The 57,671-nt window shown below is 37.4% G+C and carries 48 protein-coding genes, 4 tRNA genes and 2 pseudogenes (1 of these 54 running past the window's edge); 30 read left to right on the forward strand and 24 right to left on the reverse strand.

Annotated features, from left to right (window positions below; translation table 11 throughout):
* Positions 1–198: transposase family protein (locus NEOC95_RS03915; protein WP_283248244.1), on the forward strand; the 198-nt coding region annotated here is incomplete at its 5' end.
* Between the two features lie 220 nt (positions 199–418).
* Here NEOC95_RS03915 and NEOC95_RS03920 read toward each other — a convergent pair.
* From NEOC95_RS03920 to queD, 7 genes are all read right to left on the reverse strand, one after another.
* Positions 419–1,336: a bifunctional riboflavin kinase/FAD synthetase gene (locus NEOC95_RS03920; protein ID WP_213151715.1), complete on the reverse strand. Its 918-nt coding sequence runs from the start codon at positions 1,334–1,336 to the stop codon at positions 419–421.
* Between the two features lie 270 nt (positions 1,337–1,606).
* Positions 1,607–2,329, reverse strand: coding sequence for a tRNA pseudouridine(55) synthase TruB (gene truB, locus NEOC95_RS03925; RefSeq protein ID WP_166154817.1), 723 nt, complete (start codon positions 2,327–2,329; stop codon positions 1,607–1,609).
* Positions 2,322–2,690, reverse strand: a complete 369-nt coding sequence (gene rbfA, locus NEOC95_RS03930) for a 30S ribosome-binding factor RbfA (protein WP_166154650.1) — start codon at positions 2,688–2,690, stop codon at positions 2,322–2,324. The genes truB and rbfA overlap by 8 nt, the downstream gene beginning before the upstream one ends.
* Positions 2,691–2,715: 25 nt before the next feature.
* The gene (gene infB / locus NEOC95_RS03935) at positions 2,716–5,484 is read right to left on the reverse strand and encodes a translation initiation factor IF-2 (protein ID WP_166154652.1); all 2,769 of its coding nucleotides are present in this window, start codon (positions 5,482–5,484) and stop codon (positions 2,716–2,718) included.
* The gene (gene nusA, locus NEOC95_RS03940) at positions 5,456–6,763 is read right to left on the reverse strand and encodes a transcription termination factor NusA (protein WP_166154654.1); all 1,308 of its coding nucleotides are present in this window, start codon (positions 6,761–6,763) and stop codon (positions 5,456–5,458) included. The genes infB and nusA overlap by 29 nt, the downstream gene beginning before the upstream one ends.
* Before the next feature lie 151 nt (positions 6,764–6,914).
* Entirely contained in the window at positions 6,915–8,657 is a 1,743-nt protein-coding gene (rpsA, locus tag NEOC95_RS03945; protein WP_166154656.1) for a 30S ribosomal protein S1, read from the reverse strand.
* A 250-nt stretch (positions 8,658–8,907) separates the two neighbouring features.
* Positions 8,908–9,273, reverse strand: coding sequence for a 6-carboxytetrahydropterin synthase QueD (queD, locus tag NEOC95_RS03950; protein ID WP_213151719.1), 366 nt, complete (start codon positions 9,271–9,273; stop codon positions 8,908–8,910).
* 117 nt (positions 9,274–9,390) lie between these two features.
* Here queD and NEOC95_RS03955 point away from each other — a divergent pair, with 117 nt between their 5' ends.
* From NEOC95_RS03955 to accC, 6 genes are all read left to right on the forward strand, one after another.
* A complete protein-coding gene (locus tag NEOC95_RS03955; RefSeq protein ID WP_242678159.1) occupies positions 9,391–10,176 on the forward strand; it encodes an amino acid kinase family protein in 786 nt (261 codons plus the stop codon).
* Positions 10,177–10,204: 28 nt separating this feature from the next.
* The gene (locus NEOC95_RS03960) at positions 10,205–12,130 is read left to right on the forward strand and encodes a hypothetical protein (RefSeq protein ID WP_166154660.1); all 1,926 of its coding nucleotides are present in this window, start codon (positions 10,205–10,207) and stop codon (positions 12,128–12,130) included.
* A 338-nt stretch (positions 12,131–12,468) separates the two neighbouring features.
* Entirely contained in the window at positions 12,469–13,179 is a 711-nt protein-coding gene (gene rpe / locus NEOC95_RS03965; RefSeq protein WP_166154662.1) for a ribulose-phosphate 3-epimerase, read from the forward strand.
* A 274-nt stretch (positions 13,180–13,453) separates the two neighbouring features.
* Positions 13,454–14,005: an elongation factor P gene (locus NEOC95_RS03970; RefSeq protein ID WP_283248245.1), complete on the forward strand. Its 552-nt coding sequence runs from the start codon at positions 13,454–13,456 to the stop codon at positions 14,003–14,005.
* A 13-nt stretch (positions 14,006–14,018) separates the two neighbouring features.
* Positions 14,019–14,510: an acetyl-CoA carboxylase biotin carboxyl carrier protein gene (accB, locus tag NEOC95_RS03975; RefSeq protein ID WP_166154666.1), complete on the forward strand. Its 492-nt coding sequence runs from the start codon at positions 14,019–14,021 to the stop codon at positions 14,508–14,510.
* Positions 14,511–14,519: 9 nt separating this feature from the next.
* Complete coding sequence (gene accC / locus NEOC95_RS03980) at positions 14,520–15,884, forward strand: acetyl-CoA carboxylase biotin carboxylase subunit (protein ID WP_213151721.1); 1,365 nt, start codon at positions 14,520–14,522, stop codon at positions 15,882–15,884.
* Between the two features lie 1,022 nt (positions 15,885–16,906).
* Here the strand turns inward: accC and NEOC95_RS03985 are convergent.
* The 3 genes from NEOC95_RS03985 to NEOC95_RS03995 all read right to left on the reverse strand — a co-directional run bounded on the left by NEOC95_RS03985 (position 16,907) and on the right by NEOC95_RS03995 (position 19,785).
* Positions 16,907–17,590, reverse strand: a complete 684-nt coding sequence (locus NEOC95_RS03985) for an LOG family protein (RefSeq protein ID WP_213151724.1) — start codon at positions 17,588–17,590, stop codon at positions 16,907–16,909.
* Between the two features lie 345 nt (positions 17,591–17,935).
* A complete protein-coding gene (gene queG, locus NEOC95_RS03990; RefSeq protein ID WP_213151726.1) occupies positions 17,936–18,856 on the reverse strand; it encodes a tRNA epoxyqueuosine(34) reductase QueG in 921 nt (306 codons plus the stop codon).
* Positions 18,853–19,785, reverse strand: coding sequence for a YitT family protein (locus NEOC95_RS03995; RefSeq protein ID WP_166154674.1), 933 nt, complete (start codon positions 19,783–19,785; stop codon positions 18,853–18,855). Before NEOC95_RS03995 ends, queG begins: the two co-directional genes overlap by 4 nt.
* 258 nt (positions 19,786–20,043) lie before the next feature.
* Here NEOC95_RS03995 and NEOC95_RS04000 point away from each other — a divergent pair.
* Positions 20,044–20,116 (forward strand) — tRNA-Val (locus NEOC95_RS04000).
* Positions 20,117–20,127: 11 nt separating this feature from the next.
* A tRNA-Asp gene (locus tag NEOC95_RS04005) sits at positions 20,128–20,201 on the forward strand.
* Positions 20,202–20,667: 466 nt separating this feature from the next.
* Here the strand turns inward: NEOC95_RS04005 and surE are convergent.
* Positions 20,668–21,462, reverse strand: coding sequence for a 5'/3'-nucleotidase SurE (gene surE, locus NEOC95_RS04010; protein WP_166154676.1), 795 nt, complete (start codon positions 21,460–21,462; stop codon positions 20,668–20,670).
* Positions 21,463–21,612: 150 nt separating this feature from the next.
* Between surE and NEOC95_RS04015 the strand changes: the two genes are divergently transcribed.
* Positions 21,613–22,635 (forward strand): hypothetical protein, encoded by a 1,023-nt coding sequence (locus NEOC95_RS04015; RefSeq protein ID WP_213151728.1) that lies wholly within the window; start codon positions 21,613–21,615, stop codon positions 22,633–22,635.
* Positions 22,636–22,705: 70 nt separating this feature from the next.
* Here the strand turns inward: NEOC95_RS04015 and NEOC95_RS04020 are convergent, their stop codons facing one another.
* The 3 genes from NEOC95_RS04020 to NEOC95_RS04030 form a co-directional block, all read right to left on the reverse strand.
* Positions 22,706–24,559 (reverse strand): hypothetical protein, encoded by a 1,854-nt coding sequence (locus NEOC95_RS04020; protein ID WP_213151730.1) that lies wholly within the window; start codon positions 24,557–24,559, stop codon positions 22,706–22,708.
* A gap of 5 nt (positions 24,560–24,564) precedes the next feature.
* Positions 24,565–25,419 (reverse strand): AAA family ATPase, encoded by an 855-nt coding sequence (locus NEOC95_RS04025; protein ID WP_213151732.1) that lies wholly within the window; start codon positions 25,417–25,419, stop codon positions 24,565–24,567.
* Positions 25,420–25,659: 240 nt separating this feature from the next.
* Positions 25,660–26,406, reverse strand: a complete 747-nt coding sequence (locus tag NEOC95_RS04030; protein WP_249270161.1) for a tRNA lysidine(34) synthetase — start codon at positions 26,404–26,406, stop codon at positions 25,660–25,662.
* 104 nt (positions 26,407–26,510) lie between these two features.
* Between NEOC95_RS04030 and NEOC95_RS09825 the strand changes: the two are divergent.
* The 4 genes and pseudogenes from NEOC95_RS09825 to NEOC95_RS09385 all read left to right on the forward strand — a co-directional run.
* Positions 26,511–26,630 (forward strand): annotated as a pseudogene (locus NEOC95_RS09825) (SEC-C metal-binding domain-containing protein); the annotation flags it as partial.
* A 379-nt stretch (positions 26,631–27,009) separates the two neighbouring features.
* Positions 27,010–27,082, forward strand: a tRNA-Thr gene (locus tag NEOC95_RS04040).
* A 7-nt stretch (positions 27,083–27,089) separates the two neighbouring features.
* Positions 27,090–27,171 (forward strand) — tRNA-Tyr (locus tag NEOC95_RS04045).
* A gap of 636 nt (positions 27,172–27,807) precedes the next feature.
* Positions 27,808–28,116, forward strand: coding sequence for a hypothetical protein (locus NEOC95_RS09385; protein WP_249270162.1), 309 nt, complete (start codon positions 27,808–27,810; stop codon positions 28,114–28,116).
* 245 nt (positions 28,117–28,361) lie between these two features.
* Here the strand turns inward: NEOC95_RS09385 and NEOC95_RS09390 are convergent, their stop codons facing one another.
* Positions 28,362–28,709 carry a hypothetical protein gene (locus tag NEOC95_RS09390; protein WP_249270163.1) on the reverse strand — a complete coding sequence of 116 codons (348 nt, stop codon included), beginning with the start codon at positions 28,707–28,709 and terminating at the stop codon, positions 28,362–28,364.
* Between the two features lie 515 nt (positions 28,710–29,224).
* Positions 29,225–30,445 (reverse strand): cation:proton antiporter, encoded by a 1,221-nt coding sequence (locus tag NEOC95_RS04060; RefSeq protein WP_166154691.1) that lies wholly within the window; start codon positions 30,443–30,445, stop codon positions 29,225–29,227.
* A gap of 1,067 nt (positions 30,446–31,512) precedes the next feature.
* On the opposite strand from NEOC95_RS04060, the gene NEOC95_RS04065 reads away from it, so the two are divergent.
* Entirely contained in the window at positions 31,513–31,941 is a 429-nt protein-coding gene (locus NEOC95_RS04065; RefSeq protein WP_166154695.1) for an Hsp20/alpha crystallin family protein, read from the forward strand.
* A gap of 339 nt (positions 31,942–32,280) precedes the next feature.
* Here NEOC95_RS04065 and NEOC95_RS04070 read toward each other — a convergent pair whose 3' ends face one another.
* The gene (locus NEOC95_RS04070; protein ID WP_213151736.1) at positions 32,281–32,619 is read right to left on the reverse strand and encodes a hypothetical protein; all 339 of its coding nucleotides are present in this window, start codon (positions 32,617–32,619) and stop codon (positions 32,281–32,283) included.
* A gap of 558 nt (positions 32,620–33,177) precedes the next feature.
* On the opposite strand from NEOC95_RS04070, the gene mgtE reads away from it, so the two are divergent.
* The 4 genes from mgtE (at position 33,178) to NEOC95_RS04090 (ending at position 37,552) form a co-directional block, all read left to right on the forward strand.
* Positions 33,178–34,554 carry a magnesium transporter gene (mgtE, locus tag NEOC95_RS04075; protein WP_213151738.1) on the forward strand — a complete coding sequence of 459 codons (1,377 nt, stop codon included), beginning with the start codon at positions 33,178–33,180 and terminating at the stop codon, positions 34,552–34,554.
* Between the two features lie 589 nt (positions 34,555–35,143).
* Positions 35,144–35,536 (forward strand): BON domain-containing protein, encoded by a 393-nt coding sequence (locus NEOC95_RS04080; protein WP_213151740.1) that lies wholly within the window; start codon positions 35,144–35,146, stop codon positions 35,534–35,536.
* A gap of 15 nt (positions 35,537–35,551) precedes the next feature.
* A complete protein-coding gene (locus tag NEOC95_RS04085) occupies positions 35,552–36,139 on the forward strand; it encodes a hypothetical protein (protein ID WP_213151742.1) in 588 nt (195 codons plus the stop codon).
* A 417-nt stretch (positions 36,140–36,556) separates the two neighbouring features.
* The gene (locus NEOC95_RS04090; protein ID WP_249270164.1) at positions 36,557–37,552 is read left to right on the forward strand and encodes a class I SAM-dependent methyltransferase; all 996 of its coding nucleotides are present in this window, start codon (positions 36,557–36,559) and stop codon (positions 37,550–37,552) included.
* Positions 37,553–37,690: 138 nt separating this feature from the next.
* Here the strand turns inward: NEOC95_RS04090 and NEOC95_RS04095 are convergent, their stop codons facing one another.
* From NEOC95_RS04095 to NEOC95_RS04105, 3 genes are all read right to left on the reverse strand, one after another.
* A complete protein-coding gene (locus tag NEOC95_RS04095) occupies positions 37,691–38,107 on the reverse strand; it encodes a hypothetical protein (protein ID WP_213151745.1) in 417 nt (138 codons plus the stop codon).
* Positions 38,104–38,523 (reverse strand): DUF302 domain-containing protein, encoded by a 420-nt coding sequence (locus NEOC95_RS04100; protein ID WP_213151747.1) that lies wholly within the window; start codon positions 38,521–38,523, stop codon positions 38,104–38,106. Before NEOC95_RS04100 ends, NEOC95_RS04095 begins: the two co-directional genes overlap by 4 nt.
* 513 nt (positions 38,524–39,036) lie before the next feature.
* Positions 39,037–39,717, reverse strand: a complete 681-nt coding sequence (locus NEOC95_RS04105; RefSeq protein WP_213151749.1) for a hypothetical protein — start codon at positions 39,715–39,717, stop codon at positions 39,037–39,039.
* 104 nt (positions 39,718–39,821) lie between these two features.
* Here NEOC95_RS04105 and NEOC95_RS04110 point away from each other — a divergent pair, with 104 nt between their 5' ends.
* Together NEOC95_RS04110 and NEOC95_RS04115 are read left to right on the forward strand one after the other, a co-directional pair.
* Complete coding sequence (locus NEOC95_RS04110; RefSeq protein WP_166154711.1) at positions 39,822–40,181, forward strand: Spx/MgsR family RNA polymerase-binding regulatory protein; 360 nt, start codon at positions 39,822–39,824, stop codon at positions 40,179–40,181.
* Between the two features lie 327 nt (positions 40,182–40,508).
* Complete coding sequence (locus tag NEOC95_RS04115) at positions 40,509–41,291, forward strand: glycosyltransferase family protein (RefSeq protein WP_213151751.1); 783 nt, start codon at positions 40,509–40,511, stop codon at positions 41,289–41,291.
* Between the two features lie 458 nt (positions 41,292–41,749).
* Here NEOC95_RS04115 and NEOC95_RS04120 read toward each other — a convergent pair whose 3' ends face one another.
* Positions 41,750–42,229: a DUF6790 family protein gene (locus tag NEOC95_RS04120; RefSeq protein WP_213151753.1), complete on the reverse strand. Its 480-nt coding sequence runs from the start codon at positions 42,227–42,229 to the stop codon at positions 41,750–41,752.
* Positions 42,230–42,797: 568 nt separating this feature from the next.
* On the opposite strand from NEOC95_RS04120, the gene NEOC95_RS04125 reads away from it, so the two are divergent.
* On the forward strand, positions 42,798–43,307 hold the full coding sequence (locus NEOC95_RS04125) for a DUF2147 domain-containing protein (RefSeq protein WP_213151755.1): 510 nt from the start codon (positions 42,798–42,800) through the stop codon (positions 43,305–43,307).
* A gap of 92 nt (positions 43,308–43,399) precedes the next feature.
* Here the strand turns inward: NEOC95_RS04125 and NEOC95_RS04130 are convergent, their stop codons facing one another.
* Positions 43,400–44,398 (reverse strand): phosphatidylglycerol lysyltransferase domain-containing protein, encoded by a 999-nt coding sequence (locus NEOC95_RS04130; RefSeq protein WP_213151757.1) that lies wholly within the window; start codon positions 44,396–44,398, stop codon positions 43,400–43,402.
* 502 nt (positions 44,399–44,900) lie between these two features.
* Here NEOC95_RS04130 and NEOC95_RS09395 point away from each other — a divergent pair.
* The 7 genes and pseudogenes from NEOC95_RS09395 to NEOC95_RS04160 form a co-directional block, all read left to right on the forward strand.
* A pseudogene (locus tag NEOC95_RS09395) lies at positions 44,901–45,038 on the forward strand (DUF6444 domain-containing protein); the annotation flags it as partial.
* 496 nt (positions 45,039–45,534) lie between these two features.
* Positions 45,535–45,684, forward strand: a complete 150-nt coding sequence (locus NEOC95_RS04135; protein WP_213151759.1) for a hypothetical protein — start codon at positions 45,535–45,537, stop codon at positions 45,682–45,684.
* Positions 45,685–45,826: 142 nt separating this feature from the next.
* Positions 45,827–46,003, forward strand: coding sequence for a hypothetical protein (locus tag NEOC95_RS04140; RefSeq protein ID WP_213151761.1), 177 nt, complete (start codon positions 45,827–45,829; stop codon positions 46,001–46,003).
* 426 nt (positions 46,004–46,429) lie between these two features.
* Positions 46,430–46,936: a helix-turn-helix domain-containing protein gene (locus tag NEOC95_RS04145; protein WP_213151764.1), complete on the forward strand. Its 507-nt coding sequence runs from the start codon at positions 46,430–46,432 to the stop codon at positions 46,934–46,936.
* Between the two features lie 964 nt (positions 46,937–47,900).
* Complete coding sequence (locus NEOC95_RS04150) at positions 47,901–51,461, forward strand: hypothetical protein (RefSeq protein WP_213151771.1); 3,561 nt, start codon at positions 47,901–47,903, stop codon at positions 51,459–51,461.
* Positions 51,462–51,492: 31 nt separating this feature from the next.
* On the forward strand, positions 51,493–53,442 hold the full coding sequence (locus NEOC95_RS04155) for a hypothetical protein (protein ID WP_213151773.1): 1,950 nt from the start codon (positions 51,493–51,495) through the stop codon (positions 53,440–53,442).
* 73 nt (positions 53,443–53,515) lie between these two features.
* Positions 53,516–54,532, forward strand: coding sequence for a hypothetical protein (locus NEOC95_RS04160; protein WP_213151774.1), 1,017 nt, complete (start codon positions 53,516–53,518; stop codon positions 54,530–54,532).
* A gap of 1,171 nt (positions 54,533–55,703) precedes the next feature.
* Here NEOC95_RS04160 and NEOC95_RS04165 read toward each other — a convergent pair.
* Positions 55,704–56,036, reverse strand: coding sequence for a DMT family transporter (locus NEOC95_RS04165; RefSeq protein ID WP_213151776.1), 333 nt, complete (start codon positions 56,034–56,036; stop codon positions 55,704–55,706).
* A gap of 88 nt (positions 56,037–56,124) precedes the next feature.
* Between NEOC95_RS04165 and NEOC95_RS04170 the strand changes: the two genes are divergently transcribed.
* Positions 56,125–56,916 (forward strand): SDR family NAD(P)-dependent oxidoreductase, encoded by a 792-nt coding sequence (locus NEOC95_RS04170; protein WP_213151778.1) that lies wholly within the window; start codon positions 56,125–56,127, stop codon positions 56,914–56,916.
* Between the two features lie 166 nt (positions 56,917–57,082).
* Here the strand turns inward: NEOC95_RS04170 and NEOC95_RS04175 are convergent, their stop codons facing one another.
* Positions 57,083–57,671, reverse strand: partial view of an MBL fold metallo-hydrolase gene (locus NEOC95_RS04175; RefSeq protein WP_042243442.1) — the 3' portion only. Its footprint extends 185 nt past the window's final position; only the last 589 of its 774 coding nucleotides appear in the window; the start codon falls outside the window, past its right edge; the stop codon is at positions 57,083–57,085.

Here is a 57,671-nt window from a genome sequence, read left to right on the forward strand (position 1 = left end):
AGTAAGAAGAAGCCTTTAACTAAAGAGGATAAAAGAACAAATCAAAGTTTATCCAGAGAAAGAGTTGCCAATGAAAACGTCATTGGCCTCCTTAAGCGATTTAAAATTATAGCAGATCGCTATAGAAATAGACGTAAAAGATTTGCCCTTCGCTTCAACTTAATTGCAGCAATCTATAACTGGGAATTAAATACATGAGTTTCGAAAGAGGTCTAATATGCTTTTGAGCTACTTCTTATGCAGCCCCATACTTTATAAAGCCCCTCTTGTTAAGTTGAAAGGCAGATTTCAGAGAGTTGGATATGTAGACTGAGTTTTTTAAAGCGTATAAGATGTTTTACTAAGTTTTAATATTTTTTTCTCTTTACGTCTATAGTAAGTTAAAAGGAAAAAAATAAAGTAATCTTTCTATTTAGATTTAACCAAGAGATCTAGCTTTTAAGATGTCTTGTTGGATATGTAACTTTAATTCTTCAAGGTTAGCAAACTTTTTTTCAGGCCTTAAATAAGAAGTAAGAATAACTTCGATAGTTTTACCATACAGGTCAGCTTCATAATCAAAAATATGAGCTTCTAAAAGAGGGACTTTATCTTCACGGACGGTAGGCGCTATTCCTAGATTCGCCACACCTTTAAACAGCTGCTGATCGACAAAGATGTTAACAGCATAGACTCCTAAAGGAGGAATACACAAATTTTTGACATCTAAATTAGCTGTAGGGCACTCTAGCTGTTTTCCTTTTCCTAGGCCTCTATAAACGGTAGATAAGACACTATAAGGACGTCCTAGGAGCTTTTGGGCGGTCTCTAATTGTCCTTCTTGAATGAATTTACGAATTAGGGAGCTAGAAACAGCAACCTTGTTGACAGTTTGCTGTTCGATGTATTCCACACTAAAATGTTCTCTTTCTGCAATACCTTTAATGGTTTCCTTATTGCCTTTTCTATCTTTACCCAAAGTAGCGTCCCATCCAAGGATAAGATGAGAAAAGGGGAGGAGAGTCTGCAAATGATGGATAAATTGTTCAGCACTCTGCTCAGAAAATTCTTTAGTAAATGTAAGCAAGATTAATAAATCTACACCCATATTCTTGATTAGCTGGATTTTATGTTCATTTGTACAGATTTTATTTACCGGCCTATCAGGATAAAGGACCTCGGAAGGGTGATTTTCAAAGGATAAAACTACACTGGCTTTTTGTTGGCTTTTGGCGATTTCTACTACTTTTTTGATGATCGCTTGGTGCCCAATGTGCATGCCATCAAAATTGCCTAAGGTAAGCACAGAAGAGGTAGAAAAAAGCGGCGTAGCTGGAAGTTCGCAAAGGAGTTTCATGATTCAAAAAATAGTAAAATTTATTAATCGTTAGGTTGGCAACTAGGTTTAAAAACAGCCCATTTTTTCCTTTAGGAAAGCTTTGCTTACAACATACATATAAAACATTTTCCCGCAAATAAATATAAATTTTGGTAGTGCTATTAAAGAGAATGATAAGCCAATAAAAATTGGAGGGCTTTTAATATAAACCACTCGCAAGCTATGCATTAAAAACTTTTTTGGACATCTTTAACAGGTTAGCATCAAAAAATTGAGTAGGAAATATACTTATAGAGCAGGATAAAAAAGAGCTTTGCTGATTTGCTGAACATCAGGGGAGGCAATAAATAATTGGCTGCCATCTAAACAATCTTCAAGGTTAAAGGGCCCGCTACGCGTCCTTTTAAGATTGGAAAGATGAGCTCCACATCCTAGCTTTTTACCTATATCATCAGCTAAGCTACGTATGTAAGTACCCTTAGAACATTTTACCCGAAGATTTAGATAGGGATAGTGATAATCTAATATCTCTATTTGCAGAGTGACCTTGACAGGTTGACGTTCTATCACTTTTCCTTTTCTAGCCAGTTCGTAAAGTTTTTTTCCATTAACTTTTTTAGCAGAATGCATAGGGGGAATTTGTTGGACTTCCCCTTGAAATTCTTGGATGATAGCCTTAATTTCAGAGGGAGTAGGAATAAGAGGGGATTGGAAAGTGATAGTTCCTTCACAATCGTAGGTGTCGGTAGCTTCTCCCAAATGCACTTGAGCAATGTATTCCTTATCCTCGCATAGAAATCGATCGGAGAGCTTGGTCATGTTGCGCCCGATGAGTAGAACCATGACGCCTGTGGCAAAAGGATCGAGTGTGCCGGCATGACCGATTTTATCTACTCCTAAAATACGCCTTAATGCAGCTACAAGGCTAAAAGATGTTTTGCCTATAGGTTTATCTATAAGCAAAATACCTTGAGGGCTAGGAGCTATGGAGCCTGCTGAACGATTAATCATTGCCTCGCGACTCACGCTCACTGCTAATTTCTTCGAGGAGCTGCTCGATACGCATATGCTTATCTACGCTATCATCAAGCTTAAAGTGAAGCTCGGGAAAATAACGCATGACCACTTTTTTTGAGGCTGTAACCGCGACAAACCCCGCTGCCGTTTCAAGAGCTTGGATAGTCTGATCTTTTTGCTCTTGATTGCCAATCACGCTGATAAATACTTTGGCATGGTGCAAGTCTTTAGTAATCTCTACCCTTGTGACCGTCATAAGCTCATTGACGTGCGGGTTGCGCACATCTTTACGAATAACATCTGAGATAACTTCTTTAAGGAGGGAATTAAGTCTATCCGTGCGTTGTTTTGCCATGATTCATCTGCCTCTATAAAGAATCTTATAATTCTTGGGTAATGTAAGTAACTTCGTACGCTTCAAATACATCGCCTTCTTGTGCAGTATCAAAATTGGAAAGAACTATACCACATTCAAGGCCTTTTTGAACCTCTCTTACATCGTCTTTTACGCGTTTTATTGAGGAAATCGATGATTTTCCAATCAGCTGGCCATTGCGTATAATGCGCATCTGGTTATTACGATTAATCGCGCCTTCAGTAACAATTCCTCCTGCTATTTGTCCATAGTGGGAGGACTTAAAGAGCGCTTTCACTTGGAATTTTCCTTTTTCTGTTTCAATAGCAATCTTATCCAAAAGATCTACGAGCATGGCTTTAACATCATCAATAGCATGATAAATGATGTCATGCATTTTAACCTGTACTCCATGTTGTCTAATAAGGGCATCAGCATGGCTTTCAATCTGGGTGTGGAAGCCTATAATGACCGCTTTGGAGGTCGAAGCCATTTGCACGTCTGATTCCGAAACTTCTCCTACTCCTGCAGAAATAATATTAACTTCGGCTTTTTTCGAATAAATTTTCAGTAACCCTACTTTAAGGGCTTCAAGAGAGCCTTGTACGTCAGCACGCAAGATAATATTAAGAATTTTCTTAGAAGGCTCCGAAGCTTGCATCATCAAGTTTTCCATGGAGAGCTTCTTTTTAAGCAAGTTGTTTTGGCGCATACCTACCATACGAGCTTCAGCAATCTCACGAGCCTCTTTTTCATTTTTAACTACAATAAACTCTTGCCCTGCTTCTGGGAGGCCCGAAAGGCCTGTAATGGATACGGGTGTGGAAGGTCCTGCTTGCTGAATATTATGCCCATATTCATCTTGCATAGTTTTAACACGTCCCCAATATTGATCAAATACAAGAGAGTCGCCTATTTTTAAAGTTCCATTCTGAATAAGCATAGTAGCCACAGCGCCCATGCCTTTATGCATTTCAGATTCTAAAACACGCCCTCGAGCCCGGTTAGTAGGATCTGCGCGCAATTCCAACACTTCTGCTTGCAAAGCTAGCATTTCTAGCAGTGTGCTAATGCCTTCTTTAGTGACTGCAGAACAATTAACAGTAATAGTTTGCCCACCCCATGCTTCTGGAAGAAGTTCTTGCTCTGCTAGCTGACGGTAAACATTTTCAACGTTGAAATTAGGCTTATCACATTTGTTAATAGCTACTACGATGGTAACTTTTGCTTCACGAGCATGCTGGATGGCTTCCACTGTTTGTTGGCGAAGGCCTTCATCACCGGCTACAACTAACACCACGATATCGGTGACATCCGCACCACGGGCACGCATAGCAGAAAAGGCTTCGTGTCCTGGAGTATCAAGGATGCAAATTTCTCCTACCGCTGTTTTACATTTAAACGCTCCAATATGCTGAGTAATAGCTCCTGCCTCGCCAGCTGCACGGTTGCTGCTTCTTATAGCATCAATTAAGCTGGTCTTACCATGGTCTACATGTCCCATGAAGGCAACTACAGGTGCCCGAATGTGAAGCTTTTCTGGAGAGGTTTGTTTGATCTCTTCGCTAGCACTTTGATCAGTAATGCGGATCCTTTTTTCTTCTGAGGTATCAATGCTAATCTCGCATCCAAATTCATGTCCTAGCAGTTGAATAGTCGTCTCATCTTCTAACAAATCATTAAGGGTAACGACAAGCCCTTGCATGAACAATTTAGAGATTAGCTGGGAAGACTTTAATTTCATTTCAGCAGCCAAATCTTTAATGCTAATAGGCGTTCTGATTTTGAGCGCAGTAGGTCGAATAGTAGTATCTTCCTGAACCTGCTTGATTTGTCTGTTGCGCTTTTTCCTCCATTGAGAAGTATCATCCTCTGCTCGCAAGCCTTGTCTATCGCGTGCATCAAATGCTCGCGTGGGTTCAAGACGCCGGGTAGGTTTCAGATCACGAAATTCTTTAGCTTTACCTGGAAAGGTTTTCTTAGGAAGATTTTCATCACTAACAGCGGTTTCTTCACCCTCTTTGGGCTTAAATTTGTCTTTCGTAGCTTTAGCTGCTGCTTCTTTATCAGGAGTGGAAGCTGCCTCTGCTTTATGTTTTTGAGGTGGCTGAGGAGGAACATAAGCAGGCCGCGGAGCCGGTTTTCGAGGTAAAAGATCCTTAACATGCCGACCTGTAGGCCCCAGCTTGACATATTCTGGCATAGGCTTAATTGCAGGTATAGGGGCTTCTTGACGGGCTACTGCTACAGGTTTTTCGCCTCGAGAAGGAATAAATTCTTTTGCTATAAGAGGGGTTTCTTCAGCAGGAGCAGGAGTTTTTTCATTTTTAACTGCATCAGCAAAAATTTCTTCCGCCGCTGGCTTTTCTTCAAAAACTTTTTTCTCAGATAGCTCTACCAGTTCTTCAGCAAAAATTTCTTTACGTAGCTCTTCACTAGATTTTTTAATCTTAATGCCTTCTTCCTCGACCTCTTCAGCTGCACCTGCGCTTGAAGTCTCTGCAAATTCTACCTTAGGCTTAGCTTCAGGGACAGCACCTTCAGCAAAAGCAGATTTAGAACGCGCGCGAATTCGAGGTGTAGTTTCTTCCTTAGTTGGAGAATGAACTGAAGCGTTTTTCGTAGATTCATTTAGCTCTGCTTTAGGTGCTTTAGTCAGCGTACTTTTTTTAACAGGCTTTTCTTCTTTATCTTCTAAAGCCTTATTTGCTGCTATTTTGCTTTTAATTTTACCTAAATTGATGGCTTCAGCAATTTGAGTGTTTTTAATGGTTAGCTTCAGGTTTTTTGCCAAGGCTTTCTATCCTTTGTTTTCTAATTTGTTCTATAATCTTGTCGGCGGTATCTAGGCTTATGCCCGGAATTTTTGCCAATTCTTCTGGGGTTGCAATCAAAAGAGATTTGAGAGTAGTGTAGCCTTCGGCAATCAGATGCTGGAAAATCAGATTGTTAAGACCATCGATCTCTTCTAAGGGTTCGTTGAGAGAAGGATCATCGGACTCGGCTAGCTCTGTGCGTTGCAAAGCCATGGTACGGTTATAATCCGTCATCCGCTGCACTTCTAGCTCATAACCAATCAATTCGCTGTTAAGCCTTGCATTCATTCCTTTTTTACCAATCACAGCGGCAAAATCTTCATCATCCACGACGATAGAGATGGTGTGATCATCTTCGCTAATATTGATTTTACGAATCTCAATCGGCGATAGAGCATTCTGCAGAAGTTCAATAGGGTCGGCGGAAAAAGGAACAATATCGATTTTCTCATTATGTAATTCTCTGACTACATTTTTAACACGTACCCCACGCATCCCTACACAAGCACCTACTGGATCAACTTTAGGATCTGTAGAACGAACAGTTAATTTAGTTCGGTAGCCGGGATCACGAGCAATTTTGTCGATAACAACAATATTATCATTAATCTCAGGTACTTCTTGGATGAGCAATTGACGAACGAATTCTGGATGGCTACGTGAGAGAATAACTTCTGCGCCGCCATTTTCCGTATCATTCACTTCTAGCAGTAAGGCCAAAACTTTATCTCCAAGATTATATTTCTCAGTTTTAGGATAGTGCTTCATGGGCATTAAAGCTTCTACTTTACCTAAATCGATAATTAAATTAGCTCCTCGGACAAAGCGTTTGACAGTACCAGAAATTAATTCATTTACCCGATGGCGGTACTCTTCATAAATAACATCGCGCTCCGCCCCTCGCAACTTTTGAGTAATAATTTGGCGTGCTTTTTGGGCTGCAATACGACCAAAATCTCTAGGAGTGGCTATCACATCAATAAATTGGCCCACTTGGCTCTCAGGATCAATTTCGCGAGCTTCTTCTAATGAGATTTCTTGAGCAGGCACTTCCACTTCGTCTACAATCTCTTTTTCGCAGTAAACGTCAATATTACCTGTTTTGGGATGAATAGTCACAGTAACATTTGAGGCTCCGCTAATACTTTTACGGGCGGCGGCACGAAGAGATTCTTCTATGGCGCTGATTACGATTTCTCGCTTAATGCCTTTTTCTCTTTCTAGGTACTCAAAAATAGCTATGAGATCTTTATTCATCGTTTTTTTTGCCTCAAATTCTTAAGATAGGAATTATATATTAAAGAAGATTTGTAAAGCAACTTACAAGAGGGTATTTTATCTATGTAAGGTGTGTTAATCGGTAGAAAAGCTAGCTTTTCTACCGATTGAATGCGAGTCAGAAGGTATTCTAATCTTCGCTATCTTCTCTATCTTTTTCAGAAGATTTCTTTTTGCGCTTATTGGAAGTTAAAATGATGTCGTCATGACTGGTGTGATTTTGATCAATTAAATATTCCTTGATAGAAAGAGCAATCTTTTTATGCTCAGGATCTAATTTAATCACCTTAGCTGTTACATCATCGCCTTTAGAAACAACATCTTCAACTTTGCCGAAGGCCTGATCAGATAATTCAGTGACATGGATGAGTCCTTCTATACCGCTATCGAGTTCTACAAAAGCTCCAAAGGCAGTAATTTTAGTTACTTTTCCTTTAACTAAAGATCCCACTGGCATCGTTTTCTCAATACTTTCCCAAGGGTTATTACTTAATTGCTTAACACCTAAAGTAATTTTCTTGCTATCTCGATCAACGGATAAGATGCAGGCATCTACGACATCGCCTTTACGGAGAACCTCGGAAGGGTGGGAGACTTTTTTAATCCAGCTTAGATCTGAAATATGTATTAAGCCCTCTACTCCTGGTTCTAATTCGACAAAAGCGCCATAGTTAGTTAAGCTGCGGATTTCTGCTTTCACGTTAGTACCCACTGGATATCTTCTCTCCACATCGTCCCAAGGGTTATGTTCAGCTTGTTTAATTCCTAAAGAAATTTTCCCTTCTTCTTTTTGTACCGAAAGAACTACAGCTTCCACATCATCACCTTTTTTGACCACTTCGCTAGGATCGGTGACGTTTTTTACCCATGACATTTCTGACACATGAATAAGGCCTTCAATACCTGGCTCAATTTCAATAAAGGCACCATAAGGGAGCAAGTTAACAATCTTACCTTTCACACGCGTTCCAGGTGGGTATTTTTGCTCGATTTGATCCCAAGGATTAGATTCTTTTTGCTTTAAGCCTAAAGCTACACGACCTTTTTCGCGATCGACGCTTAAAATCATCACTTCTAGTTTTTGCCCCAGTTGGACCATTTCAGAAGGATGCTTAATACGTTTCCAAGTCATATCCGTAATATGCAATAGTCCATCAATGCCATCGAGGTCAAGGAAAACCCCGAAATCGGTAATGTTTTTAACAATCCCATCGCGCACATCACCTTCTTTAATATTTTCCAAAAGCTCAGCCTTTTTAGAAATTCTTTCTGCTTCTAAAAGCTCACGTCTGGAGACGACTACGTTCTTACGTTCAATATTAATCTTAAGGATCTTAAATTCATATGTCTTGCCGAGATATTCATCGAGGTTTTTAATGCGCTTGTTATCGATCTGAGAGCCAGGTAAGAATGCTTCCATCCCAATATCAACCATTAAGCCACCTTTAACTTTACGGAGGACGCGGCCCTTGACAATCGAACCTTCTTCGCAATGTTCCAGAATATATTCCCATTGACGCATTCTTTCGGCTTTTTCACGAGAGAGAACAATCTGCCCATTATCATCTTCAGCTTGGTCAAGAAGCACTTCGACTTCCCCATCTAATACCACATTTGAAGGATCAGAAAATTCCTCAATAGGGACTAGACCCTCTGATTTTAAGCCTACATCTACGACAACATGATCTTTTGTAATTTCGACAATCCTTCCTTTGAGGATAGTTCCTGGGATCAATGCAGTGCTGTCTTCAACGTTATTATTGGATGACTGACCCTCCAATAAAGCTTTAAAAAGTTCTGCATCTGTTTGCTGGTAAGAGACATCATCGACGATCTTGCTCTCATTCCAGGTGTGTTGGGGGTTTTTAGACATTTAAAGGTTACTCCTATTTTTCATACTAATGGAGTAAAGATATCAGATGTGAAAGAAAAATAGCAATATATAAAACTGAAGTGAAAACAGGAGAGGGCAGGAAAGGAAATAAGGATAAAACCGAATTGAGAGAATATATAGAATGCTTATTTAATTTAATAAATTTTTTTTCATCAAATATGCTCTTCATTAAAGATGCTTCAGAATGAAATTAACGCGTAGCTATCTAGATCGCTTGGAAAAAAAACGTTTATATCCAGTAAGTCGCTTTTGAAGAGGCCGTTTCATAAAGGGTGATAGCATACAGCTCGGGTAGCATAGGCTTAAGATAATCATAAATCCATTTGCACACAAATTCTACAGTCGTAGAATCTGACTGTAGGGTCTCATTCAAGCACTGATGATCTAAATATTTTTTTATCATAGGCTGGACAAGATCAGTAAGATCCTGAAAATCTATTACCATATTTTTCTTGGGCCCCTCTTTTTGTAAAAACTCCTTTCGAATAATGACATGGAGACTATAGGAGTGGCCATGCATACTTTTGCATTTACCATCATGATGGCTTAAAAAATGAGCCGCTTCAAAATAAAAAATTTTTTCTAATTCATGCATCTTTCTTCATTTGCCTTTGGAATATAAGGATTTAAATTGACAGATGGGAAGGCTTTTTTTTATAAGTAATTCAAGCTTATCAGAAAAAAAATAATAAAAAAGTAAAAAACTATTCCTATGCAGACACTTGTAATGAAATTTGGGGGGGCAGCAGTAGCTACTGCTGAGCATTTTTCCTATATAGCCGATCTTATCATCTCGCGAAAAAAAGATTTTCAACGTCTTGTAGTCGTAGTAAGTGCGATGGGAAAAACCACCGATCATTTGATTGCATTAGCTAAGCAAGTTAACCCTGACCCTCCTCGCCGAGAATACGACATGCTAGTGACCGTAGGCGAAAGGATAAGCTGTTCTTTGCTTGCAATGGCCTTGGCCGCCAAAGGATGCGAGGCTTTAAGCTTCACAGGTAGCCAATCAGGAATTATTACTTGTTCAAGGCATACGGAAGCAAGAATTATCGATGTGCGGCCTACGCGTGTTTTGCCCTTGCTAGATTCTGGTAAAATCGTTATTGTAGCAGGATTCCAAGGGGTAAGTAGATTAGGAGAGATTACTACTTTAGGACGAGGTGGCTCAGATACTACAGCAGTAGCTTTAGGAGTGATTTTAAAAGCCTCCATCGTAGAGTTCTTTAAAGATGTCTCAGGAGTTTATGCAGAAGATCCTAAAAAAAACCCTCACGCAATTTTTCATTCAAAGCTTACTTATAAGCAAGCTTTAGATGTAGTTGGTAAAGGTGGAAAGATATTACATCCCCGTTGTATAGAATTAGCCTATAAGAATTATTTGCCCTTAAAGATAAGATCTTTTAAGACATATGGTTTGGAAGAGAATGAAAGGTGCACAATAATTTTTGAAGATTCTTGCCAGCCGGATAAGCATTTGTTTGAAGATGAAACTTAACAATACATGCCTATAAGTAGCTTAAATCATGCAAGATAATGAGTGTTTTCCCGAAATAAAGATTCATGTTGAGGATCAAGATAATGACATAGGTATACATCTATTCAAAGAAGCTATTCATAGCATATTGAAGAAAATTATTCCTCTAAATTTTTTCAAAAATAAGAGTTATGAAAGTGAATTTCCCATTGTTAAGACTTTAGTTTCAAATCAGGCCCCTGGCTATCTAACCTTTTATTATTTTGGAAAATCTCAGGAACATACTCTAAAGTTCTTTATCGAAATGCTTTCGAATTGGCTAGTGCCAGGGCGACGTTTAAATCAATCGATGATATTTTCTTCTGAGTTTAGCATTCCTTCTCTAAGCCCCTTAGTTTACCGATTATTCAAAGTGGTCATCCATCTTGATTTAGTTTCCGATGTAGAGCAGATCCAAGCTAATTTACCTATTATCGAAGCAGAAATCCGCTTAGGAATGGATTCTTCTTATTATGCTAAAAGAATTTTAGAAATTAAAGGCTTAAGCATTGATGCTAAAACAGCTCTTATCCAAGAAAATATTGCCTATTTGATTGAGCGTAAACCTCAGTTTTTTGATTTTGATTTGCTGACAGAGATGCAACATGTGTTGGTAATATGTCACGATGATTTTAAATCTCAACGAAGTAGCCGCCATCTTAGTCGCATTATCTGCATTCAATATCTTTTTAGAAGATATCTTTTCGATCGACTTCAAATTCAAAATAAAAGGCATTTCTTCTTGAAAATATTTAAAACCTATTTGCGCGACCAAGAGCAAAATAAGCAGGTTTTAGGGATTATCGTTGGCTTTAATTTTTTAAGAGAAAAAGAAATTTTTGATAAACGGCATTTAATTCGAGCGATCCAAAATCATATTCCCAACGCCCTTATGGTAGAAAATTCTTTTATCGATAATCGGCGCTCTCCAGAAAATTTTTGTACTGTCTACATAGAAATAGAAAAAAGTATGGGAGAGAAATTTACCCACCAGGAAGTCTCTCAACTACGTAAAACTCTGCCTATAGATTTGCTAGATAGCATTGAACATATAGTGCATCCTATCTTCATGCCACGCAACGAAGAAGAGATTATGCGTAACATCTTTAGCTTAAGTAGCCAAGTTAAATTTGTACGAGACTTACCTCAAGTCATCATTAATTTTGACGAGCAAACCTACTCCAAATTGGTGTTTACTATCATTGTGGTCAGAGTGGTTGAGCCTAGTGGCGCTTCCATAAAAGAACTCTTTGATAAAAGTGAAACTTTTCTAGATTATACCCATGATCGTTGTAAAACTTTAGGATACTTGCGAGGAAAGCATAGTAAAGAAGCCACGGTATTTACTGTAAAGATTTCAAAAGATGATTTCATTAGACGAGATAATTCTATTGATCTAAATAAAGCCCGCCAAAGTGTAGTTTTTGAATTGCTAAGAATTTTAGGGGAATTTAGAGATTTTAATGGAGGAATGATCTCAAAACAGAATGAACTTCTAGCCGAGCTAAAAGCGCTCCTTGAAGAAGAGACGGATTTGAATGAATTGTTATTAGAAAATTTCTTCTTTTCTATTACTCCTATAGTCATGCGTACCGTTTTAGAGGCAGAAACTTTAAAAATGTTTTTTAGCTTGCTAAGAGAAACAATCGAGGAAGAAATAGTGCCACCTCTCTCTTATCATGTGAAAACATTGGCCAAGACGCCTTATATATATGTAATAGTGAAATCTGAAGAGCGTTTAAACCGGGAAGATTTAGCTCAAGCTTTAAATGTTTTACAAGCTAAATCCTCAGAAATTGCCACTGCTTATATGCAGGTGCATGAGATCAATTATAATTGTTATCTTTACCGCTGCTTGGATGGAAAGCGGCAAAAATTATTTGGCTCAATTATTCAAAAGGCAGTCGTCAACATGTTTGATAATAAAGTCTCCTAAGCTTTAAGTTTAATCCCTTATTTTGAGTTTCAAACGGGGACATAGTGAGTTTTGGCTTTAAAATTTTTGAATAAAGTTTGTATAAAGGCTTAAGAGGTTTTCTGGGTGGCCTTAAGAGAGGAAACTGGCAATAAGGCAAGCGACCAAGAAGAAAATTTATATACTTTGTTAGCATTCTTTAACTTAAGCATTAAAGGGATAGCGAGAAGGGATTTAAGTAGAGCTCTTTAGCTACCCGCACTTTTAACAGCCAGTGATCACCTAGGGATTGTATTACTTGACAAGCTCGTGTTGCTTAAGCTAACCTCTCTACACATAATTTTGACCAGGCATTAACAATGACAAAAACAAACCCAATAAAAGTGGCTGCCTCTATTTTAGCAGGTGACTTTGGCTACTTGGCAGATACGGCTAAGAAAATTGAGGACTCGGGGGCAGACTCTTTGCATATCGATATTATGGATGGAAATTTTGTGCCCAATTTAACGATGGGGCCACAAGCTGTTGCTGCTATTAATCGTGCTACGAATATGTTCTTAGATGTCCATTTAATGGTTTATCATCCCTTTGATTATATCGAACGTTTTGTGGAAGCAGGTGCAGACAACATTACTATCCACTTCGAGGCTACCGAAGATGTAGATGAAACTTTGGAATATATTCGTAAGTGCAATATTAAGGCAGGCCTAGCTTTTTGTCCTGAGACGTCGGCCTCTATGATTCCTAAATATTTGAATAAGTGTGACCTTATCTTGCTTATGACTGTTCATCCAGGTTTTGGGGGGCAAGAATTTATGCCTGAAGTTCTAGAAAAAATAAGCTTTACGCGTGAATGCTTGACTAAACTTGATATTTGCCAAGGGGGGATGACTGCTAAGAAAGATTCTCCTGAAAAGCTACCTCCTTTCGATATTCAAGTCGATGGAGGAATTGCTCCAGAAACTGCTAAGTTATGCGTAAAAGCAGGAGCTAACATCTTAGTGGCAGGAACATTTTTATTTAAGAGCCCTAATATGCATGAGGGAGTAAATAGCTTACGCGGCCTTTGAGAGATCTAATAAATTTTTTTATTTTCGGGTATCCGCAAGTTTGTTTTTAGTAGATATAAAAAGTTTTACTCCCTCTTTTTTATCGCATTGTGAAAAATAAGCAGTTTGCCTTTGAAAGTTTCTATAAAGGCGCTCTTAAGGCTTTATAGGCTTGGAAAAATAAATTTTTTTTAAAGTTTTGTCTCTATTTTTCTCTTTGACATTTGAGCCCTAGTTTCTTAATATGTCAAGGATAGCTTAAATTTTTTACTGAAGGACAGAAACGTCTATGGTTATGAGTAACCAGCTAACTCCTGGAATGACAATTTCTATCAATAATAAACTTTATCGCGTGGAAACTACGGTAAAAGTGATGGTACCTAAAGGTGCACCTTTTATAAAAACAAAAATACGCGATTTATCATCTAATGAGCTTATTGAAAAGAATTTTAAATTAAATCAATCAATTAAAGATGTTAATCTTGCAGAACGACGTCTAGAATTTCTTTATTTAGAAGGAAAAGATTATCTTTTTTTAGATATTGAAAACCTTAATCAAATTTTAATTCCTCAACATATTATAGGCAATAGCATCAACTACTTGAAAGAAGGCGTAGAAGTTAAAGCTTCTTTTTTTGGTGAAACTATTTTTGCTGTAGAGCTACCTCAGTTTTTAGAATTGATGGTTGCAAAAGTGGAGGGAGGAGAAAATAAATCTATATTAGCAAATGCTTCTAAGGCTGCTCTATTAGAGACTGGAGCTAAAATTGAAGTTCCACCATTTATCGAAGCAGGTGATATCATAAAAATAGACACGCGTTCATACGAATACATACAGAGGGTATAGGGAGGATTGTTGCGTGGAGCTAAAGCAGATAAAGGAATTGATGGGGGCGATGGGACGTACGGGAACCAAACGCGTAACTATCAAAAAAGAAGGCTTTGAAATTGAGATTGAAAGATATGATGGGGGAACAATGAAGGTTCCCGAGTCAATGTTTGAGTCGTCAGAAGAAACTTTTAATAAAACAGACGAAGCCTTGCGGCGGGCAAATATTAGTGTGGCTTCTTTGGCAGTACCTCCGGGTCAAGCGGTAGAACATAAGGAAGATGCAAATACATTTTTTGTCACTTCGCCCATGGTAGGAACATTTTATAATACACCTTCTCCTGAAGAACCTCCTTTTGTTAAAGTGGGTAGTAAAATTGATAAAAATAGCGTAGTCTGCATTATAGAAGCTATGAAAGTAATGAATGAAATCAAAGCTGGAGCAACAGGAACGGTGGCGGAAGTGCTAGTAGAAAACGGACATCCTGTAGAATTTGGAACAAAACTCTTTCGAATTACGTAGTATTGAAATATGCAAAAAGTTCTTATTGCTAACCGAGGCGAAATTGCCGTTAGGATTATCCGTGCTTGTCACGATTTAGGCTTACAAACAGTAGCAGTTTATTCGCAAGCAGACGCCGAGGCTCTGCATGTGTTGCATGCCGATGAAGCCATTTGTATCGGCGAAGCTCCTGCTGCTAAATCTTATCTTAAGATCTCCAATATCCTCTCTGCTTGTGAAATAACAGGAGCAGATGCCATACATCCAGGCTATGGTTTTTTAAGCGAAAATGCTAATTTTGCTTCCATTTGCGAAAGTTGCGGCTTAAATTTCATCGGGCCTGCTCCTGCTTCGATTACGTTGTTAGGAGATAAAGCTAAGGCTAAGGCCACGGCAAAAAAGGCGGGCTGTCCTGTTATTCCTGGCTCCGAGGGAGTTGTAAGCGATCTAAAAGAGGGCCTAGAAGTAGCCAAGGAGATTGGCTACCCGATCTTCATTAAAGCTGTATCAGGAGGAGGGGGGAAAGGAATACGCATTGCTTATAGTGAAGAAGAATTCATACGCCTTTTTCCTGCTGCACGTGCTGAGGCAGATGCAAGCTTTAGTAATCCTGATGTCTACCTGGAGAAGATGATCGTTGATCCTCGGCATATTGAAGTCCAAGTTATTGGGGATAAATATGGCAACTACATTCACCTTGGAGAGAGAGATTGTTCTATCCAAAGGCGTCGTCAAAAACTTATTGAAGAGGCCCCTAGCCCACTATTAAATAGCAAACTGAGACAAAAAATTGGCCAAGCAGCGATTAGTGTTGTTAAAGAGGCTAATTATCATTCGGTAGCGACTGTTGAATTTCTATTGGATGCTAATCATCGTTTCTATTTTATGGAAGTAAATACAAGGATTCAGGTAGAACATACGGTGACTGAGGAGCTAACAGGAGTGGATCTTCTTGGAGAGCAACTAAGTGTAGCCATGGGTAATAAACTGAGGTATGCCCAAGAAGAGGTTAACTTTAAGGGGCATGTCATCCAGTTTCGCATCAATGCAGAAAACCCTGCCGCAAATTTTTCGCCTTCCCCTGGACGGCTTGAATATTATTTACCTCCTGGTGGTCCCCATGTTCGCGTGGATAGTGCTTGTTATTCAGGCTATCAAATTCCTCCTAATTACGACTCCATGATTGCCAAATTAATTGTCCATGGCAAAGATCGTTTAGAAGCGATAGCTATAGGCAAACGAGCCTTACGAGAGTTTCATATTGGCGGCGTAGACTCAACCATTCCTTTCCATCTTTATATGCTTCATGACAAAAAATTCCTTCATTCCGATTTTCATCTAAGCTACATTGATGGCTTGATTACAGAAGGGTGCTCTTTTAGCCTAGAAGAGTAAAAATTGCTTAAAAAACAATGCAGCGAGTGCAGGTAATTTAGATTGATAAGGCAGAGAATAGACATTCACATTCTTATACGTGTGCTATTCGTTTAAAAGCTCTATCATTGGGTCTGCTTAAAGAATGTCTTAAGCCTTCTTCGTTTTTGCTTTATCAATTCGCCCTCACATCAGCTTAATCATTAGATAGATCCCATTTTCACTTGTAGGGATAAAGCTACGAAAAGCGATTCCATTTAGCGCTCTTAGCCCTTAAGATCAACCATCGCAATTATAAAGTTTGATGCCCTATCTACTAAAGGGGCTTTAGCCTGATTTTTTTTTGCCTATACTTTGCTAAAGATGTTTTTTTGTCTAAAGTCTTACTTCAGCTTTAAGCTCGATTTCACTCTTACTTTTAACTTAAAAATTCTTTTAGCTCACTTTTTTCTTGCATTTGCTTTCTCCTGGCAAGAAAAAACAGTATAAGTTTTTAGATAGGTTTTTTAATTTTTGTTCTGCAAAGAATTAAATAGACGAAATAGAGCATGCCAGGATGCTCAGAAGATTAAAGGCTTAGTTAAAATTAAATTCCCTTCCTTTAGAAAAGAATTAGCTGCTCTCTTTAGGTATTTAGAAGATGGGCTTTTGATCCTCTAGTGAGGATAGGGTAAAAAAGATAAAAGCTCTTCCTGCGTTCAAATCTTCTTTCATTTTGTAAGAGTGCTTCTAGGATTAGCTTTACTTTTACCTACTTCCTTCTTAGCAATGCACTTGATAAGAAGTCTATTAGCACATCAACTTATTTAAAAGTAGAGAGTTAAGATGCGTTTACAGATAGAAGAAAGAGGATAACTTAGTCAATTCGGGAAAAGGAGATTGATAATTGCTCGTTTTAAAAGGCGATTTACAAACGCTATTTGGGCTTCTAGAGCTAACCATTTTTATTAAGCGAAGAAATTAATGGAAATGAGTGAACAGCTTTAAGATAAACTGCTTAGTCTATTCAATGAACAAAGCAGCCAGTAATTTTAACTTAAATTTTAAAAATTTTTTAGAACATGATTACGCTGGTAATGGCGTTCAATACCATTAGCTACTTCTTCTGGATCATCTGTCAAAGAAATTAACTTTAAATCATTTTCCGAGATACATTGTTGCGCAAGCATGGTAGATTTAATCCAATCTATTATTCCCTTCCAGTAATCCTTACCCATTAGATAGATAGGGAAGGGGTGAATCTTATGAGTTTGAATAAGTGTAAGAGCTTCAAATAATTCGTCCAAGGTGCCGTAACCACCGGGCAAAAAGACAAATCCTTGAGCATAACGAATAAACATGACCTTACGTATAAAAAAGTAGCGAAAATTTAGGCGATACTTTCTATCAATAAAATGATTTAGCTCGGCTTCAAAAGGCAGGTCTACTCCTAATCCACAAGATTTACCCTGCGTCATTTGAGCTCCCTTATTAGCGGCTTCCATAAGGCCTGGCCCACCACCGGTAATAATAGCAAAACCTTTTTTGGCAATATGTCCTGCTACATCAATGCCTAACTTGTAATAAGGATGGTTAGCTTGTAATCTAGCGGATCCAAAGATAGATACCGAAGGCCCGAGGGTGGTCATATTTTCAAAGCCTTCTACAAATTCGGAAATAATTCTAAATAAGCGCCATGAATCGGTTTTAAACAAATGAGCTTCATCTTCGACATTATTATATAGCATGTAGCTCCTCAATGAAATTAGGCATAAGTTTAGCTGTTCGTGAGTGTATGTATATAGAGATAATTTTCAACTAAAAAATTTACAATAGGCCTTTATCTCATAAAAAGTCGCTTAAAAAATGTGCAGCCATTATTATTCACAGAAATAAAGATTAAATTTTATGGGTAGCAAAAAAATACGCTCTTGGAGCAGCTCTTGATGTAATTATATATTCAATAGAAGACTCGTGTTTAGGAAAAGCGTTAGCTTAAAAAGGGTTGATTCCTCTTTGGACTATACAGACGCGTTTACTTTAGAAGGCATGACTTAGTGATTAGAGAAAATGAAAGCAAAAGGGCTATTTATTTACTTTAGTTTTAAGGTTTCGGCGGTATATTTTAATCCTGTAATCCCTCGGCGTTGTAAAGGTGTGCCAAATAACTTCTCAGGATTTTTCTCACATTCTTCTATTTTTTTTAAATCTAAATAAACTCCATTGCCGCTCGCGGGAGAAAAAGCTGCCGTGAGAGAGGGTAAAGTTCTTTGGTTATGAGGACAAGCCTCTTGACAAATGTCACAGCCAAAAATATAACCTGGATTTTTTTGTTGTATTTCTAGAGGAATTGGTTTTTTAGATTCGATGAGGTGATAAGATAAGCATCTAGCAGCATCTAGCTTATAAGGGGAAGTTAAGGCCTGAGTAGGACAAGCATCTATACAACGTGTACAACTTCCACAACGCGGTAGTCGTAGAGAAATTACCGCTCCGGGGATCTCTAATGAGGTCAATATGCCTGAAAGCAGGGTGTAAGTGCCAAAACGTCGGTGGATAAGTAAAGTGTTTTTACCAAACCAACCCAATCCAGCCTGTACGGCCAAAGCTTTTTCTAAAAGGGGGCTAGAATCGCTAAATCCTTTAGCTATTCCTTGTGCACCTGCGCGTTCTTCTAGCCATTGAATGAATTTTTTTAACCGTTTACGATGCAGATGATGATAGTCTCTTCCTCTTGCATAGGAAGCTATCAAGCCTTGACCCGTAAGGAGATCTTCTTTAGGTTGCTTATAGTAGCTAAGAAAAATAAGTGCCGTCTTTGCTTGGGGGAAATATTGCTGAGGATAACAGCGTATTTCTTTTTCCATGTAGGCCAGATCTGCATGCTTTCCTTCGGCTAGCCATTCTTTGTAGGCTTGAATATCTTCTTGGCGAATATTTGCAGGCGTAATTCCTACATCATCCCAACCTAATTCTAATGCTTTTACTTTGATCTCATCAAAGGATAAAGTCATTTTTTTATACTTAACATCCGCGAAAATAGCTCTTTCATACTTGTTTTTTTGTATTTTCCGGTTTGATTGCCATTGGCTACTTCATGAAGATTTTCAATAGCAATAAAAGCTGCGGGATCCTCTCTATAAATAAGCTCTTTCAGATCAGCAAGCTGAAGGCGTTCGGCGATTACATAAAGAATTTCTCGCTCATCTCCTGAAAAGCCGCCCCGTCCATACATGATGGTTAGCCCTAAGCCTAGTTCATGTACGATAGCATTGGCAATAATTTCTGATTTGGAAGAAATAATAATGACCGATTTAGTTTCATCTAAACCTACAATGACAGTATCCATAATTTTGCTAACTACCATGTAGGTAATTAAAGAGAGAAGAGGAGGATGCCAATCTTTAAAGGCAATTCCAGCAGCACTAAATACAAAAATATTAATAACCAAGACCACCTGTCCAACGGTAAAGCCAGTGAGACGATTACTAATAATTCCTAAAATTTCTGTACCATCAAGACAGCCACCGTAGCGAATGATTAAGCCTATGCCTATTCCCAAAAGCGCCCCCCCAATCACTACTACCTCAAGCGTTTCTCCTTTAAATTCTGCCCATGGCATATAATGCTCAATAAAAAAAATAAAGCCGGTAAAGAAAAGAAGAGCAAAAAACATATGAAGGACAAAAACTTTGCCTATGTATCTGTAAGCCAGAAAAACAAAGGGCAAGTTTAAAGCAAAAGTAAAATATCCTAAATATTGAGTGCCAAAAATATTAGCGCATACCATGGCTATTCCTACAATTCCTCCATCGATTAAACGGTTGGGAATCAGAAAAACTTGAATCGCAAAAGCAGCTAAAAAAGCACCTGCAATCAAAAAGATATAAATAATAAGCTCTGAACCGATGGATTTAGCGCTAGCTGAGGTAGGATGGTGCATAATCTAAAAATAGTTAAGGGTTTGTCAAAGAAAACATTATAAATAAAATCTAACTAAATGTAAAGAAAAAGATGAGGCTATTTTGAAGATTATTGACTACCCTTAAGGATTTTTTTAGGCTCTTTGCTTAGTTCATTAAAAAGGATAAATTTTTTATAACGAGTTGGTTATTAGCGCAGAGCACTAATTTTCCTAAGAAATTACGAAAATGCTTGAGATTAAATAACCCTAAAATGTATATTGAATGCTTCCTTTTGAGGGCGTATAGCTCAGTTGGTAGAGCTCCTGTCTTACACACAGGTGGTCATAGGTTCGAGTCCTGTTGCGCCCAACTATGCATACGCGGGAGTAGTTCAATTGGTTAGAGCACCGGCTTGTCACGCCGGAAGTTGCGGGTTCGAGTCCCGTCTCCCGCGTTTCTTTTAATCCTTTCACTTATTTTTCTTAAAAAAGTTAATTTACCTTAAATCTTAGTATCACTAACCATCCCCCTTTATTAATTGAGTGATTTTCCTCAAAGCTTTTCCAAGCTGGCGAGAAGGAGAGCTCTAAAAAGTTATGAATGCAATTTTGAGATACTTTTTATGCAGCTTTATACAAACCCCTCGAACTAAGTAGAGAGACATGTTTCAGAGGGTTGGTTATGCAGGCTAAGTTTTTTCAAAGATTATCATTATTATTACTGCCTATTCAGTAAGCCTTTAAAAATAAAGAAGACAAGATGCGAGCCCAAGATTTTTTACCGGACATTATAAAGTCTTAAAAATTGAGAGTAAAAGCAAGAGCTGCTGGAATTGATAGCCAAGTAGGAAAGTTTTTACTAGAGTTGATATAATTCATTAAATAAAAAAGCTTTATTTTTAACTTCTCTTATTGTTTTTCTTAAGGTCTAGCTTGTAAATTTAGATGATTTTCAAAATGGCTTTTTGCATCATTAAGATGAGCTAAATCTGTTAATTCTCCTACATGCACAGGTACTGCCGCAATATATCCACGGGCAAGCCAAGAAATATCGCTATCCTCATGTTCTTCGAATTGCTGCAGTTTAGCACCTAACCAATAATAAGAATGTCCTTCCGCAGGATGATTACGCTCTAACGGATCTTCAGCCCAAAATTCTTTCCCTTGGCGAGTCAGCTTGAAGCCTTTAATCTCATGTTGATAAGTGGGAAAGTTAACATTTAGCAAGCTACCCGAGGGTAGTGGATGCTTTACCACATACTCCACTAAAAGAGGTACATAGTGTTCTACCTTTTGATAGTCAGTATTGAAGTAATCTACGCAAGAAAAGGCAATGCCAGGCACACCTTGAATAATACCTTCAATAGTACCTCCTACGGTGCCACTATACATTAAGTTGCGGCCAGCGTTGGATCCACGATTAATCCCCGAGACAATTAAATCTGGTTTCTTATCAAGAATTACTTTAAGTCCCATCTTTATGCAATCAGCAGGAGTGCCTGTAAGACTCCAGGCTTGGGTTTGGCCCTCCCATTCAACCTGATGCAAACGAAGAGGGTTACGAACGGTAATGCTAACACCGACTGCTGATTGTTCGGTTGCAGGCGCCACGATCGTTATATCTGCAAAATCTTTTAAAGCATTCCAAAGATGTCGAATACCAGGGGCATAAATGCCATCATCATTGGTTATAAGTAAATGAGGCCGTTTAGACATGTTAAAACCATCTCAGTTGAACAGCAAATATAAATGTTTTTTAATGATAAGTCAATCATAATAATCATATTAACTTCTTTAAGAATTATCGCCTGACAAAAATAAAACTATGCGGTAAAGTGCGTTTTTACCGGATATTGATATAATTTTATGGCACCCAAGAAACCTAATCCTTCGACTGCTCGAGATTCCTTTATAAAAGAGCCTACAAAAAAACGTTTGACCATTTTGGCTCGCTTTGTAGATAGAATACGTTCAACTTTTCAAAGATTTCAAAGTAAACCCCCACAGGAGCATCCTCTGGTGGGGAGAATACAGGATCTGCAATCTAAAGCTAGCGCGGTGCTAATTCAATTACAAGCTATTAAGAATGAACTTTATAAAGAAATTGATGCAGAAGCTTTTGTTTACATTGAAGAGGTGATAGATCCGCTGATTAAGGAGGTTTCTCGTCTACATAAATCTATAGAGCAGCCACGCTCGGTTTTGCATCAAGCAAAAACTTATCAGCGTTATAACCAATGGGTAGAAAAAGCTAAGTTATGGATTCAAATTTGTTCGAAGACTACCGATAAAGAAGCTCTTTTTAAGGCTGTTATCCGCTATACGATCGATGAATTTCTTGAAGTGATAGACAGAGATGTACAAGTCATCACTGATTATCAAGAGCATATGCTAGAGGCTCTTTCGATAGATGAAGAGGAAAAGATAAATTTAGCCCAACGTCTTGATGTTCGTTTGCAATCTTATCTTCATGCTCTTAACGCCCTAAAGATAAAACCAGAAAATCTTCCCTTAAAAGAGATTGCTGTATGGAAAGCTCAAGTTGACAAGCGCCGCGAAAAATATTTCGATGCAGCTCTTCATGCAATTGATAAAATTGTGAACCAGTCATTACCTGACTTACATGGTGATGAAGAAAATGAAGAGTTGAAAGATGTGCTTATCCAGATTGCCTACTTAGAGAAACATATTCCTCCTTGGTATGATGAAATTAACCTAGCCGAAACGCTAGCTTTTAATCAGAAAGCTGCTTTTAAATCTCAACTTGAATTATGGGAACAAAAAATCCATCGTTTAAATTTAGATCTACGTTTAACCCCTGAGCTAATTGAGCGCCTTAAAACTCTCAATGAAATCATTCATTATGCTCAGCATAAGCTGATGCCTTAAAAAGAAATACTCGTTCAGCTAATCAATCTTTTTATCTTTAAGCTTCTAAGAGTTGTTGGCTGGTAAAATTTTAAAAAATATAGTCGCCAGCAATTTCTCGCTTGCTTTGCCCATCTAATACATGAAATATGCGTAGCTTATTAAGGGTAAGGGGGGATAGTTGCCCTGAAGGGATGTAAACTATCTTTTTGCCATAGCGGCTTGCAAAGCTTTTTAATAGGGAGCGGGGTGGCTGATTGGCAACATAGACCACTAGCGATTGGACAGCATAGTCAATAGCCGCCATAAGAAGCACTTCAGCTTTAGAAGTACAATTTTGATAATCAGCGTCGGACCATATATCAAACATTCTACGGGGAGGATATGACATCATAAAACCCCCATACTGGCAACGCGAGATGCCAGGTCCGACCACATTGGCATGGAGATCAGTAGCATAAAAAGCCATATCGGATTCCTGACTATGTTCTCCTAGCCAAGTCGTGCGCCAGGGAAATTTTTCTAAGTAAAGTTCATTTTCTTTAGGGGAATCTTCATCAAATATTACTACTATTGACCCTACTCCGCCTGGAGGCTTCCCTGAAACTTTGACATACAGCTTCTTTTCATGCCAATGGCGAATCGTTTCTCTAGTATCGATCCCATCTTCTAGGCTTGAAGAAAAAGGAATGATGCGAGCAGCTTCTTCGCGCATCAGCTGAGTGCCCTTCTTCTTTAAGAAATCCCCAAATTTTTCAATCACTAGGTCTTCTGGAGGATACGAACAAATACTAAACATGGGAGGGGGTCTAAAATGAAGCTGTGCGCGATTTTTGCGTTGCTTATGAAAGGTTAAATCTTTCCTGCTTTTTTCTTTCCTATGAAAACGAATGCTTTTACTAGCTCCCCAGATATCTTCAATAGATAAATCAATTTCAGGAAGCTGATCTACGTTACGTCTATAGGGATACTCTGTTGCCAAAGCCCATACTTCATAGGCATAATTGTGATCTACACATCCTTTGGCAGCGCTGATTAGCTGATATAAATCGGGTAAAAGTTGCTGATGGAGTAAGGCATAGTTGCGAGAAAATTTCATGATATTGCGCAAATTATAGCCTGGAAAACTGTTTCCTGTATTCTTAGTATAATTTATAGCGGCACCTTTAAAAAGATTATAAATGAGCTTTTGACGGTCAGGGGGAAAAGAAGAAAAAGCAAGCTCTTCTCTATTTTTTAAAGGAAAAGCATACCTGGCTTGTTCATAATTTTTAGTGATCCATCCATATTCTGCCATAACTTCTTGGGTAGATAATTCCGACAGGGTAAGTAGCTCAATATGCTCTCTTGGTGCATGCTTTAGGGGAGCAAAAGAAACTCTATCCATCAATGAAAGGATATTTTCTATGTGCGACATGCCTGCTATAAAAAGTATTCTTTCATAGCTAAAAGAGAGTTCTTTTAGGCGTCTTGCCATGAACAACTCCCGCTGTTGATCAACAGTACTTTTGATTGATTTTTCTAAGAAGAAATCCTTATATGCTTTGTAATAATTTTCTAACCCTATTTTGTGTATGGCATAAGTATCAGGCATATATTCTATATTATCAGGATAATCATCGACATCAAGGTCGATACAATAGGCAGGAATTTGAGCCTCCAGGGCACTGCGCAAACCTTCAAAAGCAGGATCGCAAGGTTCACACATATAATAGATAGGCGCATGATCTTTATTGTAGCACATCACTACACTAATATCGGGTAGACGAGAGGCGGCATGCAATAATTGTAGCTGCATAGTTTCTGCAAGTTCCACTGCAACGCAATCAGGTTGAATAACCTCAAACGCTATACGTACCTGAGCTGCCATTTCCATCTTATAATGAAGAATGGGGACTGCAAAGACAGCTCCTTTCTGAATATAAAAGGCTTGTAGATTGTTCATAAATTTTACATGAGGTGAGTAAGTGCTTCATCGCCAAGCGTCATAAGAACAGCTTGACGTAGCAAATTATCAATATTGATTTTACTGTTTTCTAAAGTTTTTAGCCTTTTCGCAGCATAACGGGCAATATTGATGCCATCCCTAATAGTATAATTTTCAGCGTTAGTATGGGCTTTTTGTAAAAAATTAATAACATAATCAACAATATACTCATCAATAAAAGGTAGATTTTCTTTAAGAATGCGTTTTTCTTCCTCAGCTTCGGGAAAATCTAGATAGATCTGAGGTTGTAAACGGCTGTGAATATATTCCGGAATTTCAAAAGTCGAAGCATCATCGTTCATCGTAATACAGATGCGGAAGCCAGGGTCTGCCGTTACTTTAAGGCCAGCTACAATGGATTCAATATAGCGTCTTGTGTCGAGAAGGGGAGCAAGTGATGCCCATGACTTTTCACTCATGCGATTAGCTTCATCAAGAATACAGACACCCCCTCGTAGCATGGCGGTAACTAAAGCGGAAGCTACATAGCGGATTCCGCCTGCTTTATCTATCACAGGGCTAATAAGTAAATCTTCTGGACGTGTATCCATCGTGCATTGAAAAATATAAACCTCCTTATCTAGCTTTTTTGCTGCCGCATAGGCAAGGGTAGTTTTGCCGACTCCCGGCTTGCCAATTAAGCGAGGGTTTAAAGGGATATCTTTTTCATCAATTACCAACCAAGCTGCTAGAAGTTGATCCAATACATCAGTTTGACCTATCCATTGAAAGCTGAATTGGTCAGGAAATCCTAAAGCAATTTCGACTCCTTGAATAGTGATATGATTTTCGTGCTCATTGGACCTGGAATAAGCCATATGGATCTCCTTTTTGATAAAAAGTGTATGAATATGCAGAACAAATGTAAACAGTAAAAATAAAAGTGATTAGCTTTTTGAAAGAACTAAAAAAATCAAAATAAATTTTTAAAGAAAATTTTAAAAATTGATAAAAAACGATGGCTTTTCTATAGATGAAGTTAATCTTATGTTTCTAACTAGCTGAACATTTTATAAAAAACACTCTAAAAGTTTTTATCGATCTTTCGAAACTATGCACTAGGGCTTAGCAGCTTTATGCGAGCCGTATAAAAGAGATGCTCGGGCAATATTTTCGCTAGCATAAGGGTAAAGAATCTCCATTTCTTTAACTAGTTCCTTTACCTTCTTGCGCATGGAATTTTGTCCTACAGGACATCGGCACATAATTCTGATGAATCCATACTGTTCTGCAAAAGCACGAATCTCTTCTTCTGAAATGTAAATAAGAGGGCGTATAATCGTTATCCCATATTTTTGCATATAAATTTTGGGTAAATTTCCTGCAAATTCACCTTTATGCAACAAATTCATTAAAAAGGTCTGAATGTTATCATCCCGATGATGACCAAAAGCAATGGTAGTGGCTCCTACACTTTTGGCAGCTTCAAAAAGAAGAGATCTCCTTTCGCGAGAACAGCTGTAGCACTCAAGGGTTTCGAGTTTTTGCTTAGATTCTTTAACAATAAAATGGACGCCTAGCTGATCGCAAATAGCTTTTAAATAGGTGACATTTACGCCTGCACCGCAAGAAAATTCACCATTAACAAGGATGGCATATATATCTAATTCAGGAAAGCCCCTACCTGCTATAGCTTTTAATAAAAATAATAGCGTTAAGCTGTCTTTTCCCCCCGATAGGGCTACCGCTATCTTATTATCGCTTTCTAGCATTTGATAGTCATAAAGAGCTCGGCGAAAAGTGCTTTCTAATTTTTTACCTAAGCGGGACCAGGGCGGTTGAGCTATAGGTATAGAGATAGTCATAAAAAATTAACTTTTATTTAAAAATAATTACCAAATACTTTATAGTACCCTTAGAGGCGGAGTCAAGGCATTTCTAAAATTTACTCTAAATCTTACCAATAAGTCTAAAGGATATGGATATGACAGAAAAAGTGAGCCGTAATGATCCCTGCCCCTGCGGATCAGGAAAGAAATATAAAAATTGTTGCTGGGGAAAAAAGTATACTAAAAAGAAACTTACCGCGAAATGGTTAAATCAGCCTGCTATGCCTAATCTTATGGAACGCACTTTCGGAGATTCTATTGCTAAAACTTTTAAGCAGCAGCCGCCCCTACTCCATGTAGAAAAGGAAGTCTCTTCTGCAGAAGCCCCTTCTTTAGAGAAGACGGAATGATCTATCAAGAGCTTTTTATAGCGTAAGTTTAAGGCTTTCCTTAAGCTTGCCTATAGCCTGCTTAGAATTGTTAAGTCAAACGATTTGTGAAAAAAATACACTAACTTGTTGAGCGCAAAAAAATTAGAATATCCCATTGTTTTTTTATAAAATGACTTGCTGCTAATCATGCATTTTTGCTATAAGTTACGCATAATTAAACGCTATCTTTTAAGCGAGTATTCTGTAAGCTGACATAGCTCAATTGGTAGAGCACCCGACTTGTAATCGGACGGTTGTGGGTTCAATTCCTACTGTCAGCATCCCTCTGGGGGTGTCGCCTAGTGGCAATGGCAAGAGACTGTAAATCTCTCGACTTCGGTCTGCGTTGGTTCGAGTCCAACCGCCCCCATTCTTTTGGACGTTTCTTACCGTCCACTAGTTTTGTAAATACTTCACACGCCTTTATAGACAGGTTTTCCTATCCAATTTTACGTTCTGGAACACAAAATCTAACCGTTGGCCTTTTTCATTGACTTCAGCGCTCTTGAGAATCTCCTTAGCACAAGCGGTTAAATTCATCACCCTGTTGGCGGTTATATAAAAGTTTTAATCTGCTTGCTCATGGCTAGCCATCTTCTCAATTTATTTTCTTCAAATCTTGATTGGAATTCTTTGCAATCAATTGCAGAATAAGCTCTATTCAAAGAATCTTCTCAAGATTTGTATTCAAACTTGCTGCCATCACTCCAAGAATCATAAGAGCAGCGAAGATTAGGCTTTCCAGAAGAAAAAAAAGCTAAATTGAGCTACATACCATTCATCGGATTAATTTTTTTTTAGTGTCTCGAGAAAAGCGATAGATATTTCCGTCGCAAATCAGGGGATCTTGGAAAGGAATATTATTTTCACTCATATGTCGAAGGCAATTTGATTCGTACTTATTTTTTACCTCTTTAAATTATGCGATTGAGTGATCTCCGAACATCTCTTCAGCTTTATTGCAAATGGCCTGCTCAATTGCCTTGCTTAAACAAGGCTCAGTTGGATGGGAAAGCGTGAGATTTTGTTCGCCAACTTTCCGAGTAGGATAAGTGATTCTATAGTCAGTTTCATCGCGCCTTTTGAGGACACCAATAGAGCTGATGTAGAACTGATGATCAATCTCTATGCATGCAAATGCGATCAAGCCGTTTGGGGGCTTGATTGGGAGAAGCTCCGCTTTGGTGATGCTCATAAGGCTCCGGATGGATTACGTTTATCTATTTGGAGAAGCAAATCAAAAAAAGCTCCAAGGCGGCAAGATTTAGTCACTGCTAAAGGTTTAACGGTAGCCTTCTTTTTTGATGGCTTGTGAGCTTTGAATTTGTTTTGTTTCATGTCTCCATTTTAAAAAATTTAGAAAAGAGGTACCGAAACCGGACAACGTCAGAATTCTTGAAAAGAACTCCGCGTGAAGGGATAGAAAAAGCCTAGCTGTTTGTCGGAAAAGTGTCGCAAAAACTGGAGAAATTAAATCCGATTAACAGAGTAGTTAAGGTATTTGTAGTGGTTAAAAGAGGAAAGAAGTTGTTTTTTTGAATTTTTGACAAAGGAAAGGTGCTATATTATTCGTCTGGCGTCAATTGGATAGTCAATTGCACCCAGTTTAGCTATAGAATCAAAAAACTTACCTTTAGAGAAGAATACTTTTTTTAATTCATTTTTGATCCCTAGCTCCCCAAGAGAATGTGAAAGAGCAGGAAAGTCGATGCAGGTATAGTCCGTATTCAGCATTAATTTTAAAAGCTCATAAAGGCGGGAGGAACGTGAAAATCTCTTCATAAAGAAGGGCTCCCTATCGTTGCTTTTACTTCCCATATGAGCAATGATCCAAAACTGGTCTTCTTTATCTAAGTAAAGTTCTAGAGCTGCTAGACATATTTTCCTATTAGGAATCAAGGTATCCACGCTCGAGAAAAAGACATCTCTAGCCTTACAAACGCTTAACCAGAAGTTCAACTACATCTTTCATACTTCTTTGATCCTAAAATTCAGACTATCAAGTCCGTGTATATCTAAAATAAAAATGGTTTCTAAGGCATCAATCTCTGGAGTTTTCATAAATCCCCTAATACTTAAGGATTTTATACAAGAAAAACCTCATAAGCCATCAGGGAATCGAAAATAAAAAATCTAGAAATTATTTTATATACCAAGCAATATTAATATCTCTTAGATCTCTTATAATTTTTTGTAGGAAAGGCCTTAAGAAGGCCTTTCTTACAAATAAAAGCTTAAAGGCCATCCGAGAGAAGTTTTTCATATCTTCTTATTAACTTCCCTTATGCCATTTGGTACTTTAGACTCTTAGCAAAGCTTGGGGCAGAGGGGCTTAAGACAGGCAAAGTAAGTGATCTAAAAAAATGTGCTTTAAATAGCAGAATTTAAAGCTTTTTTCATTATCATTTATCCTTTTCTGTCGATTAGCTTTTTACTTCATTTTCTGCCCGAGCTTGAAGATTGTAGAAGAATCGCATAAAGAAGGGTGTAAACACTGTAGTAATAGCAATTACAATGATCATCGAAGCGTATAAATCGTTATCAAAAACTTTGCTATCTTTCCCCACCTCTGCAAAAATTAGTCCTACTTCTCCTCGAGGCACCATCGCAATACCCACCGCCCATTTGATCCATTTATTTTCTTTAAAAAGAAGAAAGCCTGAGGATAGCTTACCCACTATGGCGGCGATAAGTATAGAAATAGAGAGTAGCCAAATGAAAGTTGATCCCCAATTGATTTCGCTAAGGTTTAAAGATAAACCTATCGTGACAAAAAATAGAGGAGTAAATAGATGCACGATTGGCTTCATTTGGGTTTCCACTTTATGAGAAAATTCTTCATTAAAAGGAGAATAAGTTCCCCAAGGTAGAATAAATTGCCGAGAAAGAGCAAGACCTGCTGCAAATCCTCCTAAAAGTGCAGGAGCCCCCATTTGATGAGCTAGCCAAGCAAACAATAATATGAGAGAAACGATAGTAGTGGGAAGAAGTCCAGGAATTTCACTTTTCTTTTCATAATGTTTGATGACATTAGAAATAAATTTAGCAGCTATAGGTGCCAATATAAGAAATAAACAGATGAATACGAGTACCTTGCCAATATTTATAAAGCTGATCCCTCCTCCTTGAGAAAATTCATAAAGAACAGATAACAAAATGATTCCGATGATATCGTCGATGACAGCTGCGCCAAGCACAATTTGAGCTTCATCGCTGGTCTGTCTTTTAAGATCAGTAAGTACTCGAATTGTTATTCCAATGCTAGTTGCTGTCAATGTGCTTGCAATAAATAAAGATACGAGCAGGCTTAAGTCAAATAGCTGGTAGCTGACAAGAAAGCCGAGCGTAAAAGGAATGACAACGCCTCCTACTGCCACTATAAAAGGCTTACTACCTGTTTTTGCTAACCTTCCCATATCCGTTTCCAGTCCTACTTCAAAAAGAAGGAGAATGATTCCAATTTCTGCCAATAACTTAATCATCTCGTTAGGCTCTATTAAGTTAAAGAGGCTAGGACCAATGAGGACGCCGGCAAAAAGTTCACCGATAACAGAGGGAATATTAAACCTAGCGAAAAATTCTCCTAATACTCTAGCCATAAATAAAATAATGACAAGCTGGAGAAAAAAGTTGTGAATTTGCATGATAATGTTTCCTTAAGGCTTGTAGATTAAGTTTTTCAGCTTTTCGTTTAAAGGGTCAGCTTCTGAAATAGAAGTGGACTTTTTAAGTAATGCCCTAATATTGCAACCTAGTATTTGAGAGAGTACAATAAAAATGATACTTATGCTAAATAAGTGCTTGGTTTATGTCAAACGCTTGGCTTACTCCTTTTACATTTTTTGCCTTTTTTATGTCATCCAAGTTCGTGGAAAAAGATAGTAATTATATTTTCTACTTGCTGCTTTAGCTTGATTGCAGCCGAGTAGAAAAGGCCTCAAAGCATGATTTCAGCAAAGACCCAACTATATAAATGTAATTTCTTTATAAGGCCCACCAGCTGGACTTTAACGAAAAGATGCTGGGTAAAAATTTACAATAAGAAAGAAAAGCTATTCGTTTGTTTTAAAGCTTTTGAAATTTACCCCATGTAAGCTTTTCTTTTCTTCGACCAATTCTTTTCTTAAAATAGCCTTTACCTACCTAATTCTAGGAATTAGGAATCAAGCTGCCACATTATAATAAAATGTAGGAGAAAATGCTCTCACGTCATCCTTTTGCATAAGCGCTTAGTTGCGGACCAGGCTTGTCAACAGTGCCAAAAGAAAAAGATGCCCCAAAATTTACCAGGAGCTATGAGAAGATAATGACGCGAGGGAGCAGAAGGGGCATCCAAGAAGTTTTCTTGCTGGCACCGCCCCCGATTGCTTTAAGCGAGGCCATGGAGGAAATCTTCATCTTATAAAGCCGACCTATCAGCGAGCAGGATCCCCTTAGCCTTTAACTATAAATAAAAAATGAAATCAATTAAATATTCAAAGTCTAAGAGGGACTAATAGAGGGAATGAGGCCTAGCATGAGAGAGGCCATAAAAGACAATTGACTAAGTTGCTTACACAGCAAGCTTGGAAAAATTGCGAACAACCTGCCGAGCAAATTTTTAGATTATTAACGAGACATATGCTTTTGACAGTTAATCAGTAGATGTGTTAAAAAGATATTAATTTATATCGTTCGTTTAATCCTATAACTGATCTTAAGGAGGTATAAAATGTCTTTTAATCTATTCCCTTCCATTTTCAATCGTGACCCCTTATTCCGTTTTCCAAAAAATCTTACGCGAGAGCTTGAGCAATTTTATGGTGAGGAAAGAGATCAAGACCTTACCATTTATGAGGACAAAAATAACAACATTGTCGTAGAAGCCGCTATGCCTGGCTTAAATCCGGAAGACATTGAAATTAATTTGAATAAAGGTGTTCTGTGGATCAAAGGCGAAAAAAAAGAAGAAGAAAGTGATAGGGATAAAAAATTTTATAGAAGGTCGATGCGTTCGTTTTCTTATAGCGTAGCCCTTCCCGAACAAGTTAATGATCGTGAAGAACCTCAAGCTTCTTACAGAAATGGTGTTTTGCAGGTTAGCTTTCAAAAAGCGAAATCTTCGGAAGCTAAGCGAATCTCTATTAAAAGCGAAAAATAAATAATAATGAGGGGGAAGGTAAAAAACATATTACCTTCTACCCACCAAAATCTAAAATAAAGCTAATGGAGCAGGCTGAGTAATTTTAAGCATACTCAGCTTCTCCTAGAATGATTTCATTTCTCCAATTGGCTTTTTTCTTCATGGAAAAGGCATTTTAAATCCCTTTTCTGCAAAAAAGATGGCGCGATAGGAAGAAAAATCGGTGGATTGGCTATCAGATTCAGCTAACATCTACTTTTATCTCAAGTAAGATAAAAATCTTTATACCTGATTCTTATTCTTTACTGGTTTTCATCCACTTCAAGCCTAAAATGGCAGACGACCATTAATTAAAGCTCACCTGCTCTGAATATACTTATAAAGCTCGTCTGCTGCCGCTTTATCCGGAAATGACTGTTTAGCTGTAGGGGGTGGGGGTGACCCATAAAACCCACCATAAAAGCCAGGAGGATTAGAAGAGGGAGCATTGCTGGGATTAGCAGAAGGGTCTGCCGTGTTATTATAATTTTGATCTGCAGATGGAGGTATATAAGCTTGCGATTTCTTAGAAGTGGGTGGAGGATATTGCGAAGGAGTAGGCTTGCCTTGATCACTAGGATCAGCCTGAAGAGGTAATAAAATTCCCCATAAAATGAAAAGATAAAAACCCCAGCAACGATTAAAGCTTATATTCATAAGACCTCTTTAAAAAAATTATGAGTGTTAACCTCAAAATAACTTAAAATTTATTTTATCTACACATAAATATCATTAGCAGCTTTTTAGGCTATTTAAATTTTTTATGCAAATTCTTAAGCCTGCATACAATAGAAAGAATAGGAGAGGCTCGCGAATAGGATGCTTTTTCATCCAAAAATCCTTTTTTTATTGGCTTGCTGGAAAATAAAAATTATTCTTTTTATTTATCTTCCTTAAGTTGCCTTTAAGAAAACTTACCCAACAAGCTCTTCTTTAATTTTTATCCTTTAAGTTAACTTTGAAAAGTAAGCTGCAAGAAGTTTTTTTATTCGTTTTTTTTGTTGCATGTCAGATTGATTGGAAATTTAATTATTTTTATCAAGCCCTTATAGATAAACGAGAGCAAACTTGTAACTTTTTATATGAAGATTATAGCAACTAAAAGGCTTTTTATTTGGGGATCTTAAGGTGGGTAAGGCCGAGAAATAAATTGTGAAGATAATCATTCATAGGCTATGAATGAAAGCCTAGCAAAGAGTAGAAAAAGGTTTTTTTATGAAAGTCTTACCTTTAACTTGTCTTAATCATTTAATTAAAGATAAAAAAAACCAAGAATTGCAGGAGAGTTTAAAATCTCTTTCAGGGTTTGAAATAGCCGATCTGATAGAAAAAAAAACTATCTCCGATCGGTTATTTGTTTTTACTTTGCTATCTCCTCAACAAGCAGCTGAAACGTTTGATTACCTTTCCGATAAGCATAAAAAGCAAATTTTGCGCTCCTTATCTTCCACACAAATTGCGAGCATGCTAACAGCTATGCGATCTGACGATCGTACCGCTCTTTTAGAGGAACTACCTCAGCAGGTAGTGGAAGATTATTTAAAACTTTTGCCCGCCGAGCAACGCCTTGAAACTTTAACCTTGTTAGGCTATCCAGAAGATAGCGTAGGACGGCTGATCACTACGGATTATATAGCAGTCAAGATGAATTGGAGTATAGAGCAGGTTTTTGATTATATTCGCGAGTATGGAAGAGATAGTGAAACGATTGATGTTATCTATGTGGTGGATGATGCAGGCATCTTGATTGACGATTTAAGGCTTAAAGAGATACTTTTCCACCCTAAAGAGTATAAAATTGCTCAAATCACGGATCAAAAGTTTTTAGCTTTATCCGTTCATGAGGCCGCTGAAGAGGCCATTAATATATTTAAAGAATATAATCGCGTGGCTTTACCCGTTGTAAATGATGAAGGAGCTTTACTAGGCATTGTCACCATTGATGATATTTTGCGATTAGCTTCTGAAGAGAATACTAACGAAGTCCATAAAATTGGAGGAAGCGATGCTCTCGATGAGCCTTACCTGGAGACGCCTTTTTTTGAATTGATAAAAAAAAGAGCGCGCTGGTTGGTCATATTATTTGTAGGCGAAATGTTTACAGCTACAGCCATGAGTTTCTTCGAAAATCAAATTTCAAGAGCCGTCGTTTTAGCTTTATTTCTTCCTTTGATAATTTCCAGCGGGGGAAATGCTGGCTCGCAATCTTCTACCCTTATTATTCGCGCAATGGCTTTAGGTGAAGTAAAGCTTAAAGATTGGTGGAATATTATGCGGGGAGAATTTCTTTTAGGCGCCTCCCTAGGCTTAGTATTAGGAGTGGTAGGCTTTATTCGGGTTTCGCTATGGGGAACTTTAGGGCATGTATATGGTGAACATTGGTTTTTAATGGCTGTGACTATCTTTTTTTCTTTAATAGGCGTTGTTTTGTGGGGATCCCTTTCAGGAGCTATGTTGCCTTTTGTTTTACGCCGTCTAGGATTTGATCCCGCTACCTCTTCAGCTCCCTTAGTGGCTACCATTGTAGATGTAGTAGGAATTATCATCTATTTTACCTTGGCGATGGTAATACTTAAAGGCTCATTATTATGAATAATTTTAAAGAGAATGAGTTTAAGCCTCTTTTAGAGCGTTTTTTCTGATTTTCTAATCTGTTAATTTGTTTTTTGAAAAAGCATTTGTTTAACCAAGGAAGCAACATTTACTGTAGACAAAAATTACTTTAAGATAGATTGTATATCTCATACAGCCTAATTGATAAACTTAAAAATTAAGAGAAAATATTTTAAAGGTTAAAGCACGGGAAAAAACCTTAATTAAATAAGGACTTTAATAACAAAAGAGCTGTGCCGACACAACTATACTTTTATAAATTTAAAAGAATAAGTGAGTAAAGTGCTAAAAGCTGAAGTAATATAGCTTGAGGCTTTACTCTAAAGAGTTTTTGTTAGTTTATTTTTTTATTGAAGCGTTCCCTATCCTGCCATTTCCTGATACTAAAGTTAGGGCTAAAAATGGCGTTCGATAGGTAACAGTGTGCCCTGTTGTTAATTTGATCTTGCGAGGAAAATTTTTATTCTACTGGGTGTGTTTTTAGATAATGCCACCACGTTAGATTGAAATTAAGATTTGTATATAAGTTTCTATTCATAAATTTATGGTTAACTTTTAGGAGGTCTCTATGAAAAAGATTTTTTTAATGATGCTGTTATCTTTAGCTTTTATTTCTTGTGGTGGCAAAGATAAATCTGTCCCTTCTTCCTCCAAAGGGGAGCAGTCAGATTATTTAAGAGAAAAAGCTGATCGCCATGCAGTAGAAAAAACTCCATTAGATCAATCGGAAAGTGAAGCAGATCGTACCATTACCCAAAAAATTCGTCAGGCTATAGTGAAAGATGATTCTTTGTCTATGAATGCAAAGAATATTAGAATTATCACAATTGATGGAGTGGTAACTTTACGAGGCCCTATTGCCACTTTAGAAGAAAGGGAAATTATTATTGGAAAAACCAAAGAGATTCCTGGAATAAAAAAAATAGAAAATCAACTAGAAATAACCGGAAAAAAATATTAATTTATGGAGGCTGTTATGAAAAAAGTAGTTTTTGGCTTAGCTAGCAATGAAGCTCAGGCTCAACAAATTGTATCACAACTTTTATCTGCCGGATTTCATAATAAGGATATTTCTATCCTTTCTCCTGATCAAAATCAGCCGACAGCTACATCCAATAGGTATGGTGAAGGTAGGGAGGGAGACTTGGCAAGAACGGCTGATAAAGATATCCCTTCTAGCAGCACGGGTTCCAAAGCTTCTGAAATGGGAGCAGTAGGAGCTGCGGCAGGTGGTGTGCTTGGTGGTTCTTTAGGATTGCTGGCTGGAATTGGCACTCTAGCTATCCCGGGGCTAGGCGCTCTTATTGCTGCTGGCCCGATTATGGCTGCTTTAAGTGGTTCGGCTGTAGGAGGAGGCTTAGGCCTTTTGGTAGGAGCTATTGTGGGTGCAGGAATTCCAGAAAATGAAGCAAAAAGATATGAAGCTGGCTTAAAAGCTGGTGATATTTTAATTAGTGCTCAGGCTGATACCCGCGAGGAATTGAATCGTGCTTACGAGATCATGAAAAATGAAGGAGCTAAAGATATCTCTACCACAAACGAGACATCGGAAAGCAAACTTTAAAAATCGATCTTCAGGGGTGCTTTAAGGCACCCCTGAGTAGTTTTTTTCTTAAAAATTAGGATAATAAAGTAAAAGTTACTAAAGACCTTATTAAAAGGCAGATTATTGTACCTCTATTCTCTTTTCTACCGTTCTCTTCATGGATACTCTACCTCTAAATACTGATCATTTCTTAGGTTGTTTTCTTGTAATTATTGGCAGGCAAGTAACTAGGCTCTTCTTAAGCTCTTACGGCCGCATATAAGATTTTAGAGAGGGTTTTTTCCGCCCTAAAAATGAATGGTTTGAAAAGAGATCTCTATTAAAAAGCTTTCCTTAAACTTTAAAAAATTCTAGTATCATCAGATATTTTTACAAAATCTATCGATTTTTAATAGCCCTTCTAAAGCAATTTCTTTAGATAATAGGAATAGGATAATGGTAATGAATGAAGTCGCCTTATATCTTCCATCCATAGCAGATGGAGAGGATAAAACTTCCCCTTTTAAAAATCGCCTTAGAAAGAATTACCGTCATATTCGCAAATGGGCAAAACGCACGACTACGGATTGCTTTCGCATTTATGATCGTGAAATAAGACATTATCCTTTAGCGATCGATTTTTATGCAGGAAGGTTTTGTGTACATTATTTTTCTCGCACGAGAGAAGCTCCTGAACCTTCGGCTGAATTAAAGGAAGAAATTGAGCAAACCTTAAGCTCTCTTTTTGGTGTGACCCCTGATTTGATCTATTGGCGCACACGCGTGCGGCGACAAAAATTGGAGCAATATGAAAAGAAGGGGAGCACTAAAGAGTATTTTATCGGGCATGAATATGGGGTGAAGTTTAAAATTAATCTTCGCGATTACCTGGATACAGGGCTTTTTCTAGATCATCGGGAGACTCGCCAAATAGTGGCGGCAGCCTGTCCAGGCAAAAGGGTTTTAAATCTCTTTGCCTATACTTGCGCTTTTAGTGTCCATGCGGCGATAGCTGGAGCAACTCTTACAAAAAGCGTGGATATGTCGAACACTTACACTGCCTGGGGAGCTGACAACTTCGAGCTTAACGCTCTTCCATTGAAAAAGAATCCTATTATTCGTGAAGATTGCTTAAAATTTCTAAGCCATGAAAGCCGTACCGGCAATAAATACGACGTTATTATTATCGATCCTCCCACTATCTCGCGCTCGAAAAAAATGCTGGAAATGTTTGATATCCAAATCGATTATGTGGACCTATTGTCTAAAGCTATTAAACTTCTTTGCAAAAAAGGAGTAATATTTTTCAGCACTAATTCGCGCCACTTTGTTTTTGATAAAAGCCTTTTTAGCACTTGTTCGATTATCGACATCTCTGCTAAAACTTTGCCTTTAGATTTTCATGATCCTAAAATTCATCGTTGCTGGAAAATTACTCCTTTCTCTCCGTAAGTAAACGCATATTTTTTGATCCATCTTTTTACTGTAATTTTCTCGACAAAAAGTAGTCCTATTTTTAATTTGCTAGGGGTAAAAAATATTTTTTGATTTTTGAAAACGTTTTTATTGAGGCAAAAAGAGCCCTTCTATTTACATTCTTTGCCAGATTTCATAAACATGTCCTTGCTTAGCAGAGAAAAAGTTAGGTCTGTCTATCTCTGGAAAAGCAAAATTTGCCTTTAGGATATCATGGTCGAGTTCGAATATACCTTTAAAAGCTTTTTCAGCAAAAGGCCCCGAATGAGGAATTAAATCTATCTGGTAGGGTTGAAAATTAACATTAATGGATATTTTTCCCTTATCACTTTTAGGAAAGCCTCCTACATAGTTGGGAAAAGTTAAGTCACCCCAGGCTAATTTGAAATGTTCCACATCAGGGAAGCTATAGATAAAGTTCTCAAATATAGCAGAGGGTAACCAAAGACCATTAAGCTGGCAGCCTATCACTTTCCAATTTCCCTTCAATGCCTTGTCTATTTCAGACTTATTAATTTTATTTATGGTCATACAATTTCCTTCTCTTGTTGAATTGCTATTTTTACCCAGCTGTTAAGGGCTTCGTTCATTTTTTGCAGAATTTGAAGATTTTCTTTTATCCCATAGTTGGCTGCTAAATAAGTAGGATCTTTATAACCAATTTGAGTAAGGCCTTTATCGTCTTGCCATACAAGAATTTTTAGAGGCAGTTCTATCCCAATCGCAGGATTTTCTTGCATGAGTAAAGTGCCTGTTTTAGGGTCTCCAAAAATGAGCAGCTGTTCATAGGGTAACTTTAATCCTTTTTTTAAAGCTTCTCCTGCATGATCGATAGTTGCAAATAACGCAACATTTTTAACCTTAAAAAGGCTGATAAGCTTTTCGATTATTTTTAAAGGTGGTTCAGCACTAGAATAGGTGATAAAGGGATCGGAAGGGATGCTCATGATGAAAATCCTGGGTGCAGCCTAGATTGTAAAGTTAAGTTGAATATGACAAAATTAAATTTTAATTTAAAGTTTTTCTTAAGTGATGGGATAAAAGGAATTCATAAGTGTTAGAGCTCCTGCTTTTTACTCCTACTTATTTTATCTTACGTATAAGGCCTAGCTAGTGATAAAAGATGGGGAGGATAAGAAAAAAATAAAAAGATCATTTACGTCTTTAAAGAAGGCGGCCTTATATCATGAATAATGTTTTACTTTTTTTGAGCAGGTTCTTCGTACAATAGCTAGGAGGTAGCCATTTCTCCCTTTATTTTATATAAATACATTTGTGCTTTAGCTGGATTTGAAATAGGGTTAAGGGCATGGAGGTGAGAAAAGTAGGAGGTAGCGAAGCCTTTTTGAATTTATAGGTTTGTACAGGATATCAAAAAGTAATGAGTAAGCTTTTATCCGGATAAACTTCAGGTTGGGTAGGAAAGTAAGATTAGGGAAATAAGGAGATGGGGGAAAAACTTATTTTTGGATAACCAATAAAGCATTATCGAAATGATTTAGTTTGGAAGGAATGATGATTACTTCTATATATTTTAATTGATATTCTTTTCTCAGGTAAGGGATAAGCTTTATAAAAGCTACTCTTGAATGAGCGGTAAGATCTTCAATAATATATATTCCTCCTTCTTTAAGTTTGTGAATACTGTGTTGCAAAAAATTCAGGTTAGCGTCAAATTCATGCAAACCATCCTCGATCATAATATCAAATTGAAGGCCATGTAAATCCTCATTGCTAAACAAATTGTGAATCGAGCTCTTCTGACGTTGGTCACAAAGATAGGTTCTAATCGTTGGAGTCTGAAATAGAATTCTTTGATCTATATCGGCACCGAAAATGTGTGCTTGGGGAAAAAAAAGAGCCCATCCATGCAGCGAAGCTCCAGGGGTGCCTTCTTTTCCCATATTGTAGGGAATATCTGCATAGTTAGTCCCAATTCCTAGCTCAAAAAGATTAATGTTATTATGCCTCCACGGGCCGAATAATTTAGCATACAGAGTGGTGTAGTTGTGCCTTTTATCTCCTTTATCACTGCCATATGAAGTCATGATGGCACATAAGGTCGTCGAGGTTTTATATTCTTGATGGGATAAATATGCATTTACCCATTCTTCCACGGGAATTTTTGCTAATCTATTCATTAGCTCCAAGGGTGATTTTTTTATGTGTAAAACGCAATTCAGACTTTAAAAGATCTTAGAAATAATGTACCATAAAATTTTTGATTTTTTTAAGGGGTCTTAAGATGTCTGTTCTTATTTATCTGCATGTAAAATGCTCTACTTGCCAGAAAGCTTTACGCTTTTTAGATAAAGCTGATCTTTCTTATACAGCAGTGGATATCGTGCAATCTCCCCCTTCTTTAGAGGAATTAAATAAAATGCTCGCTTATTATAAGGGGGATATAAAGAAGCTTTTTAACTCTTCTGGTAGGCTTTATAAAGAACTCCAATTGAGTCAAAAATTACCTTATATGCCTCAAAATGAAGCTTTATCTTTATTGCATGCCCAAGGAATGCTTGTTAAGCGGCCTTTCTTATTAGGGGATGGCATAGGCTTAGTAGGCTTTCAGGAAGAGCATTGGAAGCATGTTTTTTTAAGGTAGCTTAAGCTTTTACCTTGTCTTCATGCATTTTAAGATAATTTATTAATTTTGCTCTTAACCTTATCCTTCTCTCATTCTTAAAAAATTTCTTAGTGAGTAGATCCATTTATACCAATAGGTTAAGAAAACCTTAAAAAAATCTTTCCTATATTTGCAAATATGGACTTTAGAGAGAATAAGACCTACCTCCTACCAAGTTATAGCTTCTTTCCCTCTATGAAAGAGGGATGTAGACTTGTATCTTGATAAAGTTATTTGATGTTTTTTTTAAATAGGCTCTAGTATATGAGCTATAAAAGCTATATCAAAATTTTTTGAGGGTCAACTATGCTTATTACGAAGCCAGGGGATGGTGTTATTGTGGGTACTTCCCATCGTTTAGAGTGGATGCTACCCTGGTGGTGGGCACATTTTCGTCAGCATAATGAGCATCCGGTATTATTTGTAGATTATGGGGATATGTCTTTACAAGCAAAAAACTGGTGCCAACAGCGTGGGGAGTTGATAAAGCTAGAGTTAACTGCTACATTTATGGCCAAAAAGGATCAGATAGACCCTATGCAAGCTTGCCTATGGGAAAAAATGCAGCCTCAAGTATGGGACCTGCGTTTTACCTGGTATAAAAAACCTTTTGCTTTGTTATTGTCACCTTTTAGAAGAAGCCTATGGCTAGATCTAGATTGCCAGGTGCGGGGATCTTTGCAGCCTCTATTTGAAGGGTGTGAAAATGAAGCAGGTTTTGCTGTAGTGGCTGAACATGCACTTTCTCAAGAGTTAAATCTACATAGAAAAATAATTACTCCTGGTCAAATCATGTACAACGCGGGAGTCCTAGCATTTGCTAAGCATTCTAAAATAATTAAAGATTGGGCAGCCCTTGCTGTAGAGCAAAACCATTTGTTTTGTTCCGATCAGCAATTGATGGCCCATATTTTAAATTCGCACCAGGGTTCCTTTACCACGCTTCCTGCAATTTATAACTGGACAGCGGATCAGAAATTTTCTTCTGATGTAGTAATTTTACATCGCTGGGGCGATGAGGGGAAAAGAAATATTGCCAAAATAATGGAGATCTTAACCAGAGAGATGAACTTTAACTTTTCTTTCTAATAATCGGAGGGGCACGCATCACCTCAAAACTTTTTCAAATATAGAAGGGTGAACTTTTTTAAGGGTAAAATATCTTCTTTGCTAAGCCTTTTAAACGATAAAAATAGTGGATTTTAGTTAAATTGAGGCTAGAATAGAAGTTTTTTATACTGTTTCTTCTTCATCTAGTTATTCTGCCCCGCTTACTCAATTTTTTACTCTTTAAAGAGGTCCTATATCTATCCTAAGCAAGCATAAGGATAAAGAAGAAGTTTAGGGTAAGCTTTTTAGCTATAAGAATTTTTCAGGTAAAAGCAAAATCATCCACCGCTCCAGGAAGCAGCAGCCAAAGGAAGCTTATTCTTTTTCTCCTGAAAGTTAGATTTTTTACTTAAACTCTATGACTCTTTTTTCCAAACATGAAGGTGTGAGGGATAATAATGACTAGCACCTATACATCTATCTAACTATTTAGATCTTTAAAATTTATGAAAGGAAGAAAAATTTTTGAGATAGCTTCTCAGCAGAATTAATAGACAGATGGGTATCACCAAGTTACCAAACCATACTAAAATACCGCTATTATAAGGAGCTTTATTATGGTCCAGATAGGAAGCCATGTGTATGCAAAAATTGCCCATCAAAAAAATAGCAGAGCTTAACACGGTGGCCACCCAAAATAAACCCCGGAAATAAAGGGATAGGATCCCTAAGACTCCAAAAGCTAGGTCAGCTACGCCTACTTCCAACTGAAAAGGACTGCCGGGTGGCCATCCAATTAAAGCTGCAATCTGGTCAGACTTGAAAATATGCCCACTAAAAGCAATAAGCTCCATTATTCCAATATTAAAAAAGAGGAGATAGGAAAGTATAATTTCCTGAAGCTCAGCATGTTTAATTAATCTCTGATGGATAAGGGTAAAGACTAGTGCCATTCCAAAAAGTATAAAACCGATCATTTAAGGTCCTTAAGCAAGTAAAAATCAAAAGCCATCTTTAATTTTAATTGATTGGCAAGATTTCTATTCTTTTTGCTCGTTGTAAAATTTTCCTTTCTATAGCTCCTTAAAGCCGTTCTTCTTTTCACGCTAAATTTCTTTCTCCTCGCTTTCTAAAAAAGAGGCTTTGCTAATCTAGGCATACCATATTTTTTTAGAATATCCAAGTAAAAGTAGAAAAAGTTGCTTTTCTTCTCTTTTTGTTTTATCTATAAAATAAAAAGAGGTGCGGGTACTAGAGGAAGCTCTATTCTCCTTACCCAAAAACATAAAATTTTTTTATCTAAATTAAGTTTTCATGTTAAATCCCATCAAAAATGACAAATTAAGCCTTTTGATAGCCTATAGATTAGGATTAGCTTAGACGAGTAATTGCTGAGATGGAATCCTCCATAACATTTAGGCGGGTTGAAAGTTAATGGTCAAATCCATGCTGTTTCCTAGCCTGCGCTTAGTCTAGGCTCTCAACCATACAAATATTTTTAGATGCTTGCTGAAATTATTATAAAAAACTATTGGAGTTGAATATATGAAAAATTTTCTTTTGTTTACCTCGCTTTTTTTACTGATACTTTGCCAAGGGTTCGCGAGCGAGGAAATTACAGGTTTTTGGAAAACCATCAATGAGAAAACCGGCCGGGCAGAAAGCACCATAGCTATCTATGAATATCAAGGGAAATATTATGGACGTATTGTGGCCACCTTTGATGAGCAAGGTGAAATCGCCGATACTATAGATCATCCTCATGACAGAGCCCCAGGGGTCTTGGGTAATCCTTATTATGCAGGCTTAGATATCATTTGGAATCTGCAACAAAAAGGTAACAGATATACCAATGGAAAAATTTTAGATCCTGAAAAGGGCAGAGTGTATGGAGCTGAACTATGGCGTCAAAACGATAAGCTAGTGGTGCGGGGAAAATTGCTATGTTTTGGTAGAAATCAAATATGGTTGTCTCTTAATGAAGATGAGCTAAGGGAGCTGTTCCCGCAAGCTGGCTTGCCCGCCTTTATACCTAACATTCCTAAAGTAAAATAGGCTATCTGCACTTTTTTATAAGTAGCTAAAGAAAATTCTTTAGCTACTCCTCTTTTAATGAATCAATTCTTAAAAAAATTCTTTTTCTTTAATTAAAATCTGGCATTCATGGCGCGCATGAGCCCAAACATATCGCGCGCCATAAATTTTTTATTGGTAAAAAGAAGATGGCTGCTTTCGTAATAGGGCTTATATTTTTGCCAATATTTTCTTTTGCCATCGAGCTTGAACATCCAATTAGCACCTTTAAAAGCCGTTTTGGTAAACCAATTAGAAAAAGCACTTAAGCCGGTTATTCGATCAATTTTATCTAAGGGAACCATACCAAAGGTAAGATAGTGACAATTTTCCTTACGTAACTGTTCTAGTATGGAGATGACAAGGAGCTCAGTGGTTCCTCCTGAAGCCTCTGGCGTGGCCATTAAGAGATTGATGACCCAGCCACCTCTTGCTTCTAATTGATTTAACATGCATTGCCCCACTAAACGGTTTCCTTTAATAGCATAAAACCATCTTTTTCCTGAGCGATTATTAAATAGATGAATATTTGAAAGATAGATTTGAGGCCCTTTCCTGCCCTTTAGCCAAGTTTGCTTAGCTTGTTCCATGGCTTGTTCTAGTTCTGCTTGTGGTGAGGTGTATTCATGAATAGACGTTCCTTCAGTTAAGGCATGCTTAACTTTTTTGCGTAACATCCTTGCATCTCGTCCTGCTGTAGGATCAAGATGAGGATCTACAAAAAAGTCATGTCCCACTTCAATCAGTGCGCCATTATAATGCCGTACCCCCCAATCTCCAAATTCTTGGGAAACTTGAGTATAAACGATATTTTTTTTATGGTTTTTGCAATGCTCTTCAAATTCTAGAGCTAATGAAATTTTTAAAGCAGGATCGCATACAGGCTCACCGAACACAAAAGCGGCACCTGCGGCAAGGCGATAACCAATAAGTCCTTCAGCATAGCGAGAGGTAAAGATTTGGCAGCGCGGATCAAGTAAAGCGATAGAAGGGGAGCCTCCCCAACGTGTGACGTAATCCGCTATTTCCGGGCTGCTAAGTTTTTGTTGAGATGGTAATTCTTGAAGCTGCATTTTTCTTATCCTTGGCTTTTTTTTGCCAACCTAAATTTTAAGAAAGAAATTGTCAATGTAATATTTTAGTTGGGTAAAAGAAGTTTGTATCAAATTGAAGTGTCAAGAATTTTTAGAAATTTTAAAAAGAGAGTTAGAATGCGTGAAAGCTATCTGGAGATTGGGAGCAACGAAGCATGGAAGTAATAAACCCAAATTTTAGCTTTTAATACAAAAGGAGGAAAGTTTTGCAAGTCTTCCACATTTATAAGCTTCTTTTTTTTGTAAATCTTACTGAAGGCTAATGGAGATATTGGCTCCATGAGTTGCCATCCCACAAGATTACTAAATTATTGTTAAGATGAAGGCTTACTTTAGCAATTTGTAAGCAGTCAAGGGGGGGGGATATCAATTATTTTCTGATAAGTAGAACAATTTCTAGAGTTTATGTTTACTTAATCATATATTGAATAGTATGCAGCCATCATACGAGTAGCTATTTACAGAGAATGCGCAGCTTCGAGCTGAAAATACTCAGCTAAAAACCATGATGAATAGATTAGAAAAGGTAATCACCAAGCTTGAAGCGCGCGTTGCTCAGTTGGAAGAACAGGTTAATCAAAGTTCTAAAAATAGTTCCAAGCCACCATCGACGCCTTAAAAAGCTAATCGTTCATCATTACCTACAGCATAAAATCGATCTTATCGTCCTGGCGGGCGCTAGACGTCAACTGCTACCTACTAATGCGATTACATCGCATGAAGTTCGTAGTGTAAACTTTGTCGATGTTGCCGCTTTGCTAGGTATGCAATTGATAAGGTTTTTTCATGGCAGCAGATCGAACTTCCTGAAATTAAACCTTTGGTGCATCAAATAGATTTAGTAACGAGCAGATGCCTTTGCTGCCATCTAGAAACATGGCCTGAACTTAAAGAAAATGAGCAATTCTTGCTCGGCCCTAGGCTGGAAGCCTTTATTAATCTGCTGATGGGCCAACGCCCAAGGTCATCATGCGGCACGCACCATGATTAGTGCCTTGTTGCCTAACATAGCTTTAAGCTAAGGCCTTATTTCTAAAGTTAAAGCTCGCACCACTGCCTTACTTTTTTCGTTTTATGAAACACTCGTTAAAGCAGCTATTACTACAAAGTAGCCTTTGCATCTAAAGGCAACGAGCTGGCGTCACACCGCCACTCATAAACATTTGCTACTACTACGTATAGGAAATGTGATTGCTTATGCATTAAGACCTTATCAAAATGGCGCTACTCTAAAAATATTAGTCGGCCAGGGAATTCATGCTTAGTGAGTGATCAAGGCTAAAGCTATTCATCAAATTAAGGTAAAGATCAAACAATATTGCTTAGCTCATCTGCTCTGTAACATATAAGGGCAAGCAGAACAATTCAACATATCTTTAGATGATGTGCAGCGTTTAGGAAACCTATATGATGCTTTGCAAGAGCTTTTTTAAAGATAGACATCGTTTAGAAAAAGGACAATTAGCCAATCTACTTGGCAGCAGAATGGCTATCTTAATTGGCGTTATATACAAGAAGAATTACAAGCATTGCAGTGCTGGAGTAGTACTAAAAAGCTGCGGAAGTTTTGCCACAAGCTTTTAAAGCAGATCAAACATTTCCGTGCTTACTTGAGATCCTGCTATTTTTATGATCAATAATGCTGCCGAAGAATCTTTAAGAAATCTAGTCATTTCTCGTAAGTTATGCCTAGGCAGCCAGTCTATCTAGGGCAAAAGATGGAGGGAGGTGCTGCATAGCTGTATCTAAGCCCTTTATTGACAAGGAAAATCTATTCTAGATTTCCTAGCAGATGCTATCCATGCCGCTTGTACCAAGCAACCTATTCCTTTAATTGCTTTACATAAGTTTATAAAGATATGCCTTATAATAAGCTTTTTTTTGCTTATATTGTTTTCATTTTTAAAGAAATTTCGTACGTAATAGTAGTTAAAGATATAAAGAGCCTTTTATTAAATTCAAATAAGAAGAATAATTGAAGACAAGAAAAGGTTTGGAAAGGAGGAAACCATGTTTGTAGCTTCTTATCATACAATTAAGGAATTAAATGCTCTGTCAAAAAAGAAAGCCTATGCTAGTTATAGCTTTAAATTAAGAGCAGTAGCCATGGCGATGGAAGGCGAGAGTGCTTCTCAGATAGGAGAAACTCTAGGTTATTGTACAAGTGCTATTCAGAAATGGATAAGAAGATACAATCATCACAGCTTAGAAGGATTAATAGATAGAAGGCCTATAATAACTGGAAGAAAAAGAGCGTTAACACCTGAGCAAGAGAAAGCCTTTTTAGACCGGGTAGAAAAAGGGCCTGGGACTGGCGAGCTGCTCAAGATATTTCACTTAAGCGACCTTCAATTCATCCTAAAAAAAGAGTTTGGTAAAAACTTAACTTTGCCTGGTGTATGGGGAATTTTACGTCGCTTTAGCTGTACGCCCTTGACCTGTCGCCTTCAGCGTTATAAAGCCAATCCTAAGGAACAAAAAAAACTTAAAAAAAGTCGAAAGTCACCCATGCATTAAAGAATCAATCTTCTAAGCTAAAGATCTAAAGGTAGTAGAAGGTTGCATTAAGCTTAGTAGAATAACAATGTACCTAATATTCACCCTTTCTCGCTATTTTCCCATAACCTTTAAGCTTAATCACTCAAAAAACTTATGGTCTTATTTGCTTAGTCACTTTTAATCTAATCGTTCCTACCAGCGTTACACTGAGTTAGAAAAGCAGGCTGTAACTCATTAAAAAATATTTGGTTAAACGAAAAGAGAATAGATAACTTACAAACTGTCTTCTACATCAATTGCGTAAGAAGTTGATTAAAAGTAAGTTGAAAATTTTTTTTATCCCCATATCAACACGAATTTTTTGTTGACAATTTGTTGGGAGGAAGCTGAATATTAATTTATGAAATCAAAGAGATAGATCATGAAAATACTTCAGGCTATCCTAGCAAGTGACTTTAATCATGTGAGCTATTCTATAGAGTCACTTGCTAAAAATTTACTTGATAAGCTTGCTTTCTTCCTAGCGAAAAGAAAGAAAGCATTGTTTACACTATTTCTTATAAACCATTTCTCTCTTTTTATAGATAAGAAAAAAAATAGCAAAGTATCTTGCTTTTCTTATAGCCAGAACGAAAATAAAGCTTTCTACCATTTTCCTTATTGTTTTTGCTTTTCTAAATTTTATTTTATTTGGAAAGTAATAAATTATTATTTCCCTCTTAAAACTTCTCTATTTGCTCAGACAGTTTTTATCCTAACTAGGAGCATATTTCATGCTTTTCTAAAGTTTATGTCTAAGCTAAAGTTGTTAAAAAGAAGAGCTGTAAGGTTAATTAGGCAAAGTACTTATTTGTCTACATGCTTTTACCTTATCATCTTGCGGCCTCCAAAAAATAAAAAAATTATACAAGGCGTATGTGTGTTTAAAAATAGACACTATAATACTGCCTAGGAGAAAAAAAGTTACAAAAAGGGGTAGCATATGACAATTAATCAAAATTATTTAATAAGCCAAAATAGTTTTTACCCCACCTCTGTAGGTAAAATGCTAGCTAAGGAAACTACTTCTAGGAGCAAAGCAGCACTTGAATTCGAAAAAGTGGCTTTAGTGGGCAAGCTAGCAAAAAGCAGTTTAGATACTCCAACTGCAGGTAGGAAAAATAAGATAAAGGGGGGAAATTATATTCAAAGATTGCCGGCAACTAATGGTCAGATAGTTGAATTTACTTATGGTGATAAGAAGAACACCGTTATGGCTTGCATTTTACCTGTTAGGGGTGAGCCTATTTATATTCATCCTAAAAACTTACCTAAAGACCTAATAATTATCCAGAGTGTCGAAACATTTTTTAGCTTTTTTAAAAATGTAAGCGTAAGAATTGTTGCGCTAAACAAAGGTGAATATAAGCTTTATGTTAGCGGTAAACTATTAGGAGGTATGTTAGTTGATTCTGAAGAGACAAGCTCTCCAAATTCTTATCAAAAAGCTTTAAGGGAATTCACCGAGCACCTTTTAGATTTAGCCAATCCTCTTCTCTTAAAAGATATAATAGACAAATTGACGCAAATTTCCCAAGATGTCATAGATTCCAATGAAGGCATAGAAAATCATTTTTCCGAACTGTGTTTACCTCCTGATACGCTGGCTTGCTGGAAAAAATATAATGAAGAAATAATAAATTGGTCCGCCTCAAAACTAGATGAGAAGGAGATTGAGGTAATCGTTCAACATGTCAGAAATGATCTAAGCCAATTAGCTAATCAAAAAAGAGAGAGTGAATATACTCTTTGGGAGCCTTTAGATGTTTTATTTAAACTTCCCGAAATTAGAAAACTGCCAAATGATAACGTTAAGAATATTATCAAGTGTATTAACCAGAGAAATGTGGAAAGGTTACGAAATTGTGTCCTTAGCATGTTGAAGAGTAATCGTGTAACAGAAAGCTTTATTAACGATAAATTAGGAAAAGAGACTATATACACGAACATTAAAATGCTTTTAAGCCAAATAATCGAGAAAAAACCTCCACCAGAGGGGATTGTAGCCAATTGGGATCAAAGGTCTGACTTCTTTGTTAATAAAACTCTTAATTTGGCTAATCCGGAAACAGGAGAGCTTTATACCGGAAGCATTGTAAAATGCTTGCGGAAAGAAAGTGACAATAGCCTTATTTTTTATTTGCACGATCAGTCTGAAATTCACATTGCATCCAATACTCATGCAGTAACAATAATAGAAAATCACTATCATAAATTGTGGTCAGCTATACACAATAACCTTTTAACAAGCCAAGAAACTTTTGAAGTCGAGCTTACACAGGAACAACAAGAAAAAATTAACCTCCAGCCAGGGGTTTATTCCATAAGCTTTCCCAAGTATAGTAATGGCAGTGCTTCATCTTCAGGTAGCTCTAGCAGGATGGAGCTAAGCGATGGAAAAACAAAGGAAAAGAAATATGTTCTTAGTGCTTATTATGAAAAAGATAGTGTCTCTAAAATTGAAATCCAGGAGTTGAAGCGACGGAAGAAAAAATATATCCAGTCGAATACCTATACATGTACACCGTCAGAGTTAAATGGAATGTATGCTGTGAGAAGAAGGGTACAAAAAACTATCTCAGGCATTAATTTAACGAACGCTGATAAGCAGGTTCGTATTAAAGATGAAAAAGATGAAAATAAGCTTAGATTATTTCATCTTAATCAATTAAAAAAACAAACCGATGACCTTCAAACAAAGCTGGTGCAGCAACCTGATCTTTTAGAGCTACTGATCGACAATTTAATCTCACATCAACTTACTGAAGTTGATTGGGAGCTGCTGGCTTCCCAAAAACAAGATTTAGCTGAGCATTTAACGAATATATCTGAAAAATATTCTCAACATTTAAAAATAGCCTATCCGAAAGAAGATATTTTGAAGGAATTAGTAAAAGAAGCCCATTATGCATCTTTTATAGGCAAAAAGGAAAGTTTAAACGTCTCTAAAGCCCTGGAATTATTACGGGAAGCATATCAGCCCATTGATAAGATAAAAGATAAAGAGGTCATCTTCTTCGTAGGTAACACAGGCTCGGGCAAAAGTACGGCGATTAGCTATTTTTTGAGTGTCGCGAGCAAATCCTTTTCTAACGATGCTGATGATAAGGTGTTGCGTGAGGAAGAGAACGAAGAAGCTGAAGAAAAATATCCTACCCTTGGGCATGCTTCAGGTGAGCCTAAAGCTCTTTATAATCAAGTTTATGCAGTTCCTGATTCTTTTTCCCTTGTACTTGCTGATTGTCCCAGATTCAATAATACGCGAGGAGAAGACCATGAGATTCTCGCTAATCTAAGCATTGATCTGGCAGTGCAAGAAGCCAAGCAGGTTAAAGCCATTGTGTTAGTAGTGTCCATCCATGCTTTTTTAGCAGATCGAGCTAATGCAATTATTGACCTTATTGATACAGTCAAAGAAAGGTTTCCTGGTCTTTTTAACCCAGATAAGCTTCAAGATAATCCTAGCGTCTATTTATTGATTACTAAACAAGAGCAAGTGGTTCCAGAAATAGTGGATAAACTTAAAGATGGCACTCGAATTAAAGAACTCCTTAAGGAAACCCCTATGAGAGGTAATATCTGGGAAGTGATCAATCACATGCAAGAGAACAGCCAAGTGGACTTTATCGATATAAATGATGCGTATGAGACAAAAAAAATTTTGGAAAAATATGAGCAAACCTCTCCATGTATTGCTAAAGATCAATATGTGTCCGCCATGCAAAGGAGAGACATGCAGATAAAATTTGGCAAATGTATTAAAGTGTCTATCGATACTTGGGCTAACCGCATCTTTAAGCCCTACTTGCAAATACTTCCTGAATCCATCCAATCTTCAAAAAATGAAATTAGAGAAAAAGAGAAATGCTTAGAAGAGCTTGAAGGGAAAATAGAACATCAGCTAACCACAACAGTTCCATGGTTTGCGCTCAAGCAAATGATAAATTATCTCGTTAAATGGCAAGCTCTCTCTCCAGAGCAACTCCTAGATAAGTATATTAGCAGATACTCTTCCAATGTTTCATCGGATATAGAAAAGATTCCAAGTTGCCAGGAAAAAAAGGAGCTAATAAATACGCCCCTGGATATGAAAAAGTTAAAAGATTTATCTGAAAATTTATCTGACTTAGAAAATAAAGATTCAAATTGTGAGGGAAAAAAGGAGCTACAAGATGCGATCCAAAATTTAAAAAATTTAATAAATTTAAAAGAGATAAAAGATAAAAAGGAGACTATCAAAAGGAAGAAAGAAGAAGAAGAAAAGAAACTTCAAGAGACCGAAAAAAGAAAAAGAAACCTTGCTATCATCATTCAAACTCACAAAGAGATCGCTAAACTTTTAAGAGATTTTTCAGGACTCGGTGTCGGCCAGCCTACTGGAAAAGAGAGAAGCAACCAGAGAAACGAAGTGGCAGAGGCATGTCAAAAGTTTATAAAAATTTATGATGAAAATATTAAAGAATTAGAAAAACAATGCTGCGAAGATCTAAAACTTGCTCAATAAATAAAATGCAAAAGTTTAAGGAGGATTAAGTATGCAAATCATTAATTTTAATGCATTACCTGACAAGGCTGTCCTGCCCATTTTTTACGGACCTAACAATATCACCCCTTCCACCGCTAATATCATTACCAATATTGGCTCGGCTTCTTTAGTTGATTCTAACGGCGTATGTGTTAACACGTATGAGTCTTTGCTTAATGATAAGAAAATTGAGGTATTATACAATAAGCAGACTGGCCTGTCTGCTATTATTCATTTTTTAGATTCTCCAGGCAATGTAGTAAGTAAAAGTTTGTCGCTTCCTTTAAAAGGTATGCCATCAGAATTAATTATTCAGAAGGATGTTAGCCAAATTAAGCGCTTTTTTGAAAATACACACTTAATTGCAGAAAAAGGTGTGGAAGGAAAATATACGCATGTATCAGTCCATATTAGTGGCAAGGGAGGAGGGAACGGAAAGATCCCCTTCCAACCGGGCCTTGCTTTAGGCTGCGTCGTTAGGGGTGAGACTTTGATAAAAATGGAAGAGTATGCGCAAAAAATGGCAAACGAGGAAAGTATTATAGAACAAATCAAGTCTGCTGAACAAAGAATTGACATGTTAGATGCTAAAATCAAAGCTAGAAAGGAGGTAAAAGGCCGAGGTGAAGTTACAAAAGCTCTTAATAACTGTTGGGAAGAACAAATAACGGCGGCAGAAAATCTTATAGATACACTAAGTAAAAAGCTGGCAGAGAGAAAAGATGGCGAGATACCTGCTTTTGAGAATTTTTATCAAACACTTGATTTATCACCTATTGATATGGCTAGATCTCAAATGGAAGTTCTACCGCGAGGCTTTGACAGCCTTCACTATAGTTCTCAATATATTAATATGGAGCAAGAACTTTCTGAGATTCATGATAGAATTGCTCATAGCTCTATTGCTAGCAGCATCTCAGCAAATGGAGGATGGTTGATGTTGGGTGGTAGCGCTTCCCTTTCTGGGGCTAGTGCAACTTCAGAACGCTTGGCTCAAATCAAAAAGGAAGGTATAGCTGAAGGGGTATTAGTGATCAACGCTGTGGCTACCAGTCGCCATGTCCGCTGTTTTACTGATCTCCAGTATAGTAAAAGAAAGTTGCAAGCTCTTCTGAATGCTATGAATAAAAACAATAATGATGAGCTTAAGAAATATGGAATTTCACAGAGAACGGATGGTACAAAGGAAATTTATTTATTAACAGAAGCGGTATTAGGTGGCTCATTCACCGCTCTTGTGACTTTCTCAAATGAATCAAAAATGAATAGAAAATTGGGTGAAAATATCCATGAGCATAGCATCAATACTGCAGCAAAAGGTGGAGGAAATTTCGTAGATTGGGGAGTATCGCTAGGCAGTTCCAATGCCATCCAATATGGAATCCAAGCAGAAAATGATATATTAAGAAGCATAGTAGGCACAAAGGTATCTATCGAAATTATTTCGCAAGGTGCTATGCCTATTTTTGCAGGTGAGATTGTAGAACGTGAGATTATGAAACATGTGGATCTCAATCCTTCGAAATTTGAACTGAGCAAAAAAGATGAAGAAGAGGCAGAAATAATGGCTACTGGTAAGGAAAAAGAAAAAGCCATAGCTGTCTTACAGCGTCGGATGAAAATGGAAAATGCGCAGGTTGCAGTGATGAGTACTTATCGCGGATTAACTTCCTCAAAAGAGAAACAAAATGTTCATTCTACCCAGAGTGTGATGGAAGCTTACGAGAATTTTGTTACCCAAATGACCACTGATCGTGACTGTGGAATACCTATTGGGTTTAACTATCAGATATTAACCCAGAAAGAAATTGAAGAGATATTAGAGGAACTCAGCCCTTCCTTTAAGGATGCAGAGCAAAGCAAGCCAAGCGTAAGCCAAGCAGCGCGGAAACCTGAAAAAGATACAAAAGGAAAGCAATATGAAGGCCAGGCTTCTCAAAAACCCACACAAACTAAATAAATTTTAATCTTTCTGGCGGCCAACTTGGCCGCATTAAATCCACTTAAAATTTTAAAAACTAAGGGAGCCCTATATGAGTGCTATCATAAGTCAAAGAGATGTACTGCCTATGCACTTAGGCTACGCACTGGGAAGCATTATTAAAAAAAGTGATTTTTTATTACCTCTGAAGAATAAAGTCCGTTTAAACTTAGAGGAAGAGCTTGAGAAGGCAAATATCGAAAAAGTTAAGGTGACAAATTCTCCCTCTGAGACAGAAACTATTAAAAATGAGAAACAAACAAACTTAAACATTTTAAACGCTAAGATAAATAAAATTAAGAAAGACTATAATGAGGTATGCAGCAATATAAGTAAGCTGTATGAGTCCCGAAACTTCTTTTCTACTGAAGAAATGCTTCCTATTGATCCCCATTATTCCAAAGTCAAAATTGTTGCCGATCGTTCTTTCTTTTCAGAAAAAATGTCCCATCTTGTTTTTAAAAAGACGGATACTACAGGTACAGATTTGCATAAAAAGATAGAGAGGTTTGTTTCTCAACTGTTTTCTCAAGATGCTCCATCCAGTCTTCTCTCCTCTGGTATGCTTGGGACTGTAACGAATAGTATAGAAAATATGCTAGAGACAGAAAGCCAAATCTATTTAGTAGGCTCTTTTATTACCCTGCCTCACGTCCGAGTTATGGATCCTATCGTACTTAGAAGAAATGCTACGATTAGCAATACGCTAAAAGAACAAGCCAGGGAATATTATGTGTTAGCTGAGGCTGTCTTAGGAGCGGTCTTTTTAGGTTGCGGAAAATATATAACCGGAAGTGGACAGGGTGATAAGGAAGGGGTTGAAAAGCCTGAATCCTTAATGTCCAAGGTCTCTATGATTTCTTATATTAGTCAAGGAGCTATTCCTCGACCTGGTAAAGATGCGGAAGATATAAATATGTGGAATGTATATGCACAATGGAAACAAGTACTACTAGAGGATCCTTTAAGTGGATATCCTATTGGATTTAAAGTTAGAGAACTGCAAGATGTATTTAGTGAAAATAAAATTTCTGTAATTAGAAAAGGGGAAGCCGATACAGGTAGCTAGTTTTTTTTGTTAAGCAAGCGCCCCTCTAAGTCTATTGACAGGCTAAATGCGGGTAATGCTTTTTTTTCAAAAGAGGATAGGAGCATGTCTGCGAAGGATAAAGTCCTTAAATGTGTTCCAGGCAATGCTTGAACTGACAGAGAAGGACTAACTGGCAGGTGGATTAAGACTGCCAGTTTTAACATATTTCGGTAGCTAGGCCCTTACTATCCAAAAATGCTTGCAGGTGTGTTTTGCCAAAGTAAAACTGTCATATATGCGTTCTACTATTATCCAACTCTTTTCTTTGTCTTCTGGCCTTTCCTCAAGACTTATCAGCACTTTCTTTCTTTAATCTGTCGCTTTTTACCTAAATTCATTTTGGCCAATTTACCCAAGCGAGTATACGCTCTACAACCCATCACCTTCACTAAACAAGAATTTGTTGCTTAGTGCTTAAGTTTGCACAGCCTTCAACTAGATGACTTTAATGATCCGACTTACTTTAACAAAGGGTAGAATAATTTGTAGCTGCATGACACTTTTGTCTTTTAAATTGCTGGGTGACCCTTTTTGGGGATGAGCTAAATCACCATAAATGAGCCTTAGCATTGTGAGAGGAGAAGTTTTCCTTTAGATAAGCCGTGGCAGTCTGCTACAGTCTTTTGCGCTTGCTGTATTGGCTAAGGCTCTTCTTAGATTATCTTATGTATCCAACAAAAGATCTTTTGCCCTTCCTTTAGTTTCTTTTGCTACGTCATAGCCTTTGAGCCCCCTTTCTCGCCTAACAAGCTTGCTATCGACAATCGCTATCGCTGTGGTGAAGGTTCTTTTTCTACTTTCTTGAGATGCCTTAATGCGATAAATTCGCTATTTTCCCCTACTCCCATCATTTGCCAGTCTCATAAATGTGGACAGACCATTTGCCATGGAGGGAAATTGTAGGGAAGGGGCTTTATGGCATTATAGGTGGTTTGAAAGATAGCTTTTAATTCTTTAAAACATAGGCGCCATTTTCTAATGTTTTGTTGAAAGCTTAGAATAGGCTTTATTCTTTTTTTTCTTCATTGCTTCATGTTGATAGGCGCTATGCATGGAACTTTGCATTCTATTAAATTTGCTCTCATTCTATCACAATTAGAGTGTGAGCTATCGTTTTATTTAATATCTACAGATTGATAGCTTTTTAAGCTTATTCGCTGACAGGTCCCGTGAACAACATTAATACTGCCACTCCTGCCAAGATAAGAATTGTCCCTAGTAAATGCATCAGAGAAAAGGCTTCGTTAAAAAAATAAATGCCAATCAAAATGATGCTTACAATCCCTAATCCTGACCAGATGGCATAAACCACGCCTACAGGTAAGGTTTTTAGAGCGATGGAGAGAGACCAAAAAGTAAGCCCATAGCCCACTAATACTACTAGTGAAGGAAAAAGCTTAGTCATCCCATAAGAGGCTTTTAATGCACTGGTCCCTACAACTTCGCCGGCTATGGCCATTAAAAGATAAAGATATGCTTCCATAAAGACCCCGTTTAGGGGTACGATAAATCAAATACGATATAAAAGTAAATGGCGCTCAATAATAAATTTGCCATTCATAAGGAAGGCGATGAAACAAAATTTTAAAAATCAGACAGTTATAATTACAGGTGCAAGTTCAGGGTTTGGAGCAGCTTTTGCTGAAGCCTTTGCACGTGAGGGAGCTAGCTTAATCAATGTTGCTAGGCGTAAGGATCGCTTGCAAGCTCTTGAAAACTCTTTACGAGAAAAATATGGGGTCGAGATCCTATCGATAGAATTGGATATTTCGGATGAAAAAGCGGTGGAAGAAAAATTGAGCCAATTGGCAAGGGGTTCTATATTACCGGATGTTCTGATTAACAATGCTGGCATGGTAAGAGGGTTAAATAAAGTATGGGAGACGCCTACGCAGGATTGGAATGAGATGATTGATATAAATATTAAAGGTTTACTTAATGTTAGTGCTCAGATTATTCCTCACATGATTAAGAAAAATGCTGGGCATATCATCAATGTAGGCAGTATTTCCAGCCATGATACCTATCCTGGAGGAGGGATTTATTGTGCCACTAAATTTGCTGTTAAAGCTATTACGGATACATTAAGGAAAGAGCTGGTGAATACTCCTCTTCGTATTTCTATGATTTCTCCTGGGATGGCTGAAACAGAATTTAGCTTGATTAGATTTGCAGGCGATAAGGATAAAGCTAATGCGGTTTATAAAAACATTCAACCATTAACCGCGGAAGATGTGGCTGAGATTGTCCTTTTTATGGCTACGCGCCCTCCTCATGTCAATTTGGCTGATGTGGTGGTTTATCCTACTCATCAAGCTTCAGTATCACTTGTTTATCGAGGAGAAGGAAAAGCAAAGAGTTAGAGGAACAAGTCATCTTTTAAGTTGTAGCTATCAAAAGGATAAGGTGCTGATGAAGAAAGTTAAACTCTCTTTCCCATGGATTTTATGGTGCTTTTTTAGTTTTTTAAAAAATAAGGATAATTTAAAGAATTTTATTAAAAAATTATTTAGGAGATGGGAAAGAAAATTAAAAATAGATCGGCTGGCTAACCATAGCTTGAGGAGCTACGCACATCTCTAAAGTAATTCCATAACTTTGAAGTTTATCTTTAACCACGCCAAGAGCTGTTTCAGGTGTATTGCATTCGCTAGAAAGATGAGCAAGGTAGACATGTTTTAAATTAGGATGGGCAACTTTGCTTAATAGCTCAGCGCATGCTTCATTAGAAAGGTGACCATTCCTGCTTAAAACGCGTTGTTTATACACCATCGGCCGTGAACTGGCATGGACCATAGAAGGTTGATGATTGGCCTCTACATAAAGGTAATCGCAAGCTTGCAATTGATGAAGGACTAACGTGGAAACAAATCCTAAATCTGTACAAAATCCAAGCTTTAATCCATCCAGCTTTAAAGTAAATGCTACAGGGTCTAGGGTGTCGTGTTGAATATTAAAAGGATGGATTTCAAGGTCGCCAAATTCAAAACTTTCTCCTGTGGAAAATATTTTGAACTTAGGACATTCATGTAATTGCTCGACGATTCCTTTGGCGGTTTCATGATTGGCAAACACAGGAATACCCATTTTTAAGGCTAAAACTTTAAGGCCTTGAATA

The organism is Neochlamydia sp. AcF95 (genome assembly GCF_018342455.1).
Taxonomy (GTDB): Bacteria; Chlamydiota; Chlamydiia; order Chlamydiales; family Parachlamydiaceae; genus Neochlamydia.

Bases quoted from the DNA above. Each gene is read 5' to 3' on its own strand.
- NEOC95_RS04140 (WP_213151761.1), top strand. From the start codon at position 45,827: ATGATGCTTTGCAAGAGCTTTTTTAAAGATAGACATCGTTTAGAAAAA.
- NEOC95_RS03995 (WP_166154674.1), bottom strand. From the start codon at position 19,785: ATGCACCATCCTACCTCAGCTAGCGCTAAATCCATCGGTTCAGAGCTT.
- truB (WP_166154817.1), bottom strand. From the start codon at position 2,329: ATGATTAATCGTTCAGCAGGCTCCATAGCTCCTAGCCCTCAAGGTATT.
- NEOC95_RS04065 (WP_166154695.1), top strand. From the start codon at position 31,513: ATGTCTTTTAATCTATTCCCTTCCATTTTCAATCGTGACCCCTTATTC.
- NEOC95_RS04025 (WP_213151732.1), bottom strand. From the start codon at position 25,419: ATGGCTTATTCCAGGTCCAATGAGCACGAAAATCATATCACTATTCAA.
- NEOC95_RS04125 (WP_213151755.1), top strand. From the start codon at position 42,798: ATGAAAAATTTTCTTTTGTTTACCTCGCTTTTTTTACTGATACTTTGC.
- NEOC95_RS09385 (WP_249270162.1), top strand. From the start codon at position 27,808: ATGGGAAAGCGTGAGATTTTGTTCGCCAACTTTCCGAGTAGGATAAGT.
- rpsA (WP_166154656.1), bottom strand. From the start codon at position 8,657: ATGTCTAAAAACCCCCAACACACCTGGAATGAGAGCAAGATCGTCGAT.
- NEOC95_RS04015 (WP_213151728.1), top strand. From the start codon at position 21,613: ATGGCACCCAAGAAACCTAATCCTTCGACTGCTCGAGATTCCTTTATA.
- NEOC95_RS04130 (WP_213151757.1), bottom strand. From the start codon at position 44,398: ATGCAGCTTCAAGAATTACCATCTCAACAAAAACTTAGCAGCCCGGAA.
- NEOC95_RS04170 (WP_213151778.1), top strand. From the start codon at position 56,125: ATGAAACAAAATTTTAAAAATCAGACAGTTATAATTACAGGTGCAAGT.
- NEOC95_RS04030 (WP_249270161.1), bottom strand. From the start codon at position 26,406: ATGACTATCTCTATACCTATAGCTCAACCGCCCTGGTCCCGCTTAGGT.
- NEOC95_RS04110 (WP_166154711.1), top strand. From the start codon at position 39,822: ATGTCTGTTCTTATTTATCTGCATGTAAAATGCTCTACTTGCCAGAAA.
- surE (WP_166154676.1), bottom strand. From the start codon at position 21,462: ATGTCTAAACGGCCTCATTTACTTATAACCAATGATGATGGCATTTAT.
- NEOC95_RS04150 (WP_213151771.1), top strand. From the start codon at position 47,901: ATGACAATTAATCAAAATTATTTAATAAGCCAAAATAGTTTTTACCCC.
- rbfA (WP_166154650.1), bottom strand. From the start codon at position 2,690: ATGGCAAAACAACGCACGGATAGACTTAATTCCCTCCTTAAAGAAGTT.
- NEOC95_RS04120 (WP_213151753.1), bottom strand. From the start codon at position 42,229: ATGATCGGTTTTATACTTTTTGGAATGGCACTAGTCTTTACCCTTATC.
- NEOC95_RS04160 (WP_213151774.1), top strand. From the start codon at position 53,516: ATGAGTGCTATCATAAGTCAAAGAGATGTACTGCCTATGCACTTAGGC.
- NEOC95_RS04105 (WP_213151749.1), bottom strand. From the start codon at position 39,717: ATGAATAGATTAGCAAAAATTCCCGTGGAAGAATGGGTAAATGCATAT.
- NEOC95_RS03985 (WP_213151724.1), bottom strand. From the start codon at position 17,590: ATGCTATATAATAATGTCGAAGATGAAGCTCATTTGTTTAAAACCGAT.
- NEOC95_RS03920 (WP_213151715.1), bottom strand. From the start codon at position 1,336: ATGAAACTCCTTTGCGAACTTCCAGCTACGCCGCTTTTTTCTACCTCT.
- NEOC95_RS04070 (WP_213151736.1), bottom strand. From the start codon at position 32,619: ATGAATATAAGCTTTAATCGTTGCTGGGGTTTTTATCTTTTCATTTTA.
- NEOC95_RS04145 (WP_213151764.1), top strand. From the start codon at position 46,430: ATGTTTGTAGCTTCTTATCATACAATTAAGGAATTAAATGCTCTGTCA.
- NEOC95_RS04165 (WP_213151776.1), bottom strand. From the start codon at position 56,036: ATGGAAGCATATCTTTATCTTTTAATGGCCATAGCCGGCGAAGTTGTA.
- accC (WP_213151721.1), top strand. From the start codon at position 14,520: ATGCAAAAAGTTCTTATTGCTAACCGAGGCGAAATTGCCGTTAGGATT.
- NEOC95_RS03970 (WP_283248245.1), top strand. From the start codon at position 13,454: ATGAGTAACCAGCTAACTCCTGGAATGACAATTTCTATCAATAATAAA.
- NEOC95_RS04080 (WP_213151740.1), top strand. From the start codon at position 35,144: ATGAAAAAGATTTTTTTAATGATGCTGTTATCTTTAGCTTTTATTTCT.
- NEOC95_RS03955 (WP_242678159.1), top strand. From the start codon at position 9,391: ATGCAGACACTTGTAATGAAATTTGGGGGGGCAGCAGTAGCTACTGCT.
- queG (WP_213151726.1), bottom strand. From the start codon at position 18,856: ATGACTTTATCCTTTGATGAGATCAAAGTAAAAGCATTAGAATTAGGT.
- NEOC95_RS04095 (WP_213151745.1), bottom strand. From the start codon at position 38,107: ATGACCATAAATAAAATTAATAAGTCTGAAATAGACAAGGCATTGAAG.
- NEOC95_RS04090 (WP_249270164.1), top strand. From the start codon at position 36,557: ATGGTAATGAATGAAGTCGCCTTATATCTTCCATCCATAGCAGATGGA.
- NEOC95_RS03960 (WP_166154660.1), top strand. From the start codon at position 10,205: ATGCAAGATAATGAGTGTTTTCCCGAAATAAAGATTCATGTTGAGGAT.
- NEOC95_RS04155 (WP_213151773.1), top strand. From the start codon at position 51,493: ATGCAAATCATTAATTTTAATGCATTACCTGACAAGGCTGTCCTGCCC.
- NEOC95_RS04100 (WP_213151747.1), bottom strand. From the start codon at position 38,523: ATGAGCATCCCTTCCGATCCCTTTATCACCTATTCTAGTGCTGAACCA.
- rpe (WP_166154662.1), top strand. From the start codon at position 12,469: ATGACAAAAACAAACCCAATAAAAGTGGCTGCCTCTATTTTAGCAGGT.
- NEOC95_RS04115 (WP_213151751.1), top strand. From the start codon at position 40,509: ATGCTTATTACGAAGCCAGGGGATGGTGTTATTGTGGGTACTTCCCAT.
- nusA (WP_166154654.1), bottom strand. From the start codon at position 6,763: ATGAATAAAGATCTCATAGCTATTTTTGAGTACCTAGAAAGAGAAAAA.
- NEOC95_RS04060 (WP_166154691.1), bottom strand. From the start codon at position 30,445: ATGCAAATTCACAACTTTTTTCTCCAGCTTGTCATTATTTTATTTATG.
- NEOC95_RS04085 (WP_213151742.1), top strand. From the start codon at position 35,552: ATGAAAAAAGTAGTTTTTGGCTTAGCTAGCAATGAAGCTCAGGCTCAA.
- mgtE (WP_213151738.1), top strand. From the start codon at position 33,178: ATGAAAGTCTTACCTTTAACTTGTCTTAATCATTTAATTAAAGATAAA.
- queD (WP_213151719.1), bottom strand. From the start codon at position 9,273: ATGCATGAATTAGAAAAAATTTTTTATTTTGAAGCGGCTCATTTTTTA.
- NEOC95_RS04020 (WP_213151730.1), bottom strand. From the start codon at position 24,559: ATGAACAATCTACAAGCCTTTTATATTCAGAAAGGAGCTGTCTTTGCA.